46 protein-coding genes and 1 pseudogene are annotated in these 46,671 nt (G+C 67.6%); 23 read left to right on the top strand and 24 right to left on the bottom strand.

Annotated features, from left to right (window positions below; genetic code table 11):
* Nucleotides 1-309 precede the first annotated feature (309 nt).
* Genes rpsN through rpmB form a run of 3 tightly spaced genes read right to left on the bottom strand, consistent with a single transcriptional unit; the run spans nt 310 to nt 1,023 of the window.
* Entirely contained in the window at nt 310-615 is a 306-nt protein-coding gene (gene rpsN / locus AC1DFR_RS20680; protein WP_026266887.1) for a 30S ribosomal protein S14, read from the bottom strand.
* Between the two features lie 4 nt (nt 616-619).
* Nucleotides 620-787, bottom strand: coding sequence for a 50S ribosomal protein L33 (gene rpmG / locus AC1DFR_RS20675; protein WP_003798558.1), 168 nt, complete (start codon nt 785-787; stop codon nt 620-622).
* Nucleotides 787-1,023, bottom strand: coding sequence for a 50S ribosomal protein L28 (gene rpmB / locus AC1DFR_RS20670; protein WP_011693744.1), 237 nt, complete (start codon nt 1,021-1,023; stop codon nt 787-789). The genes rpmG and rpmB overlap by 1 nt, the downstream gene beginning before the upstream one ends.
* Nucleotides 1,024-1,524: 501 nt before the next feature.
* On the opposite strand from rpmB, the gene AC1DFR_RS20665 reads away from it, so the two are divergent.
* Genes AC1DFR_RS20665 through AC1DFR_RS20655 form a run of 3 tightly spaced genes read left to right on the top strand, consistent with a single transcriptional unit; the run spans nt 1,525 to nt 4,290 of the window.
* Entirely contained in the window at nt 1,525-2,967 is a 1,443-nt protein-coding gene (locus AC1DFR_RS20665) for a ferredoxin reductase family protein (protein WP_476874347.1), read from the top strand.
* A complete protein-coding gene (locus AC1DFR_RS20660) occupies nt 2,964-3,479 on the top strand; it encodes an FMN-binding protein (RefSeq protein ID WP_476851694.1) in 516 nt (171 codons plus the stop codon). Before AC1DFR_RS20665 ends, AC1DFR_RS20660 begins: the two co-directional genes overlap by 4 nt.
* Before the next feature lie 40 nt (nt 3,480-3,519).
* On the top strand, nt 3,520-4,290 hold the full coding sequence (locus AC1DFR_RS20655; RefSeq protein WP_476874349.1) for an FAD:protein FMN transferase: 771 nt from the start codon (nt 3,520-3,522) through the stop codon (nt 4,288-4,290).
* A gap of 9 nt (nt 4,291-4,299) precedes the next feature.
* Here AC1DFR_RS20655 and AC1DFR_RS20650 read toward each other — a convergent pair whose 3' ends face one another.
* Nucleotides 4,300-5,061 carry an SGNH/GDSL hydrolase family protein gene (locus tag AC1DFR_RS20650; protein WP_476851695.1) on the bottom strand — a complete coding sequence of 254 codons (762 nt, stop codon included), beginning with the start codon at nt 5,059-5,061 and terminating at the stop codon, nt 4,300-4,302.
* Nucleotides 5,062-5,143: 82 nt separating this feature from the next.
* Nucleotides 5,144-5,623: a MarR family winged helix-turn-helix transcriptional regulator gene (locus AC1DFR_RS20645; RefSeq protein ID WP_223915074.1), complete on the bottom strand. Its 480-nt coding sequence runs from the start codon at nt 5,621-5,623 to the stop codon at nt 5,144-5,146.
* A 103-nt stretch (nt 5,624-5,726) separates the two neighbouring features.
* Here AC1DFR_RS20645 and AC1DFR_RS20640 point away from each other — a divergent pair, with 103 nt between their 5' ends.
* Entirely contained in the window at nt 5,727-6,014 is a 288-nt protein-coding gene (locus tag AC1DFR_RS20640; RefSeq protein ID WP_018776102.1) for a YciI family protein, read from the top strand.
* 10 nt (nt 6,015-6,024) lie between these two features.
* Here the strand turns inward: AC1DFR_RS20640 and AC1DFR_RS20635 are convergent, their stop codons facing one another.
* The 6 genes from AC1DFR_RS20635 to AC1DFR_RS20610 form a co-directional block, all read right to left on the bottom strand.
* The gene (locus tag AC1DFR_RS20635) at nt 6,025-6,879 is read right to left on the bottom strand and encodes an SGNH/GDSL hydrolase family protein (RefSeq protein ID WP_476872324.1); all 855 of its coding nucleotides are present in this window, start codon (nt 6,877-6,879) and stop codon (nt 6,025-6,027) included.
* A gap of 365 nt (nt 6,880-7,244) precedes the next feature.
* The gene (locus tag AC1DFR_RS20630) at nt 7,245-8,267 is read right to left on the bottom strand and encodes a siderophore-interacting protein (protein WP_476874346.1); all 1,023 of its coding nucleotides are present in this window, start codon (nt 8,265-8,267) and stop codon (nt 7,245-7,247) included.
* A gap of 119 nt (nt 8,268-8,386) precedes the next feature.
* Nucleotides 8,387-9,217: an ABC transporter ATP-binding protein gene (locus AC1DFR_RS20625; RefSeq protein WP_476874345.1), complete on the bottom strand. Its 831-nt coding sequence runs from the start codon at nt 9,215-9,217 to the stop codon at nt 8,387-8,389.
* Between the two features lies 1 nt (nt 9,218).
* The gene (locus AC1DFR_RS20620; protein WP_476874348.1) at nt 9,219-10,256 is read right to left on the bottom strand and encodes a FecCD family ABC transporter permease; all 1,038 of its coding nucleotides are present in this window, start codon (nt 10,254-10,256) and stop codon (nt 9,219-9,221) included.
* 134 nt (nt 10,257-10,390) lie between these two features.
* Entirely contained in the window at nt 10,391-11,458 is a 1,068-nt protein-coding gene (locus AC1DFR_RS20615) for a FecCD family ABC transporter permease (protein ID WP_476874344.1), read from the bottom strand.
* Between the two features lie 9 nt (nt 11,459-11,467).
* Entirely contained in the window at nt 11,468-12,577 is a 1,110-nt protein-coding gene (locus AC1DFR_RS20610) for an iron-siderophore ABC transporter substrate-binding protein (RefSeq protein WP_476874343.1), read from the bottom strand.
* A gap of 253 nt (nt 12,578-12,830) precedes the next feature.
* On the opposite strand from AC1DFR_RS20610, the gene AC1DFR_RS20605 reads away from it, so the two are divergent.
* Together AC1DFR_RS20605 and AC1DFR_RS20600 are read left to right on the top strand one after the other, a co-directional pair.
* A complete protein-coding gene (locus tag AC1DFR_RS20605; protein WP_476851701.1) occupies nt 12,831-12,959 on the top strand; it encodes a hypothetical protein in 129 nt (42 codons plus the stop codon).
* 119 nt (nt 12,960-13,078) lie between these two features.
* Nucleotides 13,079-13,573 (top strand): FBP domain-containing protein, encoded by a 495-nt coding sequence (locus AC1DFR_RS20600; protein ID WP_476851702.1) that lies wholly within the window; start codon nt 13,079-13,081, stop codon nt 13,571-13,573.
* Nucleotides 13,574-13,669: 96 nt separating this feature from the next.
* Here AC1DFR_RS20600 and AC1DFR_RS20595 read toward each other — a convergent pair whose 3' ends face one another.
* The 3 genes and pseudogenes from AC1DFR_RS20595 to AC1DFR_RS20585 form a co-directional block, all read right to left on the bottom strand.
* Nucleotides 13,670-17,194, bottom strand: a complete 3,525-nt coding sequence (locus AC1DFR_RS20595; RefSeq protein WP_476874342.1) for an ATP-binding protein — start codon at nt 17,192-17,194, stop codon at nt 13,670-13,672.
* 212 nt (nt 17,195-17,406) lie between these two features.
* Nucleotides 17,407-18,285, bottom strand: a pseudogene (locus tag AC1DFR_RS20590) (DUF4194 domain-containing protein); the annotation flags it as partial.
* Between the two features lie 2 nt (nt 18,286-18,287).
* A complete protein-coding gene (locus AC1DFR_RS20585) occupies nt 18,288-19,760 on the bottom strand; it encodes a DUF3375 family protein (RefSeq protein ID WP_476874341.1) in 1,473 nt (490 codons plus the stop codon).
* 164 nt (nt 19,761-19,924) lie between these two features.
* Here AC1DFR_RS20585 and AC1DFR_RS20580 point away from each other — a divergent pair, with 164 nt between their 5' ends.
* From AC1DFR_RS20580 to AC1DFR_RS20565, 4 genes are all read left to right on the top strand, one after another.
* Entirely contained in the window at nt 19,925-20,305 is a 381-nt protein-coding gene (locus AC1DFR_RS20580; protein ID WP_476874340.1) for a PepSY domain-containing protein, read from the top strand.
* A gap of 203 nt (nt 20,306-20,508) precedes the next feature.
* Nucleotides 20,509-20,847, top strand: coding sequence for a hypothetical protein (locus tag AC1DFR_RS20575; protein ID WP_230007274.1), 339 nt, complete (start codon nt 20,509-20,511; stop codon nt 20,845-20,847).
* Between the two features lie 63 nt (nt 20,848-20,910).
* Nucleotides 20,911-22,947, top strand: coding sequence for an acyl-CoA dehydrogenase family protein (locus tag AC1DFR_RS20570; protein ID WP_476874339.1), 2,037 nt, complete (start codon nt 20,911-20,913; stop codon nt 22,945-22,947).
* Between the two features lie 116 nt (nt 22,948-23,063).
* A complete protein-coding gene (locus AC1DFR_RS20565; RefSeq protein WP_476874338.1) occupies nt 23,064-23,861 on the top strand; it encodes a hypothetical protein in 798 nt (265 codons plus the stop codon).
* Nucleotides 23,862-23,887: 26 nt separating this feature from the next.
* Here the strand turns inward: AC1DFR_RS20565 and AC1DFR_RS20560 are convergent, their stop codons facing one another.
* A complete protein-coding gene (locus tag AC1DFR_RS20560) occupies nt 23,888-24,304 on the bottom strand; it encodes a YchJ family protein (protein ID WP_223915024.1) in 417 nt (138 codons plus the stop codon).
* 290 nt (nt 24,305-24,594) lie between these two features.
* Here AC1DFR_RS20560 and AC1DFR_RS20555 point away from each other — a divergent pair, with 290 nt between their 5' ends.
* The 4 genes from AC1DFR_RS20555 to AC1DFR_RS20540 all read left to right on the top strand — a co-directional run bounded on the left by AC1DFR_RS20555 (nt 24,595) and on the right by AC1DFR_RS20540 (nt 28,406).
* Nucleotides 24,595-25,203, top strand: a complete 609-nt coding sequence (locus AC1DFR_RS20555; protein WP_476860463.1) for a hypothetical protein — start codon at nt 24,595-24,597, stop codon at nt 25,201-25,203.
* 40 nt (nt 25,204-25,243) lie between these two features.
* Entirely contained in the window at nt 25,244-26,248 is a 1,005-nt protein-coding gene (locus AC1DFR_RS20550; RefSeq protein WP_223915020.1) for an aldo/keto reductase family protein, read from the top strand.
* Between the two features lie 3 nt (nt 26,249-26,251).
* Complete coding sequence (locus AC1DFR_RS20545; RefSeq protein ID WP_230007270.1) at nt 26,252-27,106, top strand: SDR family oxidoreductase; 855 nt, start codon at nt 26,252-26,254, stop codon at nt 27,104-27,106.
* A 166-nt stretch (nt 27,107-27,272) separates the two neighbouring features.
* The gene (locus AC1DFR_RS20540; protein ID WP_476874337.1) at nt 27,273-28,406 is read left to right on the top strand and encodes a sulfite oxidase; all 1,134 of its coding nucleotides are present in this window, start codon (nt 27,273-27,275) and stop codon (nt 28,404-28,406) included.
* 24 nt (nt 28,407-28,430) lie between these two features.
* On the opposite strand, the gene AC1DFR_RS20535 is transcribed toward AC1DFR_RS20540, so the two are convergent.
* From AC1DFR_RS20535 to AC1DFR_RS20515, 5 genes are all read right to left on the bottom strand, one after another.
* Nucleotides 28,431-29,312 carry a cytochrome c oxidase assembly protein gene (locus tag AC1DFR_RS20535; protein WP_476874336.1) on the bottom strand — a complete coding sequence of 294 codons (882 nt, stop codon included), beginning with the start codon at nt 29,310-29,312 and terminating at the stop codon, nt 28,431-28,433.
* 137 nt (nt 29,313-29,449) lie between these two features.
* Entirely contained in the window at nt 29,450-30,229 is a 780-nt protein-coding gene (locus tag AC1DFR_RS20530; protein ID WP_223915002.1) for an SDR family NAD(P)-dependent oxidoreductase, read from the bottom strand.
* Between the two features lie 91 nt (nt 30,230-30,320).
* Entirely contained in the window at nt 30,321-32,006 is a 1,686-nt protein-coding gene (locus AC1DFR_RS20525) for a DUF4389 domain-containing protein (protein ID WP_476874335.1), read from the bottom strand.
* Between the two features lie 155 nt (nt 32,007-32,161).
* Nucleotides 32,162-33,217, bottom strand: a complete 1,056-nt coding sequence (locus AC1DFR_RS20520; RefSeq protein ID WP_018776072.1) for a zinc-dependent alcohol dehydrogenase family protein — start codon at nt 33,215-33,217, stop codon at nt 32,162-32,164.
* Nucleotides 33,214-33,549: a hypothetical protein gene (locus AC1DFR_RS20515; protein ID WP_028276886.1), complete on the bottom strand. Its 336-nt coding sequence runs from the start codon at nt 33,547-33,549 to the stop codon at nt 33,214-33,216. Before AC1DFR_RS20515 ends, AC1DFR_RS20520 begins: the two co-directional genes overlap by 4 nt.
* A gap of 246 nt (nt 33,550-33,795) precedes the next feature.
* Between AC1DFR_RS20515 and AC1DFR_RS20510 the strand changes: the two genes are divergently transcribed.
* Nucleotides 33,796-35,325: an amidohydrolase gene (locus AC1DFR_RS20510; protein WP_476874334.1), complete on the top strand. Its 1,530-nt coding sequence runs from the start codon at nt 33,796-33,798 to the stop codon at nt 35,323-35,325.
* Here AC1DFR_RS20510 and AC1DFR_RS20505 read toward each other — a convergent pair.
* Nucleotides 35,322-35,831, bottom strand: a complete 510-nt coding sequence (locus AC1DFR_RS20505) for a hypothetical protein (protein WP_223914992.1) — start codon at nt 35,829-35,831, stop codon at nt 35,322-35,324. The genes AC1DFR_RS20510 and AC1DFR_RS20505 overlap by 4 nt on opposite strands.
* Nucleotides 35,832-35,903: 72 nt before the next feature.
* Entirely contained in the window at nt 35,904-37,628 is a 1,725-nt protein-coding gene (locus tag AC1DFR_RS20500) for a serine hydrolase (protein WP_476874333.1), read from the bottom strand.
* A 230-nt stretch (nt 37,629-37,858) separates the two neighbouring features.
* Between AC1DFR_RS20500 and AC1DFR_RS20495 the strand changes: the two genes are divergently transcribed.
* The 3 genes from AC1DFR_RS20495 (at nt 37,859) to AC1DFR_RS20485 (ending at nt 40,826) form a co-directional block, all read left to right on the top strand.
* A complete protein-coding gene (locus AC1DFR_RS20495) occupies nt 37,859-38,203 on the top strand; it encodes a hypothetical protein (RefSeq protein ID WP_230007308.1) in 345 nt (114 codons plus the stop codon).
* Nucleotides 38,204-38,206: 3 nt separating this feature from the next.
* Nucleotides 38,207-39,754 carry an HNH endonuclease gene (locus AC1DFR_RS20490; RefSeq protein ID WP_476874332.1) on the top strand — a complete coding sequence of 516 codons (1,548 nt, stop codon included), beginning with the start codon at nt 38,207-38,209 and terminating at the stop codon, nt 39,752-39,754.
* A 454-nt stretch (nt 39,755-40,208) separates the two neighbouring features.
* Nucleotides 40,209-40,826 (top strand): uracil-DNA glycosylase family protein, encoded by a 618-nt coding sequence (locus tag AC1DFR_RS20485; protein WP_028276890.1) that lies wholly within the window; start codon nt 40,209-40,211, stop codon nt 40,824-40,826.
* A gap of 61 nt (nt 40,827-40,887) precedes the next feature.
* On the opposite strand, the gene AC1DFR_RS20480 is transcribed toward AC1DFR_RS20485, so the two are convergent.
* Nucleotides 40,888-42,171 (bottom strand): type II toxin-antitoxin system HipA family toxin, encoded by a 1,284-nt coding sequence (locus tag AC1DFR_RS20480; RefSeq protein ID WP_476872307.1) that lies wholly within the window; start codon nt 42,169-42,171, stop codon nt 40,888-40,890.
* Nucleotides 42,168-42,464, bottom strand: coding sequence for a type II toxin-antitoxin system Y4mF family antitoxin (locus tag AC1DFR_RS20475; protein WP_223914978.1), 297 nt, complete (start codon nt 42,462-42,464; stop codon nt 42,168-42,170). Before AC1DFR_RS20475 ends, AC1DFR_RS20480 begins: the two co-directional genes overlap by 4 nt.
* Before the next feature lie 397 nt (nt 42,465-42,861).
* On the opposite strand from AC1DFR_RS20475, the gene AC1DFR_RS20470 reads away from it, so the two are divergent.
* From AC1DFR_RS20470 to AC1DFR_RS20450, 5 genes are all read left to right on the top strand, one after another.
* Entirely contained in the window at nt 42,862-43,482 is a 621-nt protein-coding gene (locus AC1DFR_RS20470) for a hypothetical protein (protein WP_476872306.1), read from the top strand.
* A gap of 119 nt (nt 43,483-43,601) precedes the next feature.
* The gene (locus AC1DFR_RS20465; protein ID WP_476872305.1) at nt 43,602-44,345 is read left to right on the top strand and encodes a YcnI family copper-binding membrane protein; all 744 of its coding nucleotides are present in this window, start codon (nt 43,602-43,604) and stop codon (nt 44,343-44,345) included.
* 140 nt (nt 44,346-44,485) lie between these two features.
* A complete protein-coding gene (locus AC1DFR_RS20460) occupies nt 44,486-45,181 on the top strand; it encodes a FadR/GntR family transcriptional regulator (protein WP_476851857.1) in 696 nt (231 codons plus the stop codon).
* Between the two features lie 126 nt (nt 45,182-45,307).
* A complete protein-coding gene (locus AC1DFR_RS20455) occupies nt 45,308-46,369 on the top strand; it encodes an asparaginase (protein ID WP_476860451.1) in 1,062 nt (353 codons plus the stop codon).
* 9 nt (nt 46,370-46,378) lie between these two features.
* Nucleotides 46,379-46,671, top strand: a 293-nt coding sequence (locus AC1DFR_RS20450) for a lyase family protein (RefSeq protein ID WP_476874331.1), incomplete at its 3' end; no start/stop codon positions are given.

Raw genomic sequence — 46,671 nt, 5'->3', positions numbered from 1 at the left:
GGATTGGCCGCCTCCGGTTCCCAGCATTTCCGCTGGTCTCCCTCGCGGCGACTTAGAAAACAATACACCCACCACGCCCCCACCGCAACTCCACCCCCCACACCCACCCCACCACCCAAAAACCCCGCCACCACAACCCAAAACCACCCAACCAGGCCCGCCGGCGTCGTAAGCCAGCAGTGTGTGGTGCGTCACGGCCGAAGGGAACAGTGGGGGGCGTGAAGCCGCCAAGTCCTTAAAACGCGAGAAGGGCCGGCAACCAAATGGTTGCCGGCCCTTCTTCAAGCCACTGGCTTCTGGAGTGCTGAATTACCAGGAAGACTTCGTGATGCCCGGGAGCTCACCGCGGTGAGCCATGTCGCGGAAGCGAACACGGGAGATGCCGAACTTCTGGAAGGTACCGCGCGGACGGCCATCGATGATGTCGCGGTTACGCAGACGTACCGGCGAGGCGTTGCGGGGCAGCTTCTGCAGGCCGAGGCGAGCAGCTTCGCGTACTTCGTCGGTTGAGTTGGGATCAACCAGAGCCTTCTTCAGTTCGAGGCGCTTTGCAGCGTAACGCTCGACGATGACTTTACGCTGTTCGTTCTTAGCGATCATTGACTTCTTAGCCATGTGTTTAGCGCTCCTCTCGGAATTCGACGTGCTGGCGGATTTTGGGGTCGTACTTCTTCAGGACCAGACGGTCCGGGTCGTTACGACGGTTCTTGCGCGTCACGTAGGTGTAGCCCGTGCCTGCGGTCGACTTCAGCTTGATGATCGGACGTACGTCCTTATCCTTTGCCATTAGAGCTTCACTCCTCGTGCCAGGATGGCGGCGACGACTACGTCAATGCCGCGTACGTCGATGGTCTTGATGCCACGAGCAGAAACCTGCAGCGTGACATTACGGCGCAGGGACGGAACCCAGTAGCGCTTCTTCTGGATGTTCGGGTCGAACCGGCGCTTGTTGCGACGGTGCGAGTGCGAAATGCTGTGTCCAAAGCCCGGCTCGGCTCCGGTCACCTGGCAGTGTGCTGCCATGACGACTCTCCTCAAAAAATAAATGAAACGGCTAACGGAGTTCCCGTTGACCGCGCGTTGGGCGGCGTCCGCATCCGGCTCCATCCCCCAACCGTCGTTGTCCGCGGGATTCAGACGGCACAAACCGTCTGCTTCCTCACTGCGGCGAAGATTGTGGGCCACGGGCACCTGGCGCCGGCGATCTGTTGGACCGTCATTGCGAAGTGCCGGGATGCTGGGCGAATACAGGAATGCGCGCAACTTGAGCCCCTAACTACCGGCCTCCAGGACCGTCGATTTTTCAGACGGGTCCTGCCAACCGGAGCAATTGCGCACGCTCCGCGCCACCTAGCGCCTACCAAGTCTACGAGTTCGGCGATTTAAAGACCAATCCGGCGCTGAATGGTGTATGGGGCAGTGCCCCACAGCCAGTGCAGGCGTCGGGCCGGTGCCCTCCCAGGTCATATGCCCGACGAAGGCTTTTCACAGCGAAATGATAGGCAGGGGGGCAATTCTGGATCCATGAACACACAACTTCTGACGAACCGTCCCGGGATTCGCCGCAGCTCCGGCGGCGCTGTGAACCCCTTCAGGGCGCAGTACCGCCGGCGGTTGCTAAGAGCGGATCTGCTGACGGTCCTTTTCTGGACGTCGCTGGCCGGCGCGGTCGCCTTGTGGCTGGCCGACGGCGGAATGGCCGGCTTCTCGACTCCAGCCGGTTCCTTCACCGCGCTGGGGATTGTAGCCGGCCTCGCCGGCATGGACCTGGTGCTTCTCATGCTGCTGCTGGCGGCCCGAATCCCACTCATCGACCAGACAGTCGGCCACGACCGCGCCCTTGAGTTTCACCGCAAGCTGGGCAAACCGGCCCTGTACCTGCTGCTGGCCCACGGAGTCCTCATTGCGATCGGCTACGGCATGGCGGAAGGGCTGGACCCCGTCAGCGAGTCGGTTGCCCTCTGGGTCCTTGTGCCTGACATGTGGCTGGCCTACATTTCCATGCTCCTGTTCATCGCCGTCGTCGTCACCTCCCTGGTAGCCGTCCGACGTCGGTTCCCTTACGAATTCTGGTACGCCGTCCACCTCCTGACGTACGCGGCCGTCCTGACCTCTCTCCCCCACCAATTCAGCGTGGGCGCTCTCTTTGCCGAGGGAACCTGGCAGCGCTGGTACTGGCTGGCCCTCTGCATCGCGACCGGCGCCGCACTCCTCTACTACCGGGTGGTCCAGCCTGTGGTGGCAACATTCAGGCACCAGTTGACCGTCAAGCGTGTGGTGCGGGTGGCCCCCGGAGTGGTCAGCATTGAAATGTCCGGCCTTCGACTGGACGAGCTGGCGGGCAGTGGCGGCCGGTTCTTTATCTGGCGGTTCCTGGCTCCGGGCCTGTGGTGGCATCCGCATCCGTTCAGCCTGTCCGCCGAACCTGTCCACTTCGACGCCGCCGGCCAGGGCACGCTGAGGATCACTGTCCGCAACCTGGGCAAGGGGTCATCCCAGCTGGCGTCGCTGAAGCCCGGCACCAAAGTGGCAGTGGAGGGCCCGTACGGGCTGTTCAGCACGTCCGCGCGGAGCCGCACCCATGTGGTCATGGTGGGAGCCGGAATTGGCATCACGCCGGTTCGAGCCCTGCTGGAGAGCACGCCATTCCAGCCCGGCAACGCCACTGTCATCCTCCGCGGCCACAGCGAATCCGAGCTCTACCTGGGCGAGGAGATCCTCGATCTCTGCCGGCGCCGCGGCGCCACGCTCTTCCACTTGACCGGCTCCCGCCCGGCCGGCATCCAGACCTGGCTTCCGGAGCACGCCGCCCGTGCCGGCCACCGGCTTGCCAGTTATGACCCGAAGATCGCCGACGCCGACGTGTACGTCTGCGGCCCCTCCGCCTGGGCAGACAACGTGCTTGAAGACGCCCGCGCAGCCGGCGTCCGGGAAGACCAAATCCACTACGAAAGGTTCGACTGGTGAGAACCCGCGCAGCAGTTTCAGCCGCCCTGGCCTCCGCCGGCATCCTCATCGCCGGCTGGCAGTCCGGCGTCCATGTAGCCGATACCGGCAGCTCCGTCGCAAGCGCGGCCGCCGGGACCACCGGGTCCACGGGTTCGTCTGGCTCAAGCGGAACGTCCGGGTCCACGGGTTCGTCCGGCTCAAGCGGAACGTCCGGCGCGTCGGGTGCGGGCACCTCAGGGGCCTCGGCCAAGGCCGTAGGGACGTACCCTGGCTCGGTCGTCCAGACCCGGTTCGGCTCCGTGCAGGTGCAAATCACGGTTCAAGCCGGAAAGATCACCGACGTCACGGCGCTGCAGCTGACCGATGCTGAACGAAAGTCCGTGCAGATCAGCAACCGGGCCGCCCCGCTCCTGCGCGCCGAAGTGCTCCAATCCCAGTCCGCGGATGTGCAGACCATCAGTGGTGCCACGGTGACTTCCGAGGCGTACTTGAACTCCCTGCAGGCGGCCCTTGATGCAGCCAACCTCTGAGCTGGGCGGCTCTGCCCTGCGGGCCAGGACGTTTGGCTCGATGGGCACAGTCATCAGCCTGACCGTTCCAGCGGCCGCCGTCCCGGAAACTGCGGGCGGGGAGGGCGGGCTCTACGCCGCAAGCGCCGCCGTCGAGCGCGTCTTTGCCGGGTTGGACGAAACCTTCAGCCTGTACCGCCCCGATTCGGAGGCGAGCCGGCTGGCGCGCGGCGAGCTTTCCCTGCGGGACTCATCCGCCGCGATGCGGGACCGCTACGCGGAGGCGCTCGGCTGGCGGCTCAGGACGGAGGGCGCGTTCTCCCCGGAGCGGCCCGACGGTGTGCTGGACCTTTCGGGGCTTATCAAGGGCTACGCGATCGGGCAGGCCGGTGAGGCGTTGCGGAGCCGCGGGATCACCGACTGGTGCCTGAATGCCGGCGGCGACGTGTTGGTGATGGGCTCGCCCGTGCCGGGCAGCGGAACCGCGTGGGCGGCCGGCGTCGTTGACCCGCTGGATCGCTCGGCGCTGCTTGCCGCCTGCGAGCTGGGCGGACCTGGCCCCCGGTGCGCCCTTGCGACGTCGGGCTCAGCGGAGCGGGGTGACCATATCTGGGCAGCAGGAGCCGGAAGTCGGACCGCGGGCTCCTCCGGCGCCGGGTTCGCCCAGGTCTCCGTGGCCGCGGCAGACATTGTCACCGCCGATGTGCTCGCGACGGCGATCGTGGCCGGCGGGACCGCGATGCTGCACCGGGCCACGGACGGTTGGGAGATCGATGTCCTCGCCGTCCGCCGAAACGGGGAACTGCTCGCGACGCCGGGGTTCCGCGCCTAAGGTGCCGTTCTAGAGGTGGGTCAGCTGGCCGTACTTCGGCTCCAGGCCGTCGCCGGACGACTTGCCGGTGACGCGCCGGACAACCCACGGGCCGGCGAATTCGCGGACCCACCGGGCATTCGCGCGGAGGGCGTCCACCCGGCTCAGCTCGGGAACCGGCGTCATGGGCGGGACGTCAATCGAGTGCTCGTGTGCCAGCACCGTGAGGACGCGCTTGGCCATGTTCGCGTGGCCGGCGGCAGACATGTGCATCCGGTCCGTGGCCCACATGCCCCAGTCGTAGTACTCGCTGAAACGCCAGTAGTCGACCAGCAGGGCCCCGTGGTCCCCGGCGATGCCGCGAACCAGTTCGTTGTAGATGGCCGTACGGCCGCGCATGGTGCCGAAAATCTTGGAACCCCGCGCATCGAAGCCGGTGAACATCACCACGGTGGCGCCCGTGGCCGTGAGCTTGCGGATTCCGGCATCGTATTCGGCCAGCAGGTCATCGATGTCGACCTTGGGCCGGAGGATGTCGTTGGCGCCAGCGTAGATGCTGACCAGGGTGGGATTGAGGGCGACGGCGGCATCGACCTGTTCGGCCAGGATCTGGCGGAGTTTCCGTCCGCGGATGGCAAGATTCGCGTACCCGAAGCCGGGATCGGCGGCGCCAAGCCCCTCTGCCACCCGGTCCGCCCAGCCCCGGACACCGTTGGGCCGGGTAGGGTCGTCGTCGCCGACGCCTTCCGTAAAGGAGTCTCCAAGGGCTACATAGCGGGACGTGAAATCCATGGATCCAGTCTGCCAGCAGTTGCCGTGAGCAACAAAGACGGTGATGCCCGACGTCGGACTGCGGCGCCTTCGGCTGTCGCGCTTAGATGTCGCGCAGGATCCAGTGGTCGTCGTCGAGTCGGGCCACGATCTTTTCGCCGATCCGGGCCAGGTCCGCGACGTCCTCGGGGCTCAGGGCGTCGAGGAACAGTGAGCGGACCGCCTCGACATGCCCCGGGGCGAGTTTCACAATCGTCTGCATTCCGGCATCGGTCAGGTGGGCCGTGGTCACGCGGGCGTCGCCCGGGTGCGGCCTGCGCTCCAGCCAGCCGCGGTTCTGCAGCTTGGTGACCACATGCGAGAGCCGGGACAGGGAGGCGCTGGTGCGCGCGGCGAGCTCACTCATGGGCAGGAAGCGCCCTTCGGCCTCGGAAAGCATCGCCAGCACGTTGTAGTCGAACAGGGAAAGCTTGCCCGCGGCGTGGAGCTGGGTGTCCAGGGCGGCCGGCAGCATGGTGTTGATGCTGAGCTGGGCCAGCCAGGCCCGTCGTTCGTCGGCGTTGAGCCAGCGGGGTTCTGTCATGGCTACATTCTAGGAGACTGGAAGCTTGACGATTCAACTTCAGCGGGGGCAATTCCGGAAAACTTCCCGCCTGTCCGTGGCCAGCTACCGGTAGGCTGGCCGCATGTACGTAGTCTCCCTGACATACAAAGTCCCCGAGGACATTGTGGAGTTCCATCTTCCGGCGCACGTGACGTGGCTGCAGGCAGCCTTCGACGACGGCGTCTTCATGGTCGCGGGGCGCAAAATCCCCCGCACCGGCGGTCTGTTGCTCTCGAACGCGGACCGGGCCAGCCTTGACGCCGCCCTGGCCAAGGACCCGTTCTACGTCAACGGTGTGGCTGAATTCGAGGTCATGGAGTTCCACGCCAACAGGGTGGCTCCGGGCTACGAAAACCTGCTGGACAGCTGAGTCCCGGCGGCTACCCGGCGCCGGACTGGCCGCTGGCGCGCTGGTCGTACAGCAGTTTCTTCAGGCCGCCCTTGCGCGGGACCCGCACGGGTTCGGGCCAGCGCGGCCGGAGCTGATCGCCGAGGGTAACGCCGCGGAGCTTCCGCCCGAACAACGGCAATACCCAGTCGCGGACCCAGCGGCGCTGCCGGCGTTCCCACTCCCGCAGGCCCGGCTTCACGGGCGGTTCCCAATCCCTGGGTTTGATCTTGTGCGGCACGCCGAGGTGGTCCAGGACCTGTGAGGCGAGGTATTTGTGGCCTGCCTTGGACATATGCAGCCGGTCCGAATCCCACATCCGCGGGTCATGGAAGGCGTCGAAGCACCAGTAGTCCACCAGCACCGCGCCGTAGCGGCCGGCGATCTCGCGGACGCGCCGGTTATAGAAGGCGTTGCGTTTCTTCAGCGGCTCCAGCAGCGCCGAGACCTTGACGTCGAAGCCGGTGAAGAGCACCAGCGTTGCCCCCGTGCCGGCGAGCGCAGCCACCAGGGACTCGTAGTCCCGCATGAGGGCCCCGATGTCCGTGCCGAAATCCAGGATGTCGTTGCCGCCCGCGTAGAGCGTGACGAGGGTCGGCTCCATGGCCACGGCGGGACCGAGCTGTTCGCCGGCGATGTGACGCAGCCGTTTGCTGCGGATGGCCAGATTGGCGTACTCCCACCCCGGCTGCGCCTTGGCCAGCCTCTCCGCAACCCGGTCTGCCCAGCCCCGCACGCCGTTGGGGAAGCGGGGATCGTAGTCCCCCACGCCCTCGGTGAAGGAATCCCCCAAGGCAACAAAGACCCGCCGCCCACCCCGATCCGGAAGCAAAGGAACTGAACCCATCCGTCCAAACTAACCCCCGCAAAAAGCGGCCAGGGAAAGGGAGAGTTAACCCAAGATGACCGGCCGAGCGAGCCGCAACCGCAACCGCAACCGCAACCGGCGAGTGTCCTTAATGTCACCCGGGCCGCACTGAAGGTAACCCACCCCCAAGACCGCAATCGCCGCTTTGCAAAGGAGCGCATCGCCGACTAAGGCCGCCCGCGGCCGCAGGAGGTGTCTAAGCGACGGCAAAGCAGCGATTGCGGGCGAAGCCGCACAGCAACCTGCACACCGCGAGCGACGGCAAAGCAGCGGTGGCGGGCGTAAGCCCGGAAGGACCTGCGGGAGCGTCAGGGCAAGAACCGCAGGACCTGCGGGAGCGTCGGTTACAGCTCAGCTTTCCCCTGCCGCCAGTACCCCATGAACGCGACCTGTTTCCGGTCAATCCCCACGTCCCGCACCAAGTACCGCCGCAACTCCTTGACGGTGCCCGCTTCGCCGGCGATCCAGGCGTAGAACGGCAGTGCCCCGGCGGGCTTATCCGGGTTCTTGCCGGCTCCGATCATCGCGGCGTCCATCCGGGCGGGGGTCTCCCAGAGGATGTCCTGGTCCACGTTCACGTCATCGGGTTCGGGCCCTGCCCCGCCGCCGGCCGCAGAATCAGAGGGCGGCCGGAGGCCGACCCAGCCGGGTTCGGGAACAGCGGCGCGGACGGCTTCCTGCAGGAGTTCGCCATGCGGACGTGAGCGGCCGATCGAGGCGCCGCGTGCCAGCCAGGTGATTTCGACGTCGGCGTCGGACCTCAGATCCAGGAAGTCGCCGGGCTCGGGGACCTCAAGAAACGCATGTCCGCTGATGTACGACGGGAGGCTTTCCAGGATGGCGCTGATGGCCGGGACAGCGGTCTCGTCACCGGCAAGCAGTACGCGCTGGGCCAGGCCCGGCCGCCATTCGATGCCGGAGTAGGTCTCCGCCGTGACACAGTGCGCGGCCCGGTTGTTGGGTCCAATGAGGGTGAGGGCGTCGCCGGGCCTGGCGTTCAGCGCCCAGTTCGCGGCGGGTCCGCCGTTTCCGGCGGCGTCGAAGTGCATGACAAAGTCGACGTCGATCTCCGGATACACGGAGTCGAGGCGTTCCTGCCGCACCGTGTAGGTGCGCATGGAGCCACGGATCGCGGGATCCATGGCCAGCCATTCCTGGTACCAGCCGGACTGCTCCATGTGGAACACCGGCAGCGGCAGCTGGGTGCTGTCCTCGGCAAGGGACGGGATCATCAGCTTCACGCGCAGGTCCAGGGTTTCGCCGTGGACGCCGAAGCCACGCAGGGAGTACCCGCCGAAGGTGACCCGGCGGAAGTTGGGGCTGAGCTCCTGCACCGCGGCGACCGTCACGTCGAACGCCAGGGTCATTGGTTGGCTGGGCGGCTGGTTGCTTACCCCAGAGGGAGTACGGCGTATCCGCGACTGGCTGCTGCCTGCTGCAGTGCCGCCCGTTGCACTGCCGGCTGTTGCACTGCTGTTAACTGCCCTCATGGGACCAACTCCAGGGTTGCTGTTTCTGCTTTTGGGAACTCGGCGTGGTGCCGGCCGAGCGGGATGATCAGTGGCGTGCCGGAAATGGGGTCGGGCAGCACCCGCGAGTCCAGGCCGAAGACGTGTCGGACCAAGTCCTCGGTGACGACGTCGGTAGAGGTGCCCTCGGCCACGATCCTGCCGCCTTTCATGGCGATGACATGGTCCGCATACCGGGCCGCCAGGTTCAGGTCGTGCAGGACGATTGCCACGGTGGTGCCGCGGCGCCGGTTCAGGTCCGTGATCAGGTCCAGGACCTCCACCTGGTGGGCCAGATCCAGGTAGGTGGTTGGCTCGTCGAGCAGCAGAACGTCGGTTTCCTGGGCCAGCGCCATCGCGATCCAGACGCGCTGACGCTGCCCGCCCGAGAGTTCCTCGACGTTGCGTTCGGCGAGCTCCAGGGTTTCGGTGACTTCCAGCGCACGGTGCACAGCGAGATCGTCACCCGCGCTCCAGCTGCGGAAGAACCCCTGGTGCGGGTAGCGTCCGCGGCCCACGAGATCCCGGACCAGAATGCCGTCGGGGGCGGTGGGGTGCTGCGGGAGCAGGGCGAGGATGCGGGCGAGTTCCTTGGCCGGGCGGGAATGGATGTCCTTGCCGTCCAGGGTCACGGTGCCGCCGGCCGGCTTCAGCAGCCTGGACAGGCCGCGGAGGAGCGTGGATTTGCCGCAGGCGTTGGCGCCCACGATCATTGTCACCTTCCCCTCGGGAATCTCCGCCGTGAGGCCTTCCACCACCCGGCGCTGGTCGTACTGCAGCGTCAGGTCCTTGGCGTTGAGAACTGCCATGTCAGGCGTCCTTTCGGTTGGCCGTGACCAGGAGCCACAGCAGGAACGGTGCTCCCAGCGCGCCGGTGACCACACCGACGGGAAGGACGGTGCCGTCCAGCAGCAGGGGGGCGATGTTGGCGGCGAAGTAGTCGGCGGCCAGGACAATCAGGGCGCCGACGAACGCGCCGGCCGGAAGACTGGCCTTGCCCGTGAAGCGGCGCGCGATGGGGCCGGCCAGGAAGGCGACGAAGGCCACGGGCCCGGCGGCTGCAGTGGCGACGGCGGCGAGGGCGACGGCAACGGCCACCACGCCCAGCCGGGTGATGCCCACCCGGATGCCGAGCCCGGCGGCGGCGTCGTCTCCGAGTTCCAGGATCCGCAGCGGGCCGGCGAGGAGGGCGGCGGCGGGCACCAGGACCAGAAGCGCCAGGGCCAGCACTCCGGCACGGTCCCAGCTGGCGGAATTCAGGGATCCGTTCAGCCAGATCAGGGCCTCGGCCGCGGTGCGGATATCGGCCCGCGTCATGAGGAAGTTGACCACGGCGTTCAGTGCCGCGGCGATGCCGATGCCGGCCAGGATGAGCCGGCTTCCGGCTGCGTTGGCGTGATTGCCGCCGCCTGATCCGGGGGAACCGCTCCGCGAGATTGTGTAAATCAGGACGGCTACCGCCATGGCCCCGCACAGTGCCGCGCCGGACACCGCCGCTCCGGAGGCTCCGAAAACGACGATGGCGGTGACGGCGGCCGCGCTGGCCCCGTAGCTGATGCCGATCACGTCGGGACTGGCCAGTGGATTGCGCAGCATCGTCTGGAACAGGGCGCCCGAGAGCCCGAAGGCAATGCCGATCATGGTGCCGATGACTGCCCGCGGCAGCTTGGTTTCCATCACGATGAAGCTGGCGCCGGGGATCCTTTCGCCACCGGTGAGGTGCGCCGTGAGGATCCTGACGAAGTCCGGGACGGTGACGGTGTAGCTGCCCAGCAGGATGCTGACGGCGAAGAGCACAATGACGGCGAAGGCCAGCAGGGCCGTCCGGCTCATCAACACACGGCCCATCAGCACACGGACCATCAGCGCACTGCGCAGCGGCCCCACATTGGCGCGGACCGGGCCGGCGGGATCGGCCAGTTCGCGCTCCGCGGGTGCGTTCTCCCCCAGCTCGCGCCTGACGTTGGCGAGGTCTGCCTTGCTCACAGCGCTGCCCCCTTCCCGCGGCGGACCAGCCACACAAAGACAGGCGCACCCACCAGCGCCGTCATGATGCCCGCCGGGACTTCGCCGGGCAACAGAATGACACGGCCCGCCACGTCCGACAGCAGGAGCAGCACCGGTGCCAGGACCAGCGAGAACGGCAGGATCCAGCGGTAGTCCGGGCCGGTCAGGAAGCGGACGGCGTGCGGAACCACCAGGCCGACGAATCCGATCGGCCCGGCCAGCGCCGTGGCCGAGCCGCAGAGCAGCACAATGCCCAGCGCGGTGACGGCGCGGACCAGTCCGACGCGCTGGCCCAGGCCGCGGGCGATGTCATCCCCGAGGGCCAGGCTGTTAAGGATCCGTCCGGTGAACAGCACAATCAGCGCCCCGGCGGCCAGGAACGGCAGCCCGGGCAGCACCGCCGACCAGTCCCGGCCGGCGATCCCGCCGACCTGCCAGAAGCGGAACCGGTCCAGGGTGTCCTGGCTGGAGACCAGGACGACGTTCATCAGCGAATACAGCCCCGCGCTCAGGGCCGCGCCGGCCAGTGCCAGTTTGACCGGCGTCGCGCCTTCCGTGCCAAGTGACGCGATCAGGTAGACGACGACGGCGGCTGCCGCGGAGCCGATGAACGCGAACCAGATGTAGCCGGTCAGGGACGAGACGCCGAAGACGTAGATCCCGGTGACGACGGCGAGGGCCGAGCCGGCGTTGACACCGATGATCCCCGGGTCGGCGAGCGGGTTGCGGGCCACCCCCTGCATGGCCGCGCCGGCCAGTCCGAGGGCGCCGCCGGCGAGCAGGCCCAGCACGGTGCGGGGGATGCGGGCGTGGATGACGGCGTGGTCGCCGTCAGCGGGATCGTACTGCGTCAGGGCCTGCCAGACGGTGCCGAGCGGGACTCCGCGGGCACCCACAGCCAGGGACGCCGCGCAGACCAAGACAAGGACGACGACGGCGGCCAGCAGCCAGGCGGCCTGCTTGGCGGCGGCTTTCCTCCCGGCGGGGGCGACAGGTGCGCCGGGCACACTGCCGGCGGGCGCCGTCGCCGTACTGATTGTCATGGAAGCGTGTTACTTCGCTGCGGCGGCGACTTTGTCCGCGGCGCCGGCCAGCTGCGGCAGGAACGTGTCCAGGGACCACGGCAGGCTCAGCGGCGAGGAAGCGGAGATGGACAGGGTCAGCGTGTTGTTCGAGTCGGCAACCAGCGCGCCGGTCTTGACGGCCGGGATCTGGCCCAGCAGCGGGTCAGCCTTGATGGAGTCGGTGGTGGCGGCATCCGGCACCCAGGTCACGAAGATGTCCGAGGTGAGTTCGTTGGCCTTTTCGGCGGACCACGGGATGAAGAATTCCTTGGAGCCCTTGGAGTTGTCCTCGACAACGGATGCGAGCTTCATGCCGATTTCGTTGAGGAAGCGGGGACGGTTGTCGTTGGCGGTGTAGACGTTGACGCCGTCGCTCTTGTCCGGTTCCAGGTTGCCGTAGATGAAGGACTTGCCGGCGATCTGGGGGTACTTGGAGACCTTGTCCTTGATCGTGGCCTCGGTGTCGGAGACCAGCTTGGCGGCTTCGACTTCCTTGCCAAGGGCCTTGCCGATGATGGCGGTGGAGTCCTGCCACGGCGTGCCGTAGGCCAGCTCCGGGTGCGCCACGACGGGGGCGATCTCGCTGAGCTTCTTGTAGTCCTCCTCCGTTAGGCCGGAGTAGGCGCCGAGGATGACGTCAGGGTTCAGCTTGGCGATCTCGGTGAAGTTGATGCCGTCACCCTCGGAGAACTGGACGGGAGCCTTCGCGGAACCGAACCCGGCGCCGAGCTCTTCCAGTGCGGCGTCCTTCCACGGTGTGGAGCCCTTGTCGTTACCGCCCCATTCGTTCTTAGGCACGCCCACGGGAACCACGCCGAGGGCGATCGCGACGTCGTCGTTGACCCAGGAAACGGTGACTACGCGCTTGGGCTGTTCCTTGATGGTGGTCTCGCCGAAGACGTGCTTGATGGTCACCGGGAAGACGGTGCTGGCCGGCTGGGAGGGAGCGTCCGCCGCCGCCGAGCCGGCAGGTCCGGTAGAGCAGGCGGTCAGGGTCAGCGCGACGGCGGCCAGGAGGGCTGCGGCCCGCCCTGCGCTCTTGCGGAGGCGGCGGCCGGCGGGGCGGCCGCCTGAACGGGTGAAAAGGGCGGAAGCCACGGAACTCCTTAGGTAAGTGATGCAAACCTAAGTAAGGCTAGCCTATCCTTTGTAGAATTAAGAAAGGTTTGAGTAACGTAATTGTCTCAATTGCCCTTTGAAGTGCACCGGAGCATCGATGCGCCCCTCGTTGCACTACTCAAGGCCCAGCCGCCGGGTGCGGAATGCGAACTGGACACGAATCCCGGGCTTTGCAAGGATGGGCTCGCCGGATAATCGGAACCGGTGATGTGTTGGGACGGGGGAAGTGGGCATGGACATCGCGACGATGACTGTTGCCACGGTCAGCGGGGTGGCCGCTGTGGCCTGCTACGCGCCCGCGCTCCTGCCAGCCCCGCCCGCGCAGGCCCTTCCCGCGAAGTCCCGGACCAGCACGGACTAGTCCCGCGAGACGCCTTGCCCCACACCGGAGTTGCAGGCTGGCAGTCTTCTGCCCACAATCCGCCTGGCGCGCCGCGCGCCCGTCTGGCCGGAGCCATCCGATTTTCGAAAGTGTCCGTCATGCAAAAATTCACGGCGCAGCAGATCCGCTCGTCCTTCATCAACGCGAGCCGCTCAGAAGCCGCCAAACTCAATCTGCCCAAGAGCTTCGACACCCTGGATTGGGAAGCATTGGACTTCCTGGCCTGGCGGGACGCGAAGATGCCCCTCCGCGGCTATCTCGTGGTGCAGGGGCCGAAGGGTCCCACCGGCATCATGCTCCGGGCCCCTGAAGGCGGGGCCAAGAAGAACCGTTCCGTGCTCTGCGAGCTGTGCCGGGACGTGTTCTCCAAGGACGACGTCCTGCTGTGGGTGGCCAAGCGCGCCGGGCAGTCCGGCCGCAACGGCAACACGCTGGGCACCTTGATCTGCGCCGATTTCCTGTGCTGCCGCAATGTCAGGGTGGAGCCTGCGGCCAACGAGATCAACCCGGACCCGGCCGCGGTCGTGCTGCGGCAGATCGAAGGGCTGGTGGCCCGCACGGCCCAGTTCGTGGAGCGCGTCCAAGGCAATTAGCCCCGACACAAGCAACGCGGGGTCTCTTACGGCCCATTACGGTGGCGTTTATGGGCCGTAAATGACCCCGCGTTGCTTCAAGGGAGAGGGGTGCGGTCAGCGCAGGACGATGTCCACGGGGTTCGCCTCGGAGCGCCAAGTGCCCTCCGTGCCCGGACGTGCGGCGATCACCGGAGCCGTCAGGACACCGGAACGGTTGGTGCGCTTGTCCCGGAGGATCTCCGTCACCGAGCCAAGGTGCCGGGAAAGGTCGATGACGTTCTCCGGCGCGGCCAGCAGGAGCTGGAAGCCGAACTCATGCAGCGCCTTGATGCCCGCGCCGGCGAATTCCTCCGAGGCGAGCACGAAGGCCTCGTCCATCATGACCGTGCCGTACGTGGTGAAGCCCTGCTCGGCGATGCCCAGCTGGTAGCTCAGCGCCGCCGCCATGATGAATGCGGTGAAGCGCTGCCGCTCGCCACCGGACATGGAGCCGGTGTCCGCGTGCATGTAGACCTCGGTCTTCTTCGCGCCCTTCGCTGCCCCCTTGGCGCCGGCAACCTGGACTTCGCGGTGTTCCTTGCACTGGATGAACAGGTGGCCGCGGACGTCCAGCACTTCGGCCCGCCAGCGGCGGTCCTCCGGGGTCTGCGAGCCGAGCCGCTTAACGAGCGTTTCGAGCGACTTGTAGCGGGTGGTGAGCTCGGCGTCGTCGCCCCCCTCCGCTCCGGACGCTGCAGCGGACGCCGCAGCGGACGCTACAGTGACTGCCTTGCCGGGCCGGGTGTGCCGGACCTTGAGCGCGTTCTGGATGGCGTCCTTGAACTGCTTCGCCGTCGCCGGCAGCGTCTGCTTGATGTCGAGTTCCAGGAAGCTGCCCTCGTGGAAGTTGACCTCGGACAGGATCCCGTTCAGCGGAAGGATGCGGCTCGTGATGGCGCGCCGCTCCTCGTCGAGCAGGTGCAGCAGGGTGGAAAAGGATTCGTGCGTCCGCTGGTTGAAGAACTGCCGGAACTCGGCCTCCTGGGCGGGCAGCCCGTCGCTGACAATCGCGTGGTAGCGGGATTCGAACTCCCCCGCGGCGCCGATCGAGGTGCCGTGGTCCGCGGATATCGCCGTGCCCCACTCCCGGACGAAACCCTCGAAAATGCGGGTGAGGCGCTCCGAGGTGGCCTGCCCGCGGGACTCGGCGACGTGCAGTTCGGCCAGGAGCCTGGTGCGGACCTGGTTGGCGAGGTTGTCGAGTTCGTGCATCTCCAGGACGTCACCGAAGCCGGTGAAGTACGGTTCCAGCGCGGCGACGCCGGCGTCCGACGGCGGTGCCTGCGCCAGCCGGGTGCGTGCGGCATCGAGCAGCGCACCAGCGGCGGTGATGCGCGCATCGAGGGCCTTGTACTCGCTTTGCAGCACGGCCGCGGATTCGGTGCTGGACTGGTGCTTGTGCCGCGCGGCTTCGATGCTGGCGCGGAGCGGTTCGAGGTCGGCCTGTGCGGCGAGGGCGTCCTTGAGGCGCTTCTCGATCCGGGCGAGCTCCTCGCCGGCCACGGCGGCCGACACCTGTTCCCAGGGCCGGTGGTCCTCGGCCACCCGGCGCAAGGCTTCAAGCTGCCGGGTCATGCCTTGGTGCGACTCTTCCCGGCTTTGCGCCAGCTCGGCGGCCTTGGCCAGCTCCTGCTGCAGGTCCTCAACCTGGGCCGCCACCAGTTCGAGCTTGGCGGCATTGTCGAACCCGAGGACGTAGTCCTGGCGGGATGTGAAGCGGTCATCCTTTTCCACTGTGTGGCGGTTGCGCTTGACCACACCGCCCAGGCTCAGGCCCTTGTCCAGGCCGGCGAGCTCGTCCGGGTTTTCCACACACGGGTAGGCGAAGTCGAGGGCAATCCGTTCGCGGAGCCAGGCGCTGGACTGCGCAAGCGCCTGGGCGTGTGGCCCGGCCGGCAGCCCGGCATCGGTGAGGAAACTGAGCTTGGTCAGCAGGTCGCGATCGGCCACGTCCTCGACGGCCAGCGCGCCGCCGGCCAGGGGCCGGGAGACGTCCACGGCACGCAGCGCCCCGCGCACGGAATGGTCGTTGAGGTAACGGGTGACTGCCGCGAAGTGCTCGCCCGGGACCAGCAGCGTGGTGGCCAGGCTCCGCAGCGCGCGCTCGGCAGCCGGGCGCCACTGTTCCTGGCCCTCGGCAAGGTCGATCAGCTCGCCGCCGAAAGGCATCTGCTCCTCGGGCACGCCCGTGGCAGCGGCAATGGCGCTCCGGTTTTCAATGCTCGACGGCGGCAGCAACGATTTGCGCGTCTTCAGCGAGACGAGCTCCTGCTGGGCCGCGGCGAGTTCGCGCTTCCGGGTGGCGTGGCCATCAAAGGCTTCGAAGCGCAGTTCCTTGAGCGCCTCGGAATCGTCCTGGAGCTCAGCCGAGCGTGCCGCGGCGTGCTCGTGGGCCTGATCCCAGCCGGCGGCCGACCACTGCAGTTCCAGCCCGGCGTCGGTCAGCGCCTTGCGGGTCGATGCCTCGACTTCCTGCCGGAGCTTGAGCCCCACCCGGGCGTTCTCCAGGGACTGCTCGATCGCGGAAATCGCGTTGCCGCCCTGGTTGTTGTACTCGCCCTCCAGCTGGCGCAGTTCCTTGGCGAAGCCGTCACGGACAGCGCGTTCGGCGGCCAGGTCCGTGGCCTTCGCCTGGGCCAGCTCCTTCAGCCGCGCCAGGGTCTTCTCGTGGACTGTGACCGCGAGCTGCTGCCTGTAAGCCTCGAATTCCTCACCTGTTAGGTCCCGCAGCCGGTTCGCGTCCAGGAGCGCCTGCGCGTATTCCTTATTCAGCCCGGGGACGGGGGCCAGCTGGTCGCGCTGCTGCCGGACGTCCTCGAGGCGCTGCCGGATGGACATGAGGTTGCTGAATTCCTCGACGACGTCATCCGCCGCGGCCAGCGTGGCAGGGGCATCGAGGACCTGGTCGCGGAAGAAGGTGTTGACGCTGCCCCCGAGACCCTTGCCGGCCTGGATAACGCGCAGCAGCGGAAGGGCCTGATCCGAATTGATGCCGAGAAGCCGGCGGAATCGTTCGGCGAAGGCCTTGTGGACGTCGAAGATCTGGGCGTCCGGGAAGATCGCGTCCAGCGCAGACTTGGTGAACCGCTTCTCCGCGATGCCCTCGATCGCCGCGAGGTCCAGCGGCTTGTTATCGATCACGTAGTACCGGCCGACGCTGGATTCCGTGCCGTTCTTGGGCAGGTCGAAAAGCGCCGAAACCGTCACCCGCGTGCCGGCGGCGTTGTCGAACGTCAGCGCGACGGCGGACCAGGTCGCGCCGGGGCGCTGGAACGCACTCGCCGAGCCCTCTCCCACGGCCTTGTCGCCTACCTTGCCGCGCATGTACGTGAACGTGGTGCGCTTGTCCTCGACAGCGCCGCCTGCCCGCTGTGCAGCCGCTTCGTTGGAGCGGGGACGGGCGTCGAAGACCCGAAGCATGGCATCGAACAGCGTGGACTTTCCGACGCCCGAATTGCCGGTCAGCAGTGTGCCGTTGCGGTCCACGTGCATCGTGTGGGCGCCATGGAATGTGCCCCAGTTGACCACCTGGACCAGGGCCAGGCGCATCTGGCCGGGGTTCGTGAGCTCACCCATGGGCAGCATGGTTGCGATGCTCACTTGGTCTCCTCGGCTTCTTCAGTGTGGCTGGGTGACGACGACGGCGATGCCGCCCCCGCCCCTGCGACGCGCAGCTGATCTTCGATCAGCTCAGCGCGCGGCTCCGACAGGCCCGATGCCACTCCCGGGGCGGCATCGCCGTCGTCGTTGTACGGGTCACCGTGGGCGTCCGCAGCGACTGCGGTGCCGCTGTTCACGTCACGTTCGGCGACGGCATCGCCGTCGTCGTCCGGGTCTTCCTCCGCGTTTGCCGAGGTGTCTGTGTCGAGCTCCAGGAGCGGCTCCGTTCCCGACTGGTCTGTGCTGGCTGCCACCAGGGCTTCGATTTGGGCCGGGATGTCGCCGATGTTTTCGAACGGCAGGGCCAGCGGGAGGGCGTTGGAGATGGTGTAGACCTCGTCCAGGCCCGTGGCGAGCAGGAGCTGGCGGGCCAGGAGCTTGGTGATGGCGCGATTGACGACGTCGGCATCGCGCAGGGCGTCCTGCTGGCCGGTGGGCTGGTAGTGGGCGACGAGTTCGGCGATTTCCTCGCGCGTGATCGTCGGGTCCGTCTGGGCGGTGACGTGCCGGTCCAGGAGCAGGCGCAGGCGGAGCAGGACGATGGTCTCGACCCGGCTCAGGGCACGCTGCTGGCGCAGGATACTGGAACGCGTACTGCCGCCGATCGCCTCGGGGTCAACCGGGCGCAGGACGGCGACCTTACGCCCGTGGTCCAGTTGCAGCGTGAGGAAGAGTTCGGAGAGGCGGCTGCGCAGGATCAGCTGGTTGTCCAGGAGCGTGGTCCACAGCTTTTCGTCGCGGCCGCCGTCGATGTAGGGGCCCTTGAGCAGCTTCACGAGCGCCTGCCGCACCTTCATGGGCAGTACGCCGGTGTCGCCCGGGAAGAGTGCGGCGCCGTCGACAAACGTGTCCCGGGGGGTGACGATGAAGGGGTCGCTGCGGACGTGGGCGCCATCGCTGTCCGCAGGCGCAGACTCGGGCGCGGACTGCGGGTCCGCCGCCGCGGTCTCTGCCAGGGTCTCGGTCGCGGTCTCTGCCGTGGTTTCTGTCGTGGTCTCGGTCAGGGTCTCGGTCACAGTCTCTTCAGTCATGGTCAATCCTTCGCGAGCGTGACGACGGGCAGGTAAGCGGTGCGGGTGGTGCCGTCGATTTGTTCGAATTCGATGGGGCCCCAGGTCCCCCGGTCGAAGCCGGCACCTTCGTGGAGGGTCTGCGACAACAGGGCCCGGATGGAGTTGATGTGGCGTTCCTCTGCCGGCAGCTGCGCCCAGGCCTCGGTAAGGGTTGAGGCCCCCGCGAGCGCGGCGCGGATGGCCTCCGGCTTGGCCTTGGCGGTCCGGGGCGAGCGCGCCCGGTCCGAGTCGGAGAACGCGATGGGGTCGGCCAGCTTGGGTGGAGCCGCGAATTCGTCAGGGTCGAAGAGCTTGACCATGGCCAGGGACTCGAAACCGGCGCTGAACAGCACCGGGCCGCGGACCAGGCCGGGCCGTTCGCGCTCGTACGGCAGGGTGCGGATCGCCTGCTCAGCCTCGCGCAGGACCTTCCGGAGCCGGACCGACTGCCGGAAGTCGTCACTTTGGACGTAGGTGTTGAGGCTCTCGCTGAGCTTGCCGTAGATCCGCTGGATCTGGCTGTGCTGGGTGCGGAGTTCGGCCACAAGGTTCTTGAGCGTCTCGCGTTCATCGTGGCTGAGCTCGTCCGCGAACTGCCGGCTCAGGACTTCGCCGATCGCCGACCGGAACCTCAGCTGCTGTTGCGGGTCCTCCAGGAACGCGGTGAAGGAGCGGAACGTCCGGCCTTCGGGGCTCTGCCGCAGCCGCTTGTCGGCCTCGAGCACCTGGGCCATGGTGGCGCCCTTGCTGAGCGATTCCTCGATGATCTGGTTGCGCAGCTCCCCCACGAGCTCTTCGATCCGGTCACGCATCTTCTTGTAGTCCGCGGGCAGGCTGGCCGCGAGATCGAGGATGTTGCCTGCCGCCTCCACGGCCTCGTCGTCGTCGAGCAGCCCGTCGAAATCGCCGGAGCTGATGTCTTCCATCAGCTGGCGGCGCTCGTCGATCTCCTCTTCGAGGGATTCAATGCGTGCGCTCTGGTCCGGGTTGGTCTCGTTTGCGAGCTTCTCGACGTCGCCCAGCAGTGTGCCGAGCCGGGAGCCGTTCAGCGTGGACCGCTCGCTGGAGAGGCTGTCCAGGAAAGCCAGGACGCGGGCAGCAGGCTCCGTGACTTCGTAAACGATCTGGCCCGACTGGTTCCGGCGGGTCAGGAAGTTCTTGCGGGTCCATTCGTCCGCGTATTTCTTTCCGGAAAGTGTGCCGTTGGCCGAGCCGCTGTGATGCTCTCCCGTGCCGGGGGCCTGCCGGCGGAGCTGCTCGAGGAAGGCGTCGACGTCGGCGTGGAACTGTTCCAGCGGCAGCTGCGCGCGCGTGCGGGTGAAGGAAGCCTGGAGCACGGCGATCACCCAAGGCGCCGAACGCGTCAGCGCCCAGGCAGGTCCCTTGGTAAGGAGCTCAAGGTCCCGGAGCCGGGTGCTGATGGCGTCGGCTGATGACACGGCGGAACGGGACACGCGCTCTCCTTCGGCTGCCAGGGGATGGTTTGGGGTGGCGTTGCGGGGCAGCGGATTCTAAAAACTGCCAGCTACAAGGTTAACGCAGGGCCCCGTCCGCATTCATCGTTGTCTGCGCCCCTATGTCGGCGCACACTGGAATGACCAGCCGAAGGGAGACGATCATGCGCAAGAGAACGATCTGGATCACGGGGGCGGCCTCTGCAGCGGTGGTGCTGGGGGGAGCGTCAATTGCGGTCGGGGCCACCCAGGCCAGGGATGTCTGGTCCGGAAGTGCGGGCGCCCTCACCGCCAAGATCGGGAACTTCGAGATCGGTGACGATTCCGATGGGCCGGCGCTCAGTGACGCCGACCGTGCCATGGCAACACAGGCCGCGTTGGCGAAGGTGGGCCAGGGCAGCGTCACCGAAGTGGAGCGCGATGACGACTCCGGCGCGGCCTACGAGGTCGAGGTACGCCTCAACGACGGGTCCCAGGTCGAAGTCGCCCTCGGCGCGGACTTCCGGGTCATGAGCCAGAGCGCCCCTGAACACGACGAAGACTGACACCGGGCAGCCTCCCGGCACTGACAAACGGTGCGACCCCCGCGATCGGTGAGGGTGCCGCAACCCAGCCGTGACCTACGCCCCGGTAGCATTTCGATCCCGTATCAAGAGGCCGCCACCGTCCAAGGACCCTAGTTCAGCCCGCCCACGGCACCCTACGCTCGGGCTACTGGTTCAACCGGAGCAATGGTGCAGGGGGAAGAATGCAGTTCGACCTAAGCGCAGTGGAAACCGGCACGATGGTGGTCATTGGAACCCTCGTGTTTGCCGTGATGATCGGCGCCTTCATGATGGTGTCCGCGTTCGCGGCCATGGTTTTGGTCGGTGTCGGCCGGCTCGCCTGGTACCTCGTGGCCGGCGCGCTGGTGGGCCTGGTCCACGGCATCAACCACGGTTGGGACCGGCTGGTCCACCACGCCTCAACGGTGGAGATGCCCGCCGATTTCCAGGTCGACTTCGGCACGGACTTCCGGTCCGACTTTCCGGGCCAGGCCTCCCCTAGCACAGGCACTTACCCGCGAGTAGTATTGCGGGACAGCTGAAGGGTCCTCCACCCGCGGCGGATCCAGGGCTCAAGCCGGTCACCCGGTTAGAGGAGATGCCCCGTGAGCTCCGCCATCGAAGACCCCGCCACCACACCCGGTACTCCAGCGTCAGATTCTCCAACATCAGGCATTCCGATTCCGGCGGCCGACGGGGACGCTGAGCACGTCGGCCCCGACGCGACGGCCGCCGACGCCCGCGCCATTGCCGAGGCCGCCCGCGAAACCAGTTGGACCCAGCCCAGCTTCGCGAAGGGCCTCTACCTTGGCAGCTTCGATTTGTCGCTGATACACCCGTGGCCCGAGGCCCCCGCCGACGACGTCGAACGCGGCGACGCGTTCATGGCCCGGCTGGCCGACTACTGCCGCACGATGTCCGGGCGCACCATCGAACGCGACGACCGGATCCCGGACGACTATCTCAAAGGGCTCGCGGAGCTCGGTGTGTTCGGAATGAAAATTCCCCGCGAATACGGCGGACTGGGCCTCACGCTCGTGTATTACGGCCGCGCACTGGCCATGCTGGGCTCGGTGCATCCAAGCCTTGGCGCCCTGATCTCCGCGCACCAGTCGATCGGCGTACCGGAGCCCGTCAAGGTCTTTGGCACTCCGGCCCAGAAGCGCGAATACCTGCCCCGCTGCGCCGCCGGCGCCGTCACCGCTTTCCTGCTCACCGAGCCCGACGTCGGCAGCGACCCCGCCCGGATGGGCAGCACGGCCGTCCTCTCCGACGACGGCGAGTCGTACCTCCTGGACGGCGTCAAGCTCTGGACCACCAACGGTGTTATCGCCGAGCTCGTCGTGGTCATGGCCCTCGTGCCGCCGCACACCGATGCGGACGGGACCGCCCACAAAGGCGGCATCAGCGCCTTCGTGGTCGAAATGGACACCCATGGCATTACCGTGGAAAACCGCAACACCTTCATGGGGCTCCGCGGGATCGAAAACGGCGTCACCCGCTTCCACCAGGTCAGGGTCCCCGCTGCCAACCGGCTGGGCCGGGAAGGCCAGGGCCTGAAGATCGCCCTCACCACACTGAACACGGGCCGGCTCTCCATCCCCGCGCTGTGCGTCGCCACAGGCCGGTGGAGCCTGAAGATCGCCCGCGAATGGTCCGACGCCCGCACCCAGTGGGGCCGGCCGATCGGCCAGCATGAGGCAGTGGGCAAGAAAATCGCCTTCATCGCCGCCAGCGCCTTCGCCCTGGACGCCGTGTTTGAACTCTCTGCGGAAATGGCCGACGCCGGGCAGAAAGACATCCGGATCGAGGCGGCCCTCGCCAAGCTGTGGTCCACGGAGATCAGCTGCCTCATCGCGGACGAACTCGTGCAGATCCGCGGCGGCCGGGGCTTTGAAACGGCGGACTCCCTCGAAGCCCGCGGCGAGCGCGCCGTCGCCGCGGAACAGCAGCTCCGCGATATGAGAATCAACAGGATCTTCGAGGGGTCCTCGGAAATCATGAGGTTGCTGATCGCCCGCGAGGCCGTGGACGCGCACCTGGCCGCCGCGGGAGACCTCGCCTCGGAGGATGCCCGCCTCTCCGACAAGGCGAAGGCCGCCGTCGGCGCCTCCGGCTTCTACGCGAAGTGGCTGCCCAAACTCGTGGCCGGCGCCGGCATGGACCCGCGCTCCTACAGCGACTTCGGCCGGCTCGCGAAACAGCTGCGCTACGTGGAGCGCTCCTCCCGGCGCCTCGCCCGGCAGACCTTCTACGGGATGGGCCGGTGGCAGGCCAAACTTGAGCACAAGCAGGCGTTCCTGGGCCGGATCGTGGACATCGGTGCGGAGCTGTTTGCCATGGCAGCCTGCTGTTCGCGCGCCGAGATGCTGCTGCGGACGCAGCCGGAACGCGGCGCCTCCGCGTACGAACTCGCCGAGGCGTACTGCGAACAGGCCCGTGTTCGCGTCGACGAATATTTCGACCGGCTGTGGCGGAACACCGACGACGCCGACCATGCCCTGGCCCGCAAGACACTGGCCGGGGACTACACCTGGCTGGAAGCCGGAATCCTCGACCAGTCTGAAGGGACCGGTCCATGGATCGCGGACGCCAGCCGGCGCGCCTCCGTCCGGGAGGACCTGCACCGCAAGTACCGCTGACGGGCCGCCGCCACGGATAGTAAGCATCCTTGCTAACCGGATTCCGCCGTGGTTAGGTTGACGCCAGACCGGCGTCTCCAGTGTGCCCGGTCATTCAGCGAAAGTGAGCAGCCCTCATGAGCAGCACCGCAGGCCCCGACGACAAGACGACACGCCACGCCGCGCAGGACGACGCCACAACCCGCCCGGTGACAGCAGTCCGCCACGACGACCCCGTCCGCGACGCACCGGTCCGCGATGCTGTTCACGACACTGTCGTGGAAGAGATCCCCACGCGCGAGACGGTAGTGGCCCGCGAGAAGGAACAGTTCGGCGGCATCAAGGTCGGCTCGGCATTCTTCGGCTGGCTGACGGCCACGGGTACGGCCGTGCTGCTCACCGCGCTGGTCGCTGCCGGCGGTACCGCCGTCGGTCTGGCCACCAACACCGATGTGAACGACGCCGTCGACCAGGCCTCCAGCAATCAGACGGTCGGGCTGACCGGCATCATCGTGCTGCTCGTGATCCTCCTGGTCGCCTACTACTGCGGCGGATACGTCGCCGGGCGCATGGCCCGCTTCAACGGCGCCAGGCAGGGCTTCATGGTCTGGATCTGGGCACTGATCGCCGCGATCGTCGTCGCCGTGCTGGGCCTGGTCGCCGGGCAGCGCTTCAACATCCTGGCCAACCTGAACAGCTTCCCGCGGATCCCGATCAACGAGGGCGAATTGAACACCCTGAGCATCGTCGCGGCGATCGTCGTGGCCGCGGTGGCTTTGGTGGGCGCAGTGCTGGGCGGCCTCGCGGGAATGCGTTTCCACCGCAGGGTGGATCGGGCCGGCTTCAGCCCGGCAGCAACGGTTGAGAACCACCCCGTCAGGGACAACTCAGCCGGAGAGAACTCAGCGCGGGACAACTCAGCCGGGCGCCCCTAGCCGCGACGGCGTCAGCCCCGGAGGGCTCAGCCGGCAACGACGCCATCTACGTAGTACCAGCGCCGGTCCACCCGCACAAAGCGGCTGGTTTCGCGGTGCAGGCCGCGTTCGCCCTCGTGCCGGTAGTGCGCCGCGAATTCCACCGTGCCTTCGCTGTCCAGCGGGCCGCCGCGGCTGGTGGAGAGGATGTCCAGGCGTCGCCACTGCATGCCGGAATCAAACTCCAGCTCGGCGGGCCGAGTGTCCGGGTGCCAGGTCCGGAGCAGGTACCCCGCGTCCTGGACCACGAAGGCGCTGTACCGGGAGCGCATAAGCTGCTCCGCCGTAGGCGCCTCGGCGTCCCCGCGATGGAACCGGCCGCAGCAGTGCACATACGCCTCGCCCGACAGGCACGGGCAGTTCCCCTCATACGGCGCGGAATATGCCGCTTCCGGAATACTCACGGAGCGGTCCGTGCCAGATGCTCCGGCGGGCTCGGAATCGGCTGCTGCGGCGTGCGTCACAAGATGTCCTTCCGGCGGGCCGGACGACGCCGGCGGGGCTGTCTCCGACTATAGACGCCCGGCCGGCGGGGCCCGTGCCCCGCCCGCGGATAACGGCTTTGACACATATTCGCCACGACTGCCGGGGGCGGCACGGGGCCAGCGAAAAGTACGTATTGTTAAGGGGGCTCCTGCCCGCCGTGTGCTTGCGGCAGGGACCACGCTGAAGCAGGCCGGCAAGGAGAGGTGACATGGAAGATCCAACGACCATTGCGCTGAACCTGACTTTTTTCGGGACCCTCGGCGTGGCGTTCTTCATGTTCCTCGGCCTCTTCCTGGTCTTCGCCGCCACCCTCGTGCTCGCAGGGATCGGCCGGCTGGCGGCAGTCGTTGTCTTGGCCGTCGCCGGGCTCGTCCGCGGAACCCCGGTATCACGGGAAAATGGGGCTGGGGAAGAGCCGGCGCCGCACCGGCCGGCCAAGGCCGCGAAGCCCGCACGCCCCGCCCGGAATACAGCCAAAAAGGAACCCGCGCTGTCCCCGGAGTGGGCGGCCGCCGTGGCCCGGGCAGATGCCCGCGCCGCCGCGAGGGCCAGGGCCGAGGCCGGACCCGCCGTCCGGGTCACCGTCCGGGACCTGCCCGACCCCCTGGCACCGGCACAGGACATCACAGAAGTCTCTGCCCTCGTGCAGTCTGCCACGGACACCAATGGAACACTTGGCGCCGTCCCGCGGGCGTTCAAAAAGCCGCCCATGCCCGCAGCGAAGTCCCTGCTGGACACCGGATCGCTCGTGGCGCTGCGCGGCACTCCGCCGGCCGGGAAGGCCAAACAGCCGGTCCAGGAACGCAAGGCCGGCTGAGCCCTTACCCCGGGCAGGCAAGTCCGCTACGTTGGAACCCATGGAATTCAGATACCTCGGGAACAGCGGCTTCAAGATTTCAGAAATCACGTTTGGCAACTGGCTGACCCATGGCTCCCAAGTGGAGAACGATGTCGCCACCCAGTGCGTCCGGGCCGCGCTCGACGCCGGTATCAGCACCTTCGACACGGCCGACGTGTACGCCAACACAGCGGCGGAGACGGTCCTCGGAGCAGCCTTGAAGGACGAGCGCCGCGAGTCGCTGGAAATTTTCACGAAGGTCTTCGGCCCCACCGGGCCCAAGGGCCACAACGATCTCGGCCTGTCCCGCAAGCACATCATGGAATCCATCAACGGCTCCCTCACCCGGCTGCAGACCGACTACGTGGACCTCTACCAGGCACACCGCTACGACTACGAGACGCCGCTGGAAGAGACCATGCAGGCCTTCGCGGACATCGTGCGGCAGGGCAAGGCCCTGTACATCGGGGTCAGCGAGTGGACGGCCAACCAGATCCGCGACGGCCATGCCCTCGCCAAGGAACTGGGCTTCCAGCTGATCTCCAACCAGCCTCAGTACTCCATGCTGTGGCGAGTGATCGAGGCCGAGGTGATTCCGGCGTCGGAAGAACTGGGCCTGTCCCAGATTGTCTGGTCCCCGATTGCCCAGGGCGTGCTGAGCGGCAAGTACCACCCCGGCAAGCCTGCCCCTGAGGGCAGCCGCGCCACGGACTCCAAGGGCGGTTCACGGATGATCGAGCGTTGGATGTCCAACGAGGTCCTCACCGGCGTCCAGCAGCTCAAGCCGATCGCGGAGGAGGCCGGGCTGACCATGGCGCAGCTCAGCATCGCCTGGGTGCTGCAGAACAAGAACGTGGCCTCCGCGATCATGGGAGCGTCCCGGCCGGAGCAGATCGAGAAAAACGTCGCGGCAGCCGGCGTGAAGCTGGACGCGGTGATCATGGACAAGATCGACGCCGTCATCGGCTCACTGGCCGAACGCGACCCCGCGCAGACCAAATCGCCCGCCTCCCGCGAGGCCTAGGCCATGACCAACGCTCCCGAGCTTGCCGTCACCGGGTCCACCGGCCAGCTGGGCGCCCTGGTGGCCAGGCTGCTGGCCCAGGCCGGCAGCCAGCAACGGCTCCTGGTGCGGGACGCCGCCCGGGCACCTGAGCTCGAAGGCGCCGTCCCCTTCGTCACCACCTACGCCGAGCCGGAGCAGGCGAAGACGGCGCTTTCCGGGGCGAAAACGTTGTTCATGGTCTCCGCAGCCGAGGCCGAGGACCGGCTGCAGCAGCACTACGCCTTCGTCGATGCCGCGGCCGCAGCGGGCGTCCAGCACATCGTGTACACCTCGTTCTTCGGCGCGGCGCCGGACTCCACGTTCACACTGGGCCGGGACCACTTCGCGACGGAGGAGCGCATCAAGGCCTCCGGCATGGACTACACGTTCCTGCGGGACAACTTCTACCTGGACTTCCTGCCGCTGCTGGCCGGCGAGGACGGCGTGATCCGCGGCCCCGCCGGAGACGGCGTCATGGCTGCCGTGGCGCGGTCAGACATTGCCCGCTCGGCCGTCACCGTACTGCGGGACCCGTCCCTGCATGTGGGACGGACCTATGACCTGACCGGCCCGGAAGACATCTCGCTGGCCCGCGCCGCCGAACTCCTGACCGCCGGAACCGGCCGGGCCATCACCTTCCACAACGAGACCCTGGCGGAGGCCTACGGGTCCCGTGCCTCGTACGGCGCCCCGCCATGGCAGGTGGACGCCTGGGTGAGCACCTACACGGCCATCGCCGCCGGCGAACTCGCCGGTCCGACGTCGGCAGTGCATGAGCTGACGGGCCGGGAACCGCTGAGCCTGGCGCAGTTCCTGGCCGAGGCGCACACGCTGTAGCCCCTTGACCGGAAGAGACTGGACCGGAACGGACGGGACCGGCGCGTCCCGGTGTTGACGGTTTCCGGGCTGCGGCGTAGACCTGAGACCAGGTGATACCTACTAAAACCGGCGGGTCCTTCACAGGACCGGGACCGGGCCGGTCCGGAAAGAATCGCGGCATGCCATGCCAAAGCAAATGTCCAGACACTCTTCTGTCCTGAAGAGTCCGCGCCGGCAGGCCGGACAACCCCGGGCGCATCCCGGCGAACCGAGCCACGGCCCGCTGACGGCGGAGGAACTCCAGCTCGCCGTGCGGAACCATTCCATGCCGCTCGAGGCCCTGCGGAGCGACACCACACCGCCCGGACTGCACTACGTGCTCACGCACTTCGACATCCCGTTCATCGACGCCGAGCACTGGCATCTGTGGATCGGCGGCGCCGTGCAGCGGTCCTTCGAACTGAGCCTGCGGGCCTTGCTCCGGGCACCGAGCATCACCCTCCCGGTCACCCTGGAGTGCGCCGGCAACGGCCGGTCCCTCCTGCGGCCCCGCCCACTGAGCCAGCCGTGGGTACTCGAGGGCGTGGGGACCGCCGTGTGGACCGGTGTCCCGCTCGCCTACCTGCTGACGCGGGCCGGAGTGGAGGACGACGCCGTGGAGGTGCTCTTCACCGGGGCCGACGCCGGCAGCCAGGGCGGCGTCGCCCAGCAGTACGCGCGCAGCCTGCCGATCGAGGAGGCCTTGCGCCCCGACGTCGTGCTCGCCTACCGGATGAACGGCGCAGACCTGCCGCCTCAGCACGGCTATCCGCTCCGGCTTGTGGTGCCCGGCTGGTACGGCATGGCGAGCGTGAAGTGGCTGACCTCGATCAAGGTTCTGACCAAGCCTTATGACGGTTTCCAGCAGGCAGTGGCGTACCGCTACCAGCATGACGCCGAGGATCACGGAACCCCGGTCACCTGGATCAAGGTCCGCTCGCTCATGATGCCCCCGGGGGTCCCGGATTTCTTCACCCGGAGCCGGATCCTGCCCCCGGGACCGGTGATGCTCACCGGCCGGGCCTGGTCCGGGCAAGGCGCCGTGCAGCGCGTCGACGTCGGAATCGACGGAAAGTGGGCAGCGGCCCATCTGGAGCACCCGGCAGCGCCGTTCGCGTGGTGTGCGTGGTCGATGCCGTGGGTGGCCGATCCGGGCGAACACGAGCTCTCCTGCCGTGCCACGGATGCCAGCGGCGCGATCCAGCCGCTGGAACCGGAATGGAACTACCAGGGCATGGGCAACAACGTGGTGCAGCGGATCAAGGTCAGCGTGGCATAGCGCCCCCATCCGGGGCGCGGGGACTTAGCGGCCGCGCCGCAGGTGCTCCGCATTCAGTTCATCGAGCTGGGAATCCGTGAGCTCGTCAAAGCCGCGGGCCTCGCGTTTGTCGCTGCGGGAGAAGCGGATGAACATCAGGATGATCAGGGGCAAGTCGACAATTTCGCAGATGAACCACAGGACGTCCCCCGCCAGCTGCTGGTCACGCAGGGCGTTGGGGAACCAGCCCATCGCAGACGGCGTCGTTGCGACGTGATCCAGCACCTGGCCGTTGAGGCGCAGCAGGATCCCGGGCACGGCATCGACCAGCAGCTCGATGAAAACAAACACGAACTCCATGATGAAGAACGCGCTGGAGCGGCGGAAGTCCGCGTCCTCGATGATCGGCAGGGCCATCATCATGCCAAGCAGCGGGACCCCGACCGTCAGGAGCGCCTCGGCCCAAGCGGCTGTGCGGAGGGTGTAGAACGCCGGAGTCAGGAAGGTGGCGAAGAGGGCAAGGCCCAGGAGCGGGGCGGCCATGGAGTTGCCGGCAAACCGCACCGCGGTGTGCGCGAGCGCCCTGTTCAGCCGGCCGACGCCGCGCGGCGGCAGGGCCGCACGGGCGAGGGAGATGGGTTTTCCCAGGCCGATCAGCAGCGGCACCACGAAGAGCAACAGGGAAATCTTGAGCGTGAAGGCCCACCGGAGCTGCGCGCTGTAGACGCCAGGGAACCCGCACGTCAGCACTGTCAGGGACCCAAGGCCCAGAACATAGAACGCCAGCGTCCGCCACCCGGGATGGCGGTGCCCGCGCGCCGCCGCGGCCCTCAGGCCCAGCGCATAAAGCAACGCCGAGCCGCCGATCAGGGCGGCGGCGGCCCAGTCGATCTGCCAGGCGGTGAGGACTACATCAAGGGGCGGCACGGGCTCATGATAGATACCATTTCTTGGAAGACGCCGGGCCCGTGCCTGACCGGGCGGCCCGGGGCAGGCCTCAGCATCCCTCGTAGCCGGTGAGCACCTTAACCCTGTCCGCCGAGGCGGACGACGGATTGAAGGCGTCAGTAGTCCACGATCGCGCCGGCGGAGATGTTGACGGTCGCGTCCGTGATGGCCGCCGCCTTGTCCGAGACGATGAAGGAGGCCACGTTACCGACGTCCGTCAGCGTGGCCGTCCGGTTCAAATGCGCTGCCCTGGCAATCTCCACTACGATCTCTTCGCGGCCCTCGGCCTGCCACGGGATGGTTTCGATAATGCCGCCGGTGACCATGGTGACCACCCTGATGCCGTGTTTTCCCAGTTCCAGGGCCCATTGCCGGCGCAGTCCTTCCATCGCGTCGAGCGCCACCTTGAAGCCGCCCAGGCCGGGGATCGTCTGCGGGCCCGAGCCGCCGAACATGAGCACGACGCCGGAGCGTTGCTTGACCATGTAGGCGGCGGCCGCGCGGGTGGTCAGGAAGTGCGTCCGCGCGGCCAGGGTGATGGGCTGGGTGAAGTCATCCACATCGATCTCCATGAGTGGCTGCTGGATGTCGCCGAATGAGATCACGTTGAAGGAGATGTCGATCCTCTTGCTCTTCTTCGCCACCCGGCTTACGAAGGCATCCACCTGCTCTTCGTCCAGGGCGTCGACGACGGCGGTTTCGGCTGTGCCGCCCGCCTCGCGAATGTCATTGGCTACTTTTTCCAGCCGCGATTCCGTCCTTCCGGCAATGTGCACTGTGGCGCCGTCGGCCGCGAAAGCCCTTGCCACCGCCCCGCCGACCGCCCCGCCGCCGCCATAGATCAGGGCGGTCTTGCCGTGAAGCACGCCGTTTTCCGGAATCCCGATGTTCACCATGGTCGCCTGCCTAGTGCCGCGGAGTACGTGAATTCCCTCAACTATGTTCTTGCGGAGGGCGGGTGGCAAGAGGACCGGGCGCAGCGCGGCATTAGCTTCTGGGCAGCCCTCCGGGTCCAGTGGCTGGTCCTGCGGGTCCGGGCGCGGGCCCGGGTCCTGGTCCGGCGGAGGGTCCGGGTCCGACCGCGGGTCCGGGGGCGGGTCCTCCGGTTCCGAGCGCGGGTCCGGCGTATGCAGGCACCGGCAGCTCGCCCGGATCGACCGGACCCATATCAAGGTGGAACGGCGGATATTCGTCCCGCATGAGGGCAACGTAGGCGATAACGCGGTAGATCCAGCGGTTCAGGCCAAGCAGGAGGTCGAAGAGCCCCCGCCGGTATTGGCCCGTGAACAACAGGATCACGCCGGCGATGAGGACCAGCAGCCCCAGGAGGGAGATGCCCACACCTTGCTGTACCCACTCGCCGTCCCGGTACTCCCACGTCCTCGCGGTCCCCGTCAGCAGGCTGATAAGCAGCAGATGTGGAATGGCCAGCAGCCACGATTTCACCAGCACCAGGCCGCGGGACAGCCGTTCGGGATAGTCGACGTCGAAGTCCGCCGGGTAATCGGTGCGGGCCAGGGTGAAGGGGGGATAGACATCCGTGCCGATAGCGCTGAAGGCGTAGAAGGCCACACGCCAGTTCCAGCGGATCACACCGACACTGAAATTGAACAGCGAGCGCGGGTAGCGCGCCGTGAACAGGATCGCGAACCACGCCACGATCGTGACCACTCCGAAGGCGAACCAGAGGATAAACAGGACGATGAAGTGCGGGATGGCCAGGAACCACTTCACGAGCCACATCCACCGTGACAGGTTCGGGTCGAGGTAGCCGTGGAGGCGGGCGGGGTACACATATGGGGTCGTAGCACCCGGTGCCACCGGATACGGAGTCCCCGGCGTGGCAGCGTAGGCTGCCACGGCACCCGGCGGGGCCGCACTGTTCTGCTGGCCGGGGGTGGCCCTGGGCGGGTAGGGACCCGCGGGATACGGCTGGCCGGGCTGGGCCGGCAAGTGCCCGGGAGGGACACCGCTGCCCGTCCCGCCTTGGCCCAGGCCGCCGCGGCCGAGTCCAACGGCGCCCAGCACTATCAGCGGCACGCCGATCAGCAGCATCACAAGTCCGCCGATCAGCAGCCCGATGAACACCGGCAGGAGCAGGTCTGTGCGTGCCCCTGCCTGCAGATTCACGCTCACCGGAGACGTCCCGTCGGCATTCATGACCACCACTGCCCAGGATCCGGAGCGGAGGTCCCAGGTCAGTTCCTGTTCCCCCGGGCCTGTGGCAGTCGCGGCCCAGAAGGTCTGCTGCGCCGGATTGGACGGGACCTGGGAGCCGGCCACTTCGCGGTACCGCGCGCGGAAGGGGTTGAACCTGACGTCGACGATTTCGGTGCGCCGGACACCGGCCAGGTACGTCGCGACGTCGGCCCGCGGGGCAATTCCGATGAAGATTTCCTTGCCGGGGTCGGTGGAGGAACCGCGGAGCAGCACGCTGCCCGCAATGTCCACCGGAACGCCGTCGTCCACGCCGCCGCCGGTCATGAGGTCCAGCCGGGGGGTCGTCAGCGCGTAGGAATTGCCTGAGAAAGGCGCTGACGGCGTGATGAAGTACCTGCCGTCACGTTGTTGGTAGTTGACCCAGCCCGCAAAGCCGGCGCCCGCCAACAGTCCCAAACCGACCAGCGCGCACAGCGAGCCGATCACCAGCATGACAATCCGGCCTGCCTTCATGGCCGCCGTCCTTTCAGATGGTCCGTTTGCCACGCCCGGCCGGACGTGGCTTCCGGAAGCTGGCGGCCCGGGCCGCTACCGCCCGAGCGGGATCACGAACGGCTTGGCTTCGTCGATCGCGCCGGCACTGCCGGCGTGGAGGACAACGAGCGCGTTCATGCCGTGATCACGACTTTGAGGGCCTTCGTCTCCGCGGCGCGGGCGAAAGTGTCGTACGCCTCCATGAACTCGTCAAAGGTGAAGTGGTGGGTGGCGAAACTGTCCGCGGGGATCTTTTGCTGTGCCACGAGCTTGAGCAGCATGGGGGTGGTGTTGGTATTCACCAGGCCCATGCTGATGTTGATGTTCCGGATCCAGAGGTCTTCGACGTGCAGTTCCACGGCTTTGCCGTGCACGCCCACGTTGGCCACGGTGCCGCCGGGACGCACGATGTCGGTGCACATCGTGAAGGTCGCCGGGACGCCCACGGCCTCGATCGCCACGTCCACACCCTGCCCGTCGGTCAGGAGCATGAGCTGCTCCTTCCAGTCGGCATCGGATGAGAGGACCACGTCGGTGGCTCCGAATTCGCGGGATTTCTCGAGCCGGTTCGCGTCGAGGTCGACGGCGATGATCGTGGCGGCGCCGTAGAGGCCGGCGGTGGAGATCGCGGCAAGTCCCACGGGGCCCGCGCCGATGACGGCGACCGTGTCGCCGGGCTTGACCCGGCCGTACTGCACGCCGATCTCAAAGCCGGTGGGGAGGATGTCGGAGAGCATGACGGCCTGCTGGTCGCTGACTCCCTCAGGCAGGAGGTGCAGGGAGTTCTCTGCATAGGGGACGCGGACGAACTCGGCCTGCGTGCCGTCGATCAGATGTCCGAAAACCCAGCCGATGCCGGAGGTTCCTTCCTCCCCCAGACAATGGGAGTACAGGCCTGTCTTGCAGTTGGCGCAGTGCCCGCAGGACTTGATGCACGAAATGATGACGCGGTCCCCGACCTTGAGGCTGGTCACGGAGGCGCCGATCTCCGTGATGGTGCCGACCCCTTCGTGGCCCAGGATGCGGCCCTTGGCCACCGCGGGGACGTCGCCTTTGAGGATGTGCAGATCGGTCCCACAGATGGTGGTGGTGTCCACTTTGACGATCACATCGCTGGGATTCTGGATTGTGGGATCGGGGACCTCGGTCCACGATTTCTCCCCGGGACCGCCATAGACGAGGGCTTTCATACGTGCTCCTTGGTTTTGAGGATGACCAGCGGGTCCACGAGGCGCAGACGGCACGGAGTCTCCGTGCCATCGATTCCCGAATACAGCAACGAGGCGCGGGCACGCTCACGGAGTTCCTCGATCGCGGCGGCCGACACCCGGGCATGGGCGAGGTCTAGCACGAGTTCGAATCCGGGAAGCTTGCTTGTGACGCGGCGGCAAACGACGTACAGTGCCCGCACGTTGGCCACGGTCACCACACCATGCACGTCGATCCGAGCTGTTTCGGCGTCGGCGTTCAGGCGGATGAGCACCTTGAGTTTAGGGTCCCCCGAATGGTGATGGATACTCATGTGGCCGTGGTCTCCTGCCTTTTCCTGCTGAAGCCGGAAAGTGCAAACGCCATTTCCTTCCCCAATTCGCGGTGAGACCCGTGCCGTATTTACGTGAAGTGGTTCTTCGCTCGACACGTCCCCCAACTGGCCGTGCAGCAACCTCCCCACACATTCAGCTTGGGGGGCGCTAGTGGCAGAGGTAAGGGGCGAAAGTCCCGTGTGCGCCTGTTGGGTCCTGCGGCGTCGCCCGCCTAGCCTGTTCCTATGCCTGTTCCGCTCGATCCCTGCCGACCCCCGGACCTCGTGCTGGTCTCCGTGCGGCACCCCGGGGAGGAAATATGCTTCGACGTTCATGTTCGCGCCGGGGCCGTGTCAGCGATCATCCCGTCGCGCCCGGGCTCGGGTGCGCTCCCCGCTGCAACCCGGGTGGTGGATCTGGAGGGCCGCTACGTCATTCCTGGGCTGTGGGATGAGCACGTTCATATGACGCAGTGGGCGCTGGCCTCCAACCGGCTTGACCTCTCCAGTGCCGGCTCGGCGCGCGAGGCGGCCGCCGTCGTCGGGGCCCATATCGCCGGGGACACTAGCACCGGGACCGGAAGCGGCGCCGGAGCTCCGGGTCCCGTCCAGACGCTGGTGGGCGTCGGTTTCCGCGATGCCATCTGGCATGACCTGCCCAGTCTGGACCTCCTGGACGGCGTGACGCGCGGCCGGCCTACGGCCCTGATCAGCCACGACCTCCACTGTGTCTGGCTCAACTCCGCAGCGGCCCAACAGTACGGAATGCCGGTGGATGCGGGCGGCCTGCTCCGGGAAGAACCGGCGTTCGCCCTGACCCGGGAGCTTGGCCAGCTGCCGGACGCGGTGGTGGACCCGTGGGTGCGGCAGGCAGGTCAGGCTGCGGCCGCGCGGGGCGTGGTCGGGATTGTGGACTTCGAGATGACGTGGAACCGCGACGCCTGGCTGCGGAGGATCTCCGGCGGCTTCGCTGCCCTGCGGGTTGAAGCGGGCGTCTATCCGCAGGACCTGGACCGGGCCGTGGCAGAGGGGCTGCGGACAGGTTTGGCGGTGGCCGGCAGTGGCGGGCTGCTCAGCGTGGGCCCCCTGAAAGTGCTGATCGACGGCTCGCTCAATACCCGCACAGCGTATTGCGTGGACCCGTATCCGAACGGCGGCCACGGGCTGCTGACCGTGAGCGAGGCGGAGCTGCTCGCCCTGTTGGTCCGGGCCCGGCAGGCGGGTTTTGTGCCGGCGGTCCACGCAATCGGCGACGCGGCCAACCAAGTCGCCTTGGATGCGTTTGAGGCGGCGGGCCTCGCCGGACGGGTGGAGCATGCCCAGTTTGTCCGGAGCGAGGATTTCGCCCGCTTCGGCCGGTTGGGCGTGACCGCGAGCGTTCAGCCTGCGCATGCCCTCGATGACCGGGACGCCGCCGAGGCGAACTGGCCGGGGCGCACGGACCGGTCCTTCCCGCTTCGTTCATTGCTGACCGCCGGGGCGACTCTCGCCTTGGGCTCGGACGCTCCGGTGGCCCCGCTGGATCCGTGGATTGCCATGTCCGCTGCCACGGCGCGGGCCCGGCTGGATGGCCGCGGGCCGTGGCATGCCGAGCAGGCCCTCACGCGGCAGGAGGCCCTCACGGCCTCGACCCGCGGTCGCGGCCGTCTCCGGGTCGGGGACCCCGCCGATATTGCAGTGCTCGACGCCGACCCCCTGACCGTGTCGGATGCGGAGTTTGCGGCCATACCGGTGGCCGCCACGTTAGTGGCGGGACGGTTCACGTACGGCGGCTAAGCACCTTTGACGCGCGCCTGGACTAAGTTGGCGTACGGCAGGCGGCCGTATTCTTCGATGAACGCGGCATGGTACCGGGCTTCGGCCGCGTTGAGTTGCTCAACGGGCAACTCTTTCCACGCGATGATCAGGGCCCCGGGCACGGCGAGCTGCCAGATGAGCCGCCCGTCCCAGTGGCCCGGCGGCTTGCCTTCGCCGAAGTCGACGAATTCCTGGATTTGCCGGCGCAGTCCGCGGTTGCCCTTGCTTCCGGGGCCGGCTTTGCCCACGAAGAGGACATCGGCGCCGTCCACCCATTCGGCGTCGAGAGCGTCCGTCTTGAGGGTGGGGTTCTTCTTCTTGAAGATGCCGGCGGTGCTCCTGGCCAGGAACTGGGGCCTGAAGCCCTCGGGCCGCAGTACCGCGAAGATCCCGGGCTTCTGCGGGATCCGGTTGATGTCAAGGTCCTGGAGCGGCCGGAAACCGGTGAAGCCGTCCTGTTTCAGCGACTGTGTGTTGATGGGCATGGGTTCCTTGGATCGGGGCTCGTGGCGTTCCTTTGAAGCTTACGGAAGAAGCTCACTCACTGAAGTCCGGGCTCAGCCGCGGGTGAAGGTGCCCAGCCCGGTCTGATCGTAGAAATCAAGCCTGACGCTCGAAGCCGTGCCGCCTCCGGCTGCGGCGTCCGCGCCGGGGGCTGCGTCCGCGCCGGGGGCGAAGATTGCCCCGGCAAGACCGTTGGCGTTCTCGCCGATTGATTCAAAGCTGAAGGTGTCGCCGTCAAAATGAGTGAGCGGGAACTTGGTGGTCCTGCCGGCCGGGCCCAGCTCAAGGGTCAGCACGCCGTTCTCCACCGCGACGGTGAGCGGGCCGTAGTAGGAGTTCGCGTAACTGCCGATGTAGAAATTGTTGCCCTGCGCCGGTTTGGCCTGGGCCGGTGCCTTGGAATAGTCAACTTTTGGCTTCTCCGACTCATCGATCTTCTGGAAGACGCCCGAGGTGAATCCGATCCAGTCCACTGTCGGGGCGCCGTTCTGGGCCGTGTCCAGGAATGCGGCGCAGATCGCTTCGGGGATGCCCTGCGGCCGGCCATTGGTCAGGGCCACAATGCCCAGCTGCTCGCCGGGGAGCAGTGAGACGGCGGTCGCGGCACCAAGGTTGAAGGCCCCCGAGTGCCCGAGCATGAGCCGGGCGTGGTCGTCGTAGGAGACGTTCCAGCCCAAGCCGTAGAAGCGGGTGCGGGCGCCCGGCGTCGCCGGTGGGCCCGAGACGGCGTGCGGGACATGCGTGACACCAAGCGCGTCCGGATCGATGACCTTGCTTCCCTCAAAGCTGCCGTTGGCGAGCTGCAGGCGGATCCAGCGCGCCAGGTCGCGCACGGAGGAACAGGCCCCGCCGGCGGGTGCTTCGGCGTCGGCATCCCGGGTGTATTTGGCCACCCAGGTCTTGTTACCGGCTGGGACGTGGATCAGTGCCTTGTTCGTCGCCTTTTGGTAGTCCGCGTGGCGATAGCTCGTGGATGACATGCCCAGGGGCTTGAACAAGACCTCTTCGGCGAGGTCTGCCCAGGGCTTGTTCATGGCATCGGCGACGGCCTGTGCACCAGCCGTGTAGCCAAAGTTGCTGTAGTTGTAGCTCGACCGGAAGGAGTCCAGCGGCTGCTGGTTGAGGTGGCTGAGAATATAGGACTGGTCGAATCCGAGGTCTTCCAACAGATCGCCCGCCCCCGTACTGAGGCCGCCTTGATGTGACAACAGGTCGGCCGCCGTGGCGTTCCGCGTGACGTAGGGGTCTTTCAGGGCGAAGCCGGGGGTGTGGTTGATCACCGGTTCCGTCCAGGAGATGGCCTTGCGGCCCACGGCCACGGCCGCCACCGTGGAGGCCAAGGGTTTGGACACCGAGGCCAATTGAAAAACGGTATCCGCGTCCACTGTCTCGGGCCGGCCCGATTCCCGCACGCCGAAGCCCTTGGCGTACACCATTTGGTCTTGGTAGACCACGGCCACGGCGACTCCGGGAACACCGGTACTCTCCATCACGCCCTGGACCATCCCGTCCAGCTTTGCCAAGGCGGCGTTGACCTTCTGTTGGTCCAGGAGCGGTTTGACCTGCGGTTCCGGCGCCGGAAGCAGAGACGCCGACGGCGCACCGGAGCCGCCGGAGGCACTGCTTCCGGTACCGGCGGGGGCACTTTGGGCCGTGCAGGCGGCCAGCAGCGGCATGCCCGCTATACCCGCGGCGCCGACGCCGACGGCTTTAAGTAACGAGCGGCGGTCCGAAGGCAGCGAGCTGATACTCGTCGCGATAGATTCCCTCTGGTTCATGGACAATCCTCCGCCCGGTTCCGCCTGGGGCGCAGAGCTAACGCCCTCTCCCATGATGGACCCGTGCCCGTTTTTGAGACAGGGGCGGTGCGCTCGGGTGTGGGTCCTCGGACGCCGGGATCTCGGGGCCGCACCTCCACAACCGCCAACGAATCCCACCAATCCCGCTAACCTCGCGGCCTCCTTCTGGTTGCCCTATTAATGTCCGATCCCCGGAGGAGACTGGATTCATGGACGGCAATCAGGGGCCCGAAGTGGTTCCGGCGGGAGACGGCGACTACGGCCTCGGCCGCGCCGGGAGCAGTGACGGCGGCGTCCAGGATTTGCTCGCATTCTGCTCCCGCGTACTCCGGGACCTGCGTCAGGCCGAAGATTGCGCCGGGATGATCGAGCAATACCGACGGCTTGACGAGTTTCACTCTGCGCTCGACGCGTTGCGGACGCGTCTTCAGCTCGACGTTTTCCTGGGCAGCGTTTCGGGAGTGACGTTGGGATCTGGAAGGTCGCCGATGGCTTCCGAAGCGGTGGAACGGCTCCGGAGGGCCATAAATGTCATAGCCCGCAGGGACACTTAACTCATGGACGGCAATCAGGGGCCCGAGACGATTCCGGCAGACCCGGCACCGGCAACTGCGGGGACCGTCGCTGAACTGGCCCGGATCCTGGCCTTCCTCCCGGCCCCGGACAGCGCTGCCGCACTGATCGACGAGATCCGGGACCTGGAGGACCTGAAGTCCGCCATGGCAGCCCGGCAGGCCCGGCACGCCGTGGCCTTCGACTTGCTCCAGCGCCGCGAACAAGCCCGGCTCGGCGTGCCGGCCGAGAGGCTTGGCGCCGGGATCGGCGCGCAGATCGCCCTGGCCCGGCACGAATCCCCCGCCAGGGGCGGCCGGCTCCTGGGCCTGGCCAAAGCCCTGATCACCGAGATGCCGCACACCCTCACCGCCCTGGAAACCGGGCAGCTGAACGAATGGCGCGCCACCCTGCTCGTACGCGAAACCGCCTGCCTGACCGCCGCGGACCGGGCCGCCGTCGACGCCGAACTCGCCGCCGACGCCGGGACGTTCGCCGGGGCCGGTGACCGGTCCCTGGTCGCCGCGGCCCGGGCCGCCGCGTACCGGCGTGACCCCCGCTCCGTCACCGAACGCGCCGCGCACGCCGCCACCGAGCGGCACGTCAGCCTCCGCCCGGCCCCGGACACCATGTGCCACCTGACCGCCCTGCTGCCCGTGACCGCCGGCGTCGCCGTCTACAAGGCGCTGAACGGGCACGCCGACACCCTCCATGCCGCCGGGGACCCGAGGGGCCGCGGGCAGCTCATGGCCGATGCCCTGGTCGAACGCACCACCGGCACCCCCGGCGGGATCACCGGCGTCGAAATCCAGCTCGTCATCACCGACCGCACCCTCCTCCAGGGAGACGCCGAACCCGCCCGGCTCCCCGGCTACGGCACCGTCCCCGCCGGCTGGGCCCGCACCCTTATCAGCGGCACAAATGGCCCAAAGAGCGGCGAGGGCGGCAGTACCCGGGGACCCGGCGCCGCGGCCCCGAACACGGACAGAAACGGTGACGGCCGGTCCGGTGGTCGCCCTGGACCGGCCGGCACCGCCGGGAGCGGCGATGACCCCGCGTTCACCCTCTGGCTCCGGCGGCTCTACACCCACCCCGGCACCGGCGAGCTCGTGGGGATGGACTCCCGGGCCCGGCTCTTCCCGCCCGGGCACCGCCGCTTCATCCAAACCAGAGACGACACCTGCCGAACTCCCTACTGCGACGCCCCGATCCGCCACCTGGACCACATCATTCCCTGGCACACCGGCGGAGAAACAACCAGCACCAACGCCGCCGGCCTCTGCGAAGCCTGCAACCACACCAAAGAAACCCCCGGTTGGAAAGGCCGCCCCGCACCCGGTCCCCGCCACACGCTCGAACTCACCACCCCCACCGGCCACACCTACCACTCCACGGCGCCACCCCTGCCGGGCACGCCGCTTCGGCCATCGGCCACAGACCAGCCGAGGTCCCAGCCAGGCTCCCGCCATCGGCGCCAGCTCCGGCACCAAGCCAAAACGCTCAGACGTGGAAAGTCCAAAGTTGGGGCTGCGGCATTTGGGGCTGCGGCATAGGGACCAGTTCGTTGGCTGCCGTGCGGGCCCGAACTAACATTGGCTCGGCCTCGGGGCACAGTTGCCGGGCGACGGGCCGCTATTCGAAGCACTCGATTCGCGGCTCTTGCCCTCGGCTCGCCACGCTTCATCGCATCCAGCATGTCAGCGGCAAAGAAAAGCGCCCGACCACCTGGGCGGCGGCGGACGTCAGGCCTGCAGGTACCTTCGCGATCTCGCTAAGAGACGGCTCGGACACTTCCGTGTCCCGAACAACCCGGAGTCATCAGATGGTTACCTGCAGGCGCTTTAAGCCTACGCCCGCCTCACGGCCGTCACCAGAGGGCGCGTTGACTCATAAAAAACCTCCGCGTAGCCCCGGCCGAATAGGTCCCGGCCGAAACACCCCCTGCCGCGAAAGCGTAGAGTGGAGGAAGCCGCCTGATTCTGGACGCCAAGTGCTGAGGGAGAAATCGTGACGATTGACTGGGACGAAAAGAAGACCCTGCTGCAGGAGCCGAACATCGCCGCGGTGACGCAGCTGTGCGACGAACTCATGGAAAAGAAGCCTGGATCCGTGGTCCCGTACATCGACCCCATCCACGACGAGGACGAATGCCGGATCGTCAGCCTGCATATCAGCCCGGGCAAGGGCACCGAATCGGGCTTTGTCTCGCACTTCAACGACGATGAAGCCGCCCGCCGCGCCACCTCCATCTACGAGGCCGCAGAGCTGGACCCCCGCTATGTGATGCCGTGGAACGCCTACCCGTGGATCCGCGATCCGGAGGCATCCTCGGCCCTGAACGTCCAGGAGAAGACGGACGGCCTCCGGCCCTTCCGCCAGTTCCTCAAGATCAACAAGCGCGTCTCGGCCGTTATTGCGCACGGCGCGGACGCCCACTCCTTCCTGACGCTTTTCGAGAAGACCTACCATTCCTCGCTGAAGAATCATGGTGTCAAGATCTACAAGGCCACCGCACTTGGCGGCCGCGCCTTCGCGGTATCTCCGGCCAAGCAGGAAGAGCTCCTCGCCAAGAACGTCGAGGTCTACAAAGACGCCATGCAGCGGGCGGGCATCCAGCACCTCTGAGGCTCCACGCAACGCCGTCCGGCAACGGCATCCGGCGCAAGCCGAGCCGGCGTCGGCGGCATCACCCGGCCAGCAGCCTGCGGCGGTGTTTGAGTTCCTTGACCCAGTCGCGGGTGACCATTGCTGAAAACGGCGAGGCGCCGTCGTCGGTCATGGAGCGGAACGCCGTGCCCGCCTGAAGATCCGCCAGCAGCGGTTCAGAGGCCTTCAGCGCCAGTTCCAGCACCTGGACGGCGGCACGTTCAGTCAGCCCCATCCCCGCGGCCCAGCCCAGGAAGTGCTTCCGGGAAATCCCTGTGCGCTTGCCGTCCAGGGTCAGGGCGAGTGTCTTGTCCCCGTAGACGACCGTGGACGGGATGTCGTATACCGGCGCGATGGACCACTCTCCGGCCGGCTGCTGCACCATGGAAACGTTCTTCGCGTGCAGGTCGCCATTGCCCGTCAGCCACGCAAATGCCGCCTGGAGGGCCAAATTCCGCACCGCGGGCAGCGGAGCGGCGCAATACGCCGCAAGCGCATGGCACACCTGCCCGTATCCCACGTTGTACTTGTCCGCAGGGTAGAGGCCCAGGACCTGCGCACCGTCCTCGACGGCGAGCCGCTGCACGGCCCGCGGCGACCTGGCCGCCGCCTTGGGCCCCGACACGCCGGCGACAGGCCCACCGGATACAGTGCCACTGGCTACAGGCACCCGGTCGAAGCGTTCCACGAGCAACCCGGGCCGACCGGCGACGTCGCGGATCAGCTGGACCCGGCTCAGAGGGATCCGCAGCCGCGCCGCGTACCGGAACATCGCGTACTCGTTTTCGACGACGTGCGGGAACTCGGGCGCGTTGAGTTTGAGGATGTAGCGCCGGCCGGCGCTGGCCACCGGCATGGAGATCATTCCAGCGGACAGCTTGTCCTGCACCCCCGCCAGGGCCACCGGGTCGATCAGCCCGGAGTCGCCCAGCAGGGCCTCGAAATCCACGGGCGTTGCGGGGTCAAGCTCGACGGCGTGCTCGTCCGGGTCCAGCTTCTCGCCGTGGCCGACGATCTGCACGTCACCCACCGGGTTGGCACCGGCCGCGATGAGCAAGGACAGCTCATCATCCACGCTGGTCTTGATGGAACGGCGCAACGCATTCAGCCGCCGGCCCTCCGGCAGAAGCCCGGTGAAATACGGCGGGGCTGCCCCCGCCGCGGACAGTACAGGTTCCGGCGTTAGCGGCAGGGAGCTCGCGACGGCGGGGCCCCCGGACGCCAGATAGGCCGGCAGGTAGCTGAACCTGGTGCCGCCGTCGTGCCGCTCCAGCCGGGCCGCCAGCACGCCGGCCTTGTAGATATCCGCGATCCGGTGCCTCATGGCCGGGCTTCCGGCCCGTCCCGCAGTTCACCGTCGGCCCGCAGGCCGGCCACCGGGCCTGCGAGGGCACGGGCTGCGGCGCTGGTCCGGGTCTGGACCCGGAGTTCCAGCCCCAGCGTGTCCAGGAGCGCCAGCAGGGAGTCCAGCTGCACCGTGCGTTTTCCCTGTTCGACGAACCGGACGAAGCGCTCTGAGACTCCGGCCAGTTCGGCCAGCTCACGCTGGCTCAGGCGGAGCGACCCGCGCCGGGCCCGGGCCTCGGCAGCGAGTTCGCCCGGAAATGCGTTCCCCATGGCCACCTCCCGTTGATCAAGATACGTCCGAGGGTCCGGCGTTCGTGCGTACGAACCTGCGGGATCGAACCTGTGTGCGTACCAACCTGTGAGATCGAACCCTGCGGGATCGAACCATGGCGGTACGAACGTGCCGCTTTGCAGGCATTTCCAGTATAGGACGGGCCAAGATGCCTGCACAGGGCTATAACGGCACGTACGTACCGGCGCACTGGGCCGGCAGGGGCAACTGCCGGCGACCGAAGGCACCCGCCATCACTGCACGGCTGGCGCAGCCCTGCCTCCACAGATTGGGCGGTTCAGCCGCGCGCGGGCGTGACGGTTCGCAATGGCCCGTAGGATTTAAGGGACTTAAGCGACAACCAGACCCCACGGAATCCGGAAAGGACTGCACACGATGACGCGCGCTTCCTTCCGGCTGTTCCGCACCGGCCTGATCGGATCCATCATCGTGGCGCTGGCAGCCGGTGGCCACCTGGCCGGCGGCGGACGGCTGCCCGAGCCGGCGATCGTGACGGCGTTGTGTGCCGTGGCGATGGTCCCCGTGGCCGTACTGACCCGCGTCCGCCTGTCCTTTCCGGCCCTGGCCGGCCTGCTTGGCGCAGGGCAGCTGTGGCTGCACTGGTCCTTCGGCACCTTGTCCTCAGGGGCGCCCGCGGCCCTCCAGGCCCGGATGGCTGCGGGTCATCCGGGCCATCCGGGCCATTCGGCGGCTGCCATTGCCCCGGCGATGTCCGACCCTTCCATGGCGGTTTCGGCGGCCGACATGGGCGGTGTCATGTTCGCCGCACACGCGGTGGCGACGCTCGGGACGGCACTGTTGCTCGCCCACAGCGAGCGTGCCCTGTCCGGACTTGCTTCCTGGCTGCGCCCGCTCGTGCAGCTGCCCCAGCCCTCCGCCGCCGCGCCCGTGCACGTCCCCCGCCCCCGCGCGGTCAACCTGGTCCTCCCCAAAGCCCGGGCTGGCCTCCGCCTGCCGACCAGGCGCGGACCTCCGGAGCTGTCGCCCGCCGCCTGACATCAATCCCTTTCACATACGGACGGGGACAGCAGGCGGCCACCCCACTGCTACCGCCGGAAGGACAACGCACCGGACGGCTCCCCACCTGATATCCGTTAGTGAAAGGCACCCTTGCCATGAAATCCTCCCTTCGCCGTACCCTCAAAACCGCCGCTGCCGCCACGATGACCGCGGGCCTGCTCGCCGCCGGCGCAGCAGCCGCCTCCGCCCACGTCCACGTCGACACCGATGATCCGGCCGCGGGCGGCTACAGCCACCTGACGTTCAATGTCCCCAGCGAGTCCGAGTCGGCCAAGACCAGCAAAATCGAAGTCACGCTGCCCACGGACACCCCGTTTACTTCGGTGTCGGTGAAGCCTGTCGAGGGCTGGAAGGCCGTCATCACCACAAGCGACCTGCCGAAGCCGATCACGATCGCCGGCGCCACGGTCACTAAGGCCCCAAGTTCCGTGGTCTGGACCGCGGACGAGGCCCACCAGATCGGACCGGACGAGTACCAGGCCTTCTCACTGTCCGTCGGCGTCCTGCCGGACGCGGGAACCACAGTGACGCTGCCGACGGCCCAGACGTACACCGATGGAACCGTCGTCAAGTGGGACGAGAAGACGGTCGAGGGCCAGGCCGAACCCGGGCACCCGGCACCCTCCTTCGTGACCACGGCCAAGGACGCCGACGCCCACGGCGCAGCCGTCCCCGCCGCAGCCACGACGACCGCACCCTCGGCGCCCCCGGCAGCGGCAGCGGGCATGTCCAGTGACGGCGGATCCGCCGCCGGCTGGATCGGGCTGGCCGCAGGGCTGATCGGACTGGCCGCGGGCGTCACCGCGCTGGTCCGCACCCGCCCGTCCAAGGTCCAGTAGTCCCGGCCAGCAGCCCGGACACAAACCCAGGCAAGTAGGCCGCCGCCGGAACTCCGGCCCGAGCGGCGACGGCGGCCCCGGACCCCCGGGGCCGCCGTCATACTTGACACCCCGGTGTGATCCCTGCCATATTTTAAAGCGTGAACCTGTCAGACAGCCGGACAGCAGGACAGCCATTGGCTCGCCTCAGTGCCGCCGAAGCCGTTTTCAACGTCCTCCGCACCGAGATCGAATCCGGCAGGCTCGGCATCGGCGCCAAGCTGAGCTCCGAGGCCACTCTTGCCCAGCAGTACGGCGTGAGCCGCTCCGTGATCCGGGAGGCCCTGCGCTCCTGCACCGCCCTGGGCTTGACGGTCACCAAGACCGGGCGGGGCACGTTCGTCGTCGCCAACCGCGTGGCAAAGGACCTGGTCCTGGGCCAATACTCGGCCCGCGACCTCACGGAGGCGCGTCCCCATATCGAGGTTCCCGCCGCCGGACTGGCTGCAGAACGCCGTTCGGCCGAGGAGCTGGCAACGCTGCGCGACATCGTCGCCGCGATGAGCGGCGAGGACGACCCCGAAGTCTGGGTGGGCCTGGACTCCAGCTTCCACGCGTTGATCGCGCGGGCCAGCCGCAACAAGGTCTTCGAGAACGTCGTCGCGGACATCCGGGACGCCCTCGCCCACCAGTCCGAGACCCTGAACATGGTGGCGGACCGCCAGCACGCGTCCGACGAGGAGCACCGGCGCATCCTGGCCGCGATCGAAGCCGGCGACGCGGCGACGGCGCGCATCGCCATGAGCCAGCATCTGCACGCCGTTGGCATTGCCCTCGACTCGATCCTCAACGCCTGACGTCAGGCGCCTGGTGCCTGGTTCCGTCAGCAATGCCGGAAGCAATCTGGTCAGCACCGGCAAAACCAGCACCAACACAGTGACCAGCCACCACAACCGCATCAACCGCCACCGCCAAAGGACGCAATGACTTCCCCTGCCCTCGACAACACCCCGACCCCGCTCGCCCCGGAGTGGCTGCCGCAGCACGTCCCGCTTGCGGTCCAGACCCGGGACGGGCTGGTCGAGAGTGTCCACTACGGCTCGGTCATCGCCACCGCAGCGGACGGCCAGATCCTACTCACTGCCGGGGAGCCCCTCGCCCCGTTCTACCCGCGGTCCGCCCTGAAGCCCCTGCAGGCCGTCGCCATGGTCCGCGCCGGGCTGGACCTCCCGGACGAACTGCTCGCCCTCGCCGCCGCCAGCCATTCCGGCGCAGCCAGCCACCGTGACGGCGCCCGGCGCATCCTGGAGCTGCACGGCCTGACGCCAGCGGACCTCGAGAACAGCACCGATCTCCCCTACGGCGCCCGCGAACGCGAAGACTGGCTCGGCGGCGGCGGCCGGGCCACCCAACTGACGCAGAACTGTTCCGGAAAGCATGCCGCCATGGCGGCCACCTGCGTCATCAACGGCTGGCCGGTCCAGGGCTATCTGGACCCGGCGCACCCGCTGCAGCAGCTGGTGGCCCAGACCGTGGCGGACCTCACCGGTGAAGACCCCCAGCGCACCACCACTGACGGCTGCGGCACCCCGCTCTTCGCGCTCACGCTGCGCGGCATGGCCCGCGCCTTTGGCCGCCTGGCCGCGGCTGCCGCGACCGGATCCGGCGAAGCGGAAGCCGCCGAAGCGGAAGCCGCCGTCGGCCGCGCCATGCGCCGCCACCCCGAGATGGTTGCGGGCGAGGACCGGGACGTCACCGCGCTGATGCGTCTGGTCCCCGGCCTGCTCGCCAAGGACGGCTTCGAGGGCGTCCAGCTGGTGGGCCTCCCGGACGGCCGCGCCCTCGCCGTGAAGGTTTCCGACGGCGGAGACCGCGCCCGGATGCCCGTCACCGTCCGGGTCCTGGCCGCGCTCGACGTCGACACCTCCCCCTTGGCGCGCCTCGCCGCTACCCCTGTGCTGGGCGGCGGCCGGCCCGTCGGGCTGCTGCAGGCCACCGATTTCCTCGCTGACCCCAAGATCTCCCACGCCCCCAAAGACCTGTAAGGGACCGCCATGACCTCGCTCGACGAACGCGCAGAATTCCGCTCCGAACACGACCTCCTGGGCGACCGGGATGTTCCCGCCGGCGCCTACTGGGGCGTCCACACCCTCCGGGCCGTGGAGAACTTCCCCATCACCGGCCAGCCATTGTCCTCGAACATGCACCTGGTCCGCGGCCTGGCCGCCGTGAAACTCGCCGCCGCCCGCACCAACCACGAGCTCGGACTGCTCGACGCCGGGCGTGCCGCCGCCATCGGGCAAGCCTGCACCGAGGTCATGAACGGCAAACTCAGCGAACAATTCGT

The organism is Arthrobacter sp. 05T410, assembly GCF_056396505.1.
This window is presented reverse-complemented; position numbering and strand designations above follow the sequence as displayed.

Excerpts from the sequence above, each read along its gene's own strand:
- rpsN (WP_026266887.1), bottom strand. The coding sequence starts at position 615 with ATGGCTAAGAAGTCAATGATCGCTAAGAACGAACAGCGTAAAGTCATC.
- rpmG (WP_003798558.1), bottom strand. The coding sequence starts at position 787 with ATGGCAAAGGATAAGGACGTACGTCCGATCATCAAGCTGAAGTCGACC.
- rpmB (WP_011693744.1), bottom strand. The coding sequence starts at position 1,023 with ATGGCAGCACACTGCCAGGTGACCGGAGCCGAGCCGGGCTTTGGACAC.
- AC1DFR_RS20665 (WP_476874347.1), top strand. The coding sequence starts at position 1,525 with ATGAACACACAACTTCTGACGAACCGTCCCGGGATTCGCCGCAGCTCC.
- AC1DFR_RS20655 (WP_476874349.1), top strand. The coding sequence starts at position 3,520 with ATGGGCACAGTCATCAGCCTGACCGTTCCAGCGGCCGCCGTCCCGGAA.
- AC1DFR_RS20650 (WP_476851695.1), bottom strand. The coding sequence starts at position 5,061 with ATGGATTTCACGTCCCGCTATGTAGCCCTTGGAGACTCCTTTACGGAA.
- AC1DFR_RS20645 (WP_223915074.1), bottom strand. The coding sequence starts at position 5,623 with ATGACAGAACCCCGCTGGCTCAACGCCGACGAACGACGGGCCTGGCTG.
- AC1DFR_RS20640 (WP_018776102.1), top strand. The coding sequence starts at position 5,727 with ATGTACGTAGTCTCCCTGACATACAAAGTCCCCGAGGACATTGTGGAG.
- AC1DFR_RS20635 (WP_476872324.1), bottom strand. The coding sequence starts at position 6,879 with ATGGGTTCAGTTCCTTTGCTTCCGGATCGGGGTGGGCGGCGGGTCTTT.
- AC1DFR_RS20630 (WP_476874346.1), bottom strand. The coding sequence starts at position 8,267 with ATGACCCTGGCGTTCGACGTGACGGTCGCCGCGGTGCAGGAGCTCAGC.
- AC1DFR_RS20625 (WP_476874345.1), bottom strand. The coding sequence starts at position 9,217 with ATGGCAGTTCTCAACGCCAAGGACCTGACGCTGCAGTACGACCAGCGC.
- AC1DFR_RS20620 (WP_476874348.1), bottom strand. The coding sequence starts at position 10,256 with ATGGGCCGTGTGTTGATGAGCCGGACGGCCCTGCTGGCCTTCGCCGTC.
- AC1DFR_RS20615 (WP_476874344.1), bottom strand. The coding sequence starts at position 11,458 with ATGACAATCAGTACGGCGACGGCGCCCGCCGGCAGTGTGCCCGGCGCA.
- AC1DFR_RS20605 (WP_476851701.1), top strand. The coding sequence starts at position 12,831 with ATGGACATCGCGACGATGACTGTTGCCACGGTCAGCGGGGTGGCCGCT.
- AC1DFR_RS20600 (WP_476851702.1), top strand. The coding sequence starts at position 13,079 with ATGCAAAAATTCACGGCGCAGCAGATCCGCTCGTCCTTCATCAACGCG.
- AC1DFR_RS20580 (WP_476874340.1), top strand. The coding sequence starts at position 19,925 with ATGCGCAAGAGAACGATCTGGATCACGGGGGCGGCCTCTGCAGCGGTG.
- AC1DFR_RS20575 (WP_230007274.1), top strand. The coding sequence starts at position 20,509 with ATGCAGTTCGACCTAAGCGCAGTGGAAACCGGCACGATGGTGGTCATT.
- AC1DFR_RS20565 (WP_476874338.1), top strand. The coding sequence starts at position 23,064 with ATGAGCAGCACCGCAGGCCCCGACGACAAGACGACACGCCACGCCGCG.
- AC1DFR_RS20555 (WP_476860463.1), top strand. The coding sequence starts at position 24,595 with ATGGAAGATCCAACGACCATTGCGCTGAACCTGACTTTTTTCGGGACC.
- AC1DFR_RS20550 (WP_223915020.1), top strand. The coding sequence starts at position 25,244 with ATGGAATTCAGATACCTCGGGAACAGCGGCTTCAAGATTTCAGAAATC.
- AC1DFR_RS20545 (WP_230007270.1), top strand. The coding sequence starts at position 26,252 with ATGACCAACGCTCCCGAGCTTGCCGTCACCGGGTCCACCGGCCAGCTG.
- AC1DFR_RS20540 (WP_476874337.1), top strand. The coding sequence starts at position 27,273 with ATGCCAAAGCAAATGTCCAGACACTCTTCTGTCCTGAAGAGTCCGCGC.
- AC1DFR_RS20530 (WP_223915002.1), bottom strand. The coding sequence starts at position 30,229 with ATGGTGAACATCGGGATTCCGGAAAACGGCGTGCTTCACGGCAAGACC.
- AC1DFR_RS20525 (WP_476874335.1), bottom strand. The coding sequence starts at position 32,006 with ATGAAGGCAGGCCGGATTGTCATGCTGGTGATCGGCTCGCTGTGCGCG.
- AC1DFR_RS20520 (WP_018776072.1), bottom strand. The coding sequence starts at position 33,217 with ATGAAAGCCCTCGTCTATGGCGGTCCCGGGGAGAAATCGTGGACCGAG.
- AC1DFR_RS20515 (WP_028276886.1), bottom strand. The coding sequence starts at position 33,549 with ATGAGTATCCATCACCATTCGGGGGACCCTAAACTCAAGGTGCTCATC.
- AC1DFR_RS20510 (WP_476874334.1), top strand. The coding sequence starts at position 33,796 with ATGCCTGTTCCGCTCGATCCCTGCCGACCCCCGGACCTCGTGCTGGTC.
- AC1DFR_RS20505 (WP_223914992.1), bottom strand. The coding sequence starts at position 35,831 with ATGCCCATCAACACACAGTCGCTGAAACAGGACGGCTTCACCGGTTTC.
- AC1DFR_RS20500 (WP_476874333.1), bottom strand. The coding sequence starts at position 37,628 with ATGAACCAGAGGGAATCTATCGCGACGAGTATCAGCTCGCTGCCTTCG.
- AC1DFR_RS20495 (WP_230007308.1), top strand. The coding sequence starts at position 37,859 with ATGGACGGCAATCAGGGGCCCGAAGTGGTTCCGGCGGGAGACGGCGAC.
- AC1DFR_RS20490 (WP_476874332.1), top strand. The coding sequence starts at position 38,207 with ATGGACGGCAATCAGGGGCCCGAGACGATTCCGGCAGACCCGGCACCG.
- AC1DFR_RS20480 (WP_476872307.1), bottom strand. The coding sequence starts at position 42,171 with ATGAGGCACCGGATCGCGGATATCTACAAGGCCGGCGTGCTGGCGGCC.
- AC1DFR_RS20475 (WP_223914978.1), bottom strand. The coding sequence starts at position 42,464 with ATGGGGAACGCATTTCCGGGCGAACTCGCTGCCGAGGCCCGGGCCCGG.
- AC1DFR_RS20470 (WP_476872306.1), top strand. The coding sequence starts at position 42,862 with ATGACGCGCGCTTCCTTCCGGCTGTTCCGCACCGGCCTGATCGGATCC.
- AC1DFR_RS20465 (WP_476872305.1), top strand. The coding sequence starts at position 43,602 with ATGAAATCCTCCCTTCGCCGTACCCTCAAAACCGCCGCTGCCGCCACG.
- AC1DFR_RS20455 (WP_476860451.1), top strand. The coding sequence starts at position 45,308 with ATGACTTCCCCTGCCCTCGACAACACCCCGACCCCGCTCGCCCCGGAG.